This is a genomic window from Zarconia sp. (assembly GCF_057467645.1).
Genome location: NZ_JBRJXU010000132.1, coordinates 1 through 56,573 on the forward strand (window position 1 = coordinate 1; position 56,573 = coordinate 56,573).

At 52.1% G+C, this 56,573-nt stretch carries 45 protein-coding genes, 1 tRNA gene, 1 other RNA gene and 1 CRISPR repeat array; of the genes, 23 read left to right on the forward strand and 24 right to left on the reverse strand.

Going from position 1 to position 56,573, the window contains the following annotated elements; all coding sequences use genetic code 11:
- Positions 1–37 precede the first annotated feature (37 nt).
- Positions 38–2,848, reverse strand: coding sequence for a toll/interleukin-1 receptor domain-containing protein (locus AC2215_RS20195; protein WP_486811808.1), 2,811 nt, complete (start codon positions 2,846–2,848; stop codon positions 38–40).
- A gap of 1,113 nt (positions 2,849–3,961) precedes the next feature.
- On the opposite strand from AC2215_RS20195, the gene AC2215_RS20200 reads away from it, so the two are divergent.
- Together AC2215_RS20200 and AC2215_RS20205 are read left to right on the forward strand one after the other, a co-directional pair.
- Entirely contained in the window at positions 3,962–4,195 is a 234-nt protein-coding gene (locus tag AC2215_RS20200; RefSeq protein ID WP_486811809.1) for a hypothetical protein, read from the forward strand.
- 41 nt (positions 4,196–4,236) lie between these two features.
- Positions 4,237–5,988, forward strand: a complete 1,752-nt coding sequence (locus tag AC2215_RS20205) for a mechanosensitive ion channel family protein (RefSeq protein WP_486811810.1) — start codon at positions 4,237–4,239, stop codon at positions 5,986–5,988.
- 154 nt (positions 5,989–6,142) lie between these two features.
- Here AC2215_RS20205 and AC2215_RS20210 read toward each other — a convergent pair whose 3' ends face one another.
- From AC2215_RS20210 to petP, 3 genes are all read right to left on the reverse strand, one after another.
- Positions 6,143–6,736 (reverse strand): MntP/YtaF family protein, encoded by a 594-nt coding sequence (locus AC2215_RS20210; protein ID WP_486811811.1) that lies wholly within the window; start codon positions 6,734–6,736, stop codon positions 6,143–6,145.
- 114 nt (positions 6,737–6,850) lie between these two features.
- Positions 6,851–7,951 (reverse strand): Get3/ArsA fold putative tail anchor-mediating ATPase NosAFP, encoded by a 1,101-nt coding sequence (locus AC2215_RS20215; RefSeq protein WP_486811812.1) that lies wholly within the window; start codon positions 7,949–7,951, stop codon positions 6,851–6,853.
- A 311-nt stretch (positions 7,952–8,262) separates the two neighbouring features.
- The gene (gene petP, locus AC2215_RS20220; RefSeq protein ID WP_486811813.1) at positions 8,263–8,466 is read right to left on the reverse strand and encodes a cytochrome b6f subunit PetP; all 204 of its coding nucleotides are present in this window, start codon (positions 8,464–8,466) and stop codon (positions 8,263–8,265) included.
- 113 nt (positions 8,467–8,579) lie between these two features.
- Here petP and hisF point away from each other — a divergent pair, with 113 nt between their 5' ends.
- The 6 genes from hisF to AC2215_RS20250 all read left to right on the forward strand — a co-directional run bounded on the left by hisF (position 8,580) and on the right by AC2215_RS20250 (position 13,264).
- A complete protein-coding gene (hisF, locus tag AC2215_RS20225; protein ID WP_486811814.1) occupies positions 8,580–9,347 on the forward strand; it encodes an imidazole glycerol phosphate synthase subunit HisF in 768 nt (255 codons plus the stop codon).
- A 257-nt stretch (positions 9,348–9,604) separates the two neighbouring features.
- Entirely contained in the window at positions 9,605–9,787 is a 183-nt protein-coding gene (locus tag AC2215_RS20230; RefSeq protein ID WP_486811815.1) for a hypothetical protein, read from the forward strand.
- Between the two features lie 64 nt (positions 9,788–9,851).
- A tRNA-Ala gene (locus AC2215_RS20235) sits at positions 9,852–9,924 on the forward strand.
- A 376-nt stretch (positions 9,925–10,300) separates the two neighbouring features.
- Positions 10,301–11,509, forward strand: coding sequence for a type IV pilus twitching motility protein PilT (locus tag AC2215_RS20240; RefSeq protein ID WP_486811816.1), 1,209 nt, complete (start codon positions 10,301–10,303; stop codon positions 11,507–11,509).
- A 341-nt stretch (positions 11,510–11,850) separates the two neighbouring features.
- Positions 11,851–12,180 carry a DUF6984 family protein gene (locus AC2215_RS20245; RefSeq protein WP_486811817.1) on the forward strand — a complete coding sequence of 110 codons (330 nt, stop codon included), beginning with the start codon at positions 11,851–11,853 and terminating at the stop codon, positions 12,178–12,180.
- A gap of 199 nt (positions 12,181–12,379) precedes the next feature.
- Positions 12,380–13,264, forward strand: a complete 885-nt coding sequence (locus AC2215_RS20250) for an alpha/beta hydrolase (protein WP_486811818.1) — start codon at positions 12,380–12,382, stop codon at positions 13,262–13,264.
- Between the two features lie 214 nt (positions 13,265–13,478).
- On the opposite strand, the gene AC2215_RS20255 is transcribed toward AC2215_RS20250, so the two are convergent.
- A complete protein-coding gene (locus tag AC2215_RS20255; protein ID WP_486811819.1) occupies positions 13,479–15,293 on the reverse strand; it encodes an ABC transporter ATP-binding protein in 1,815 nt (604 codons plus the stop codon).
- A gap of 129 nt (positions 15,294–15,422) precedes the next feature.
- Here AC2215_RS20255 and AC2215_RS20260 point away from each other — a divergent pair, with 129 nt between their 5' ends.
- Both AC2215_RS20260 and AC2215_RS20265 read left to right on the forward strand, forming a co-directional pair.
- Positions 15,423–16,040 (forward strand): hypothetical protein, encoded by a 618-nt coding sequence (locus AC2215_RS20260; RefSeq protein WP_486811820.1) that lies wholly within the window; start codon positions 15,423–15,425, stop codon positions 16,038–16,040.
- A gap of 301 nt (positions 16,041–16,341) precedes the next feature.
- Positions 16,342–17,805 carry a DASH family cryptochrome gene (locus tag AC2215_RS20265; RefSeq protein ID WP_486811821.1) on the forward strand — a complete coding sequence of 488 codons (1,464 nt, stop codon included), beginning with the start codon at positions 16,342–16,344 and terminating at the stop codon, positions 17,803–17,805.
- Between the two features lie 12 nt (positions 17,806–17,817).
- Here AC2215_RS20265 and AC2215_RS20270 read toward each other — a convergent pair whose 3' ends face one another.
- Positions 17,818–19,047, reverse strand: coding sequence for a glycosyltransferase family 4 protein (locus tag AC2215_RS20270; protein WP_486811822.1), 1,230 nt, complete (start codon positions 19,045–19,047; stop codon positions 17,818–17,820).
- 213 nt (positions 19,048–19,260) lie between these two features.
- Between AC2215_RS20270 and AC2215_RS20275 the strand changes: the two genes are divergently transcribed.
- Positions 19,261–20,535: an MFS transporter gene (locus AC2215_RS20275; protein WP_486811823.1), complete on the forward strand. Its 1,275-nt coding sequence runs from the start codon at positions 19,261–19,263 to the stop codon at positions 20,533–20,535.
- Positions 20,536–20,671: 136 nt separating this feature from the next.
- Here AC2215_RS20275 and rimM read toward each other — a convergent pair whose 3' ends face one another.
- On the reverse strand, positions 20,672–21,349 hold the full coding sequence (rimM, locus tag AC2215_RS20280; protein WP_486811824.1) for a ribosome maturation factor RimM: 678 nt from the start codon (positions 21,347–21,349) through the stop codon (positions 20,672–20,674).
- A gap of 538 nt (positions 21,350–21,887) precedes the next feature.
- On the opposite strand from rimM, the gene ssrS reads away from it, so the two are divergent.
- A non-coding RNA gene (gene ssrS / locus AC2215_RS20285) (6S RNA) lies at positions 21,888–22,075 on the forward strand.
- Position 22,076: 1 nt separating this feature from the next.
- Here the strand turns inward: ssrS and AC2215_RS20290 are convergent.
- Positions 22,077–22,340, reverse strand: coding sequence for a hypothetical protein (locus AC2215_RS20290; protein ID WP_486811825.1), 264 nt, complete (start codon positions 22,338–22,340; stop codon positions 22,077–22,079).
- Positions 22,341–22,391: 51 nt separating this feature from the next.
- Between AC2215_RS20290 and rplI the strand changes: the two genes are divergently transcribed.
- From rplI to AC2215_RS20315, 5 genes are all read left to right on the forward strand, one after another.
- Positions 22,392–22,850 carry a 50S ribosomal protein L9 gene (gene rplI / locus AC2215_RS20295; protein WP_486811826.1) on the forward strand — a complete coding sequence of 153 codons (459 nt, stop codon included), beginning with the start codon at positions 22,392–22,394 and terminating at the stop codon, positions 22,848–22,850.
- A 329-nt stretch (positions 22,851–23,179) separates the two neighbouring features.
- Positions 23,180–24,535 (forward strand): replicative DNA helicase, encoded by a 1,356-nt coding sequence (gene dnaB / locus AC2215_RS20300; RefSeq protein WP_486811827.1) that lies wholly within the window; start codon positions 23,180–23,182, stop codon positions 24,533–24,535.
- Between the two features lie 355 nt (positions 24,536–24,890).
- Entirely contained in the window at positions 24,891–25,718 is an 828-nt protein-coding gene (locus AC2215_RS20305; RefSeq protein WP_486811828.1) for a cyanophycinase, read from the forward strand.
- 399 nt (positions 25,719–26,117) lie between these two features.
- Entirely contained in the window at positions 26,118–28,748 is a 2,631-nt protein-coding gene (cphA, locus tag AC2215_RS20310) for a cyanophycin synthetase (RefSeq protein WP_486811829.1), read from the forward strand.
- A 53-nt stretch (positions 28,749–28,801) separates the two neighbouring features.
- Positions 28,802–29,563: an ABC transporter ATP-binding protein gene (locus AC2215_RS20315; RefSeq protein WP_486811830.1), complete on the forward strand. Its 762-nt coding sequence runs from the start codon at positions 28,802–28,804 to the stop codon at positions 29,561–29,563.
- Positions 29,564–29,567: 4 nt separating this feature from the next.
- Here AC2215_RS20315 and hisC read toward each other — a convergent pair whose 3' ends face one another.
- The 3 genes from hisC to AC2215_RS20330 form a co-directional block, all read right to left on the reverse strand.
- Positions 29,568–30,629 carry a histidinol-phosphate transaminase gene (hisC, locus tag AC2215_RS20320; RefSeq protein WP_486811831.1) on the reverse strand — a complete coding sequence of 354 codons (1,062 nt, stop codon included), beginning with the start codon at positions 30,627–30,629 and terminating at the stop codon, positions 29,568–29,570.
- Between the two features lie 548 nt (positions 30,630–31,177).
- A complete protein-coding gene (rpe, locus tag AC2215_RS20325) occupies positions 31,178–31,885 on the reverse strand; it encodes a ribulose-phosphate 3-epimerase (protein WP_486811832.1) in 708 nt (235 codons plus the stop codon).
- 151 nt (positions 31,886–32,036) lie between these two features.
- Positions 32,037–32,177, reverse strand: coding sequence for an ATP-binding protein (locus AC2215_RS20330; RefSeq protein WP_486811833.1), 141 nt, complete (start codon positions 32,175–32,177; stop codon positions 32,037–32,039).
- Positions 32,178–32,605: 428 nt separating this feature from the next.
- Here AC2215_RS20330 and AC2215_RS20335 point away from each other — a divergent pair, with 428 nt between their 5' ends.
- The gene (locus tag AC2215_RS20335; protein ID WP_486811834.1) at positions 32,606–33,025 is read left to right on the forward strand and encodes a hypothetical protein; all 420 of its coding nucleotides are present in this window, start codon (positions 32,606–32,608) and stop codon (positions 33,023–33,025) included.
- 79 nt (positions 33,026–33,104) lie between these two features.
- A CRISPR array of direct repeats spans positions 33,105–33,509; the repeat unit is 36 nt; unit sequence GTTTCCAACTAATCTGATTTAACCCAATCAGTAGGG.
- Positions 33,510–34,180: 671 nt separating this feature from the next.
- Here AC2215_RS20335 and AC2215_RS20340 read toward each other — a convergent pair.
- Complete coding sequence (locus AC2215_RS20340) at positions 34,181–35,356, reverse strand: GNAT family N-acetyltransferase (protein ID WP_486811835.1); 1,176 nt, start codon at positions 35,354–35,356, stop codon at positions 34,181–34,183.
- Positions 35,357–35,590: 234 nt separating this feature from the next.
- Here AC2215_RS20340 and AC2215_RS20345 point away from each other — a divergent pair, with 234 nt between their 5' ends.
- Positions 35,591–37,894 (forward strand): hypothetical protein, encoded by a 2,304-nt coding sequence (locus AC2215_RS20345; RefSeq protein WP_486811836.1) that lies wholly within the window; start codon positions 35,591–35,593, stop codon positions 37,892–37,894.
- A gap of 279 nt (positions 37,895–38,173) precedes the next feature.
- Here the strand turns inward: AC2215_RS20345 and AC2215_RS20350 are convergent, their stop codons facing one another.
- Positions 38,174–39,808, reverse strand: a complete 1,635-nt coding sequence (locus AC2215_RS20350) for a DUF6930 domain-containing protein (RefSeq protein WP_486811837.1) — start codon at positions 39,806–39,808, stop codon at positions 38,174–38,176.
- Positions 39,809–40,079: 271 nt separating this feature from the next.
- Positions 40,080–41,432, reverse strand: a complete 1,353-nt coding sequence (locus tag AC2215_RS20355) for a D-alanyl-D-alanine carboxypeptidase (protein WP_486811838.1) — start codon at positions 41,430–41,432, stop codon at positions 40,080–40,082.
- A 123-nt stretch (positions 41,433–41,555) separates the two neighbouring features.
- Here AC2215_RS20355 and plsX point away from each other — a divergent pair, with 123 nt between their 5' ends.
- The 3 genes from plsX (at position 41,556) to fabD (ending at position 44,708) form a co-directional block, all read left to right on the forward strand.
- Positions 41,556–42,590, forward strand: coding sequence for a phosphate acyltransferase PlsX (gene plsX / locus AC2215_RS20360; RefSeq protein WP_486811839.1), 1,035 nt, complete (start codon positions 41,556–41,558; stop codon positions 42,588–42,590).
- 84 nt (positions 42,591–42,674) lie between these two features.
- Positions 42,675–43,667 (forward strand): beta-ketoacyl-ACP synthase III, encoded by a 993-nt coding sequence (locus AC2215_RS20365; protein WP_486811840.1) that lies wholly within the window; start codon positions 42,675–42,677, stop codon positions 43,665–43,667.
- Between the two features lie 159 nt (positions 43,668–43,826).
- The gene (gene fabD, locus AC2215_RS20370) at positions 43,827–44,708 is read left to right on the forward strand and encodes an ACP S-malonyltransferase (protein WP_486811841.1); all 882 of its coding nucleotides are present in this window, start codon (positions 43,827–43,829) and stop codon (positions 44,706–44,708) included.
- 822 nt (positions 44,709–45,530) lie between these two features.
- Here the strand turns inward: fabD and AC2215_RS20375 are convergent.
- On the reverse strand, positions 45,531–47,681 hold the full coding sequence (locus tag AC2215_RS20375) for a polyribonucleotide nucleotidyltransferase (protein WP_486811842.1): 2,151 nt from the start codon (positions 47,679–47,681) through the stop codon (positions 45,531–45,533).
- A 110-nt stretch (positions 47,682–47,791) separates the two neighbouring features.
- The gene (gene recR / locus AC2215_RS20380) at positions 47,792–48,418 is read right to left on the reverse strand and encodes a recombination mediator RecR (protein ID WP_486811852.1); all 627 of its coding nucleotides are present in this window, start codon (positions 48,416–48,418) and stop codon (positions 47,792–47,794) included.
- Between the two features lie 510 nt (positions 48,419–48,928).
- Between recR and AC2215_RS20385 the strand changes: the two genes are divergently transcribed.
- Positions 48,929–49,426, forward strand: a complete 498-nt coding sequence (locus AC2215_RS20385) for a DUF3172 domain-containing protein (RefSeq protein ID WP_486811843.1) — start codon at positions 48,929–48,931, stop codon at positions 49,424–49,426.
- A 23-nt stretch (positions 49,427–49,449) separates the two neighbouring features.
- On the opposite strand, the gene panB is transcribed toward AC2215_RS20385, so the two are convergent.
- The 8 genes from panB to AC2215_RS20425 form a co-directional block, all read right to left on the reverse strand.
- Entirely contained in the window at positions 49,450–50,235 is a 786-nt protein-coding gene (gene panB, locus AC2215_RS20390) for a 3-methyl-2-oxobutanoate hydroxymethyltransferase (RefSeq protein ID WP_486811844.1), read from the reverse strand.
- 177 nt (positions 50,236–50,412) lie between these two features.
- Complete coding sequence (locus AC2215_RS20395; protein ID WP_486811845.1) at positions 50,413–50,907, reverse strand: DUF3291 domain-containing protein; 495 nt, start codon at positions 50,905–50,907, stop codon at positions 50,413–50,415.
- A gap of 18 nt (positions 50,908–50,925) precedes the next feature.
- Complete coding sequence (locus AC2215_RS20400) at positions 50,926–51,975, reverse strand: TIGR03032 family protein (protein WP_486811846.1); 1,050 nt, start codon at positions 51,973–51,975, stop codon at positions 50,926–50,928.
- A 390-nt stretch (positions 51,976–52,365) separates the two neighbouring features.
- Positions 52,366–53,487: a DNA-processing protein DprA gene (dprA, locus tag AC2215_RS20405; RefSeq protein WP_486811847.1), complete on the reverse strand. Its 1,122-nt coding sequence runs from the start codon at positions 53,485–53,487 to the stop codon at positions 52,366–52,368.
- A gap of 7 nt (positions 53,488–53,494) precedes the next feature.
- Entirely contained in the window at positions 53,495–54,160 is a 666-nt protein-coding gene (locus tag AC2215_RS20410) for a DUF2301 domain-containing membrane protein (protein ID WP_486811848.1), read from the reverse strand.
- Between the two features lie 461 nt (positions 54,161–54,621).
- Positions 54,622–54,927, reverse strand: coding sequence for a CpeR family transcriptional regulator (locus AC2215_RS20415; RefSeq protein WP_486811849.1), 306 nt, complete (start codon positions 54,925–54,927; stop codon positions 54,622–54,624).
- A 28-nt stretch (positions 54,928–54,955) separates the two neighbouring features.
- The gene (locus AC2215_RS20420; RefSeq protein WP_486811850.1) at positions 54,956–55,582 is read right to left on the reverse strand and encodes a CpcT/CpeT family chromophore lyase; all 627 of its coding nucleotides are present in this window, start codon (positions 55,580–55,582) and stop codon (positions 54,956–54,958) included.
- Positions 55,583–55,661: 79 nt separating this feature from the next.
- Positions 55,662–56,258 (reverse strand): phycobiliprotein lyase, encoded by a 597-nt coding sequence (locus AC2215_RS20425; RefSeq protein WP_486811851.1) that lies wholly within the window; start codon positions 56,256–56,258, stop codon positions 55,662–55,664.
- Between the last annotated feature and the right edge of the window lie 315 nt (positions 56,259–56,573).

Genomic DNA, 56,573 nt, shown 5'->3' on the forward strand with positions numbered 1-56,573 from the left:
CACACCCCACACCCCACACCCCATCTCCCGAAAACAACTAAATGCCATCGCACATCGCTTTATCCGATGGGGTTAATGTCGGATTTGTCGCTAGATAATCGCCGAGCATATCGCAACCCAACACCAACAATCGATCGAGTCCAATATCCTGAGAGGACTGTTGCAGCTTCTCCAACGAATCCACATCCCACAGAACGATCGTCTTATCGGCACTCGCAGACGCCAGCTTTTGACCGTCGGGACTGAAGCTCACCGCACGCACCCAGTTTTTATGAGCGGCCAGGGTTTTCAACAAATTCCCTTCCGTATCCCACAAGCGAACGGTATTATCCTTCCCAGCGGAGGCAATGATGTCGCTGTCTTGAGAGACGGTTACATCCCACACCCAATCGGTGTGACCTTCAAGAATCGCGGCAGGGGTTGCATCGAACTGACCGTCTTTCCAGCGCCACAGGCGAATGGTTTTATCGCCGCTCGCTGTGGCTAAAAACTGGTCGTTGGGGCTGAAATAGATGGCGTTAATCCACTCGTCGTGGGCTTCGAATTCCTGCTTCAACTCCCCCTCCACCGACCAAACCTTGACCAGACCATCCCCCCCAGCGGAAACAATATAGGAACCGTCGGGAGAAAAACTCACATCCGTCACTTCCGGTTGGTGAATATCCTCGAAGGTTTGCAAGAGCGTCCCATCGCTAATTTTCCACAGACGCATGGTACCATCCGCACCAGCCGAGGCCATTAGTTGACTATCTGGGGAAATACTCAGGTTTTTCACCGTTGAAGTATGACCGACAAAACGACGAATTGGCTTGGCATCATCGGATTTGAGAATCTCCTCTAAGTCCCATAGTTGCAACTCGTTGTCGTAACCGGCTGTAATTGCAAACTCACCGTCCGCAGTGAAATTGACATTTCGCATTCCGGATTGGTATTCCACACTTTGCAAGAGTTTCGCCCCATCTCTAGCCCAGATTTTTAGGGTTTTACCAGTCCCGACCGATGCAATCAAGTTATTGGGACTGAAGCGAACTCCTTTAACCCCCGAACGATGTCCTTGCAAAATTTCAACGACAGCTCCTTCAATACTGCGCAAGCGAATGGTCGAGTCGTCACTCGCAGAGGCAATACTTTTACCGTCAGTTGCAAAGTCAACGCTGCGCACGCTGGCATCGTGACCGATAAAGGTTTTCAAGAGGATGCCCCTCTGACTCCAGAGTTTGACCGTATTATCATCGCTGCCAGTCACGAGTACCTTCCCGTCTGGTGAAAACGACACGCTCCGCACCCAGTTGGTATGGGCTTCGAGGGTGTTTTTGTTCGTTCCGTCCAAGTTCCAAATTTTAGCGGTGTTATCGGAACTGGCCGTGGCGAGTAACTGTCCGTCGCTGGAGAAATCCACATCCCAAACTTTGTCGCTGTGACCGATAAACTCTTGTAGGGGTTGGGGATCGGCATTGTCTCCCTTCCGAGCTAAAATTGCACTGGCATCCCAGAGTTTCACTTGCCGGTCGTGGCTGGTGGTGGCAAAGGTGCGATTGACGGGACTAAAAGCGGCATCGTTGATTTCGCTGCGATGACCGCTGAAGGTGGTGAGTAATTCACCGCTCGACTTCCACAACCGCAAGTTGCCATCACTATCTCCGGTGACGATCAGTTCGCCATCCGCACTAAACGCAACCGCTCGAACGTGGGCATCATGGCGCAAGGTTTGCAACAGGGTTCCATCTTCAACGCGCCAAATTTTGACGGTCTTATCTTTGGATGCCGAAGCCACGGTTTGCCCATTTGGGGAAAATGCGACTCGTCTGACGTTGTCGTCGTGCTTTAAAATCTGCAATATCTCGCCATTGATTTTCCAGATGCGAACGGTATTGTCATCGCTCGCTGAAGCGAGGGTTTCTCCATCGGGGGAAAATGCGATCCGGTTGACTTGGTCTTCGTGGCCGTCAAGGCGGTTTAGCTCTTGGTTGTTATAGACCGTTTCGCGAAGAGTTGTCCTGGTTTCTTCGACCAAGTCTTCTGGGAAAGCGCGATCGTTATCCAGGTGCTTGGCGGCTTGGACGGCGTATTGAAGGGCTTCGAGACCGTCATCGGTGAGCTGTCTGGCTTCAGAGAGGGCGGTGAGGGCGCGCACGCTCTGTTCGCGAGCGTAATTGCGCTCTTGGATGGCCTTGCTCCGTTCTTGGACGGCAAACAGAGCCAGAATCGTGGTGACCACTAACCCGACAGCCACACCGACCAGGGAAAAACTCTGTCGCTGTCGCTGCTGGAGATCGCTGGCGAGGATGTATTGAGCGTGAAGGGGGGTGGGTTCGGGTTGTTTGCTCTCGCTTTCGCCAAGCCAACGATCGGCATTTTTGAGGTCGTTTCCCCGCAGGGTAAAACTGTTATCGCGATTTTTCTCGTCCCATTCGATCGCTCTTTTGAGGAGGCGGGTATGAGCGCGAATGTAGTCGAGATCGGTATCGATGGTTTCGATGAGTTTTTCAAAGGCACTGTCGAAGCGATCGATTTCCCGAAAGAAAATCCAGTTGAGTTTAGCCAGTTCCGGATGCACTTCGTCGTAGGAAACTTCTTCGCAGACAATGGGAATTAGGCGCTTGTTATGGGCGATGGCATAGTCGATTTCCTCGCCACAGACTACGGAAGCTACCGACGCGGGACTCAGAACGAAAACGAAACTCTCAGCCGCTTCAATTCCTCGATAAATTTCTTTGCGCCAGTCAGCGTTAGGGGGAATATCTTCCCAATCTACCCAGACATTGCGGTTGATATTTTTGAAGGCGTCATACAACTTTTGGACAAAGGTTTTATTGCGACGGGAATAAGAGACAAAAACCTCGTTCATAGCTTTGGAAAATGCACGGTAAAAGGGTCGCGGTCTAATTCAAACATTCGCAAAGTCGTAACTAAATGGCGAGGTCGATCGCAAACTTCAAGTCACAGCTCGAGCCACGGCTGCTTTGAGGCGATCGCTCCAGGTCCATCTCCAAAAACTCCCTCGCGAAGTCTTCCCCAACCCGGTTATTCCTCGATCGGCACGAGTCCTTGGGAGCGGATCGAGAGCTTAAGCGGATCGGGATGATAATTCAAGGTTAGCCTAACTTTTCGCGAGTTCGCGTCTGACGATCGAACTCACCAACATCGAGTCGGTGACCTGATTTCCAGATTGTTTTCATCCATCTCGATCGTCGAAAAGTCGCCCGGAAATGTTTAGCCCTCGAGCAGTCCATCATTGGATGTATGGTCTTAACATAGATAGACAAATTTTGCCACTCGGATCGTCTCCGGCTCGATCGGTTCCAAAGTGTGAAATTGTTAAATCGAGACAGAGGTCGGAGGGGGAAAATCCTGGAGGTCGACTCTCAAATCCCTTCGCCAAAAATCGACCCTCGATCCGATTCGCAACAGCATCGATCGGCATTTACGGCTATACTACTGGCAATACCGAGCAATCGCGATCGGCAAAAAGACGAATGCCATCGGATGCCATCTACACAACACGCGAGTCTTGCTTCTACTTCGTTGGAGCTCGAGGCACTTTCTTGACGGAAAAATGCTTTAAAACTCAACAATTTTGCCATCGTATTGGAACTCATCTGTATCTCTGGTTCGCTCGTCGTTGGCGAGCTGTGTAGTTGAAAGTTTTGCTAGCTTGGGGATAGGGAATATAAAAATTCTGTTTCCGCAAGCATCTCCATAAACATATCCATAAATCAAATAGTCGCTCTCTTAACGAGCACGTGAATTGACTCAGATCCGATCCGGCTCGATATCCAGACTTCAGAGTGAAGAGCCGAACGCTCTGGGGTCTCATCGACAGCAATCGGTCCAGGATATCTTCATGTTGGCTGACGATTGAGTTGATTCGATCCGGAAACCCGTTTGAGAGCTTTGCACAGTTAAGGGTGAGTTTCTACTTGCTAGAAATGTCTATTCGGGAGAACTCTCGATCTTGAAGATGAAACAAGTCAAGCAACTTCGAGTGCGAGCGATCGCAGCCATGGCGATCGTTATCCTCGCTCAATCGATCGTTCCGATGGGTCATGGCACCATCGAACCCCTCGCACCATTCGGGGAATATCGGGTGGGAGGGGTGGGGAAGTACAAACAGAAAATCGTGATGGATATAGTTGAAGTAGGCAGCAATGCAGCCTCATGGTTGTGGAAGCCACTTCACGCTCTACATCAGTGAGTTTTTTCAATCGGGTATTGTATTACCTATCGAGAGTCAGCATGAAACAAGTTAAGCATTTTCTACTGCGGGCGATCGCGGCCATGGCGATCGTGGCGCTTTCTCAATTGACGATCGGGATGTCTCATGCCGAAATCAATCCCCTCGCACCGCCAAAAACCATCAGCCCTCAGGCGACGTTGGAGCAGTTTTTGGATAATACGAACGATGCCTACGAGCTGTTGATGGAAGCTCGGGAGCAATCGCAGCAAGAAGGAGGTTTGTTTAACTCATCTCAAGTGAAGCAACTCGCCGCCCACGCCGAAGAAGCCATGGAGCGAGCCGTGCGTACCCTCAATTTAGAGGACGTGCCCGAAGCCAATAAAGCGCGAGAGGGATTGGAATCGGCCCTGAAGCTCAAAGAAATTCTCGATCGCATTACCTTACCCGCGTTCGAGCGCATTCCCGATCGAGGCGATGTTGCGGCCGATCCCGATTTCGAGCGATGGGAGATTCCCAATACGGAAATCGCGATCGTCAAAAGTAATCGCGGTCGCTATACCGATGAGTTCCTTTTTTCTCCCGACACCGTCAAGTACTTAGATAAATATTATCGCGAAGTGCGAGCTCTACCGTACAAAGACGGGGCTTCTGAAGGGTTTTACAACTTTTACATCACCACAGCTGGGGGATTATTACCTCCTAAATGGAGTTATTGGCTGCCCCAGTGGAGTAACAAGGTGTACTTCGAGCAAACCCTGTGGCAGTGGTTTGGGTTTATCCTCGATCTGGTGTTAGTGTTGGCGATCGTCGTTTCGGTTTATCGATGGCGCAAGAAAAGCCGTCTCGATTCCGACAGTCTGGCAAGTGCGTGGATGGGATTGTGTTTGCCGGCTGCCATCCTCGCCACTTTCTACGGTGCGGAACTCCACATCAAATATTTTCTCAATATTACGGGCGGTATCGAGCGGGTCTCGTCGATCGCCATTGAAGCCCTCTTATTCATCGTCGGAACGTGGTTGGCTTTTATTTTCACCAATGCGATCGGCAAAACGATTATTACCTCTTCTCGCTTTCAAGATAAGCCCCTCGAAGCGATGATGGTGCGCAATGGATTTCGCATCTTGGGGGTTTTGGCCGCTGCTACCATTATTTACTGGGGCGGCAATCGTTTGGGAATTCCCGTGGCTCCCCTGTTTGCCAGTTTGGGGGTCAGTAGTATCGCCATTGGTTTGGGGGCTAAGCCCTATGTGGAAAACGTGATCGGCGGGATTACCCTCCTCATCGATCGCCCTGTTAAAGGGGGTGACTTTTGCGAATTTGGCGGCATCACTGGCACCGTCGAAGATATTGGACTGCGAGCGACCTACATTCGTACCCGCGATCGCAATCTGGTGACCGTTCCCAATACCCAGTTTTCCACTTCCCAACTGGTGAACTACAGCCAGCGCGATCGGTCTTTGCTAGAGTTAACCCTCAATTTGGATCCAGGTACGACCCGCAAGCAGTTAAACGATCTGCTCGAAACCCTGCGCAGTTTGCTCGATCGTTATCCCCTGGTCATCAAAGAACGAGTTCACTTAGTTCATGTGAGCGACTCCTCCCTCGATGTGGCTATCTTCGCCCATATTCTCATTAAAGATAACTCCACCTATCAGAGGATTCAGGAAGAATTCTTGAGAACTCAAGAAGAGTTATTACTCAAAATCATGGCGACGATCGAGGAGATCGGCATCGAGTTTGCCGATTCATCTCAAACCCTATATCTGGCTGAGAACGGGCACCATTCTTTAGGATCTGAGTCTCTGCTCTAAATCCCTGCTATCGTGGCGTGGCACAGCTAAAATAATGCATTAAGAAAACGCTCGGATACCAACTTTGGACGCACGTCGCCCAAATTCTCATGCACTGTTTTAGTCGTGCCACACCAGTGCGCAATTCTTCAATTAAGTTGACCTAAAATTCAGCTTAATTAAAAACATACTCATACACGCCTAACCCAATCAACAGCAACCCCGACACAATATCCAATCTGCCGCCCGATCGCAAAGACGAGAACAGTTGCCCCAAAAATACCCCACCCCCGATCGTCAATAAACTCGAACCAAAACTCAAACTACTCGTCAAACTGGGATTGAGTTGTGCCATTCCCGCCCCAATTCCCGTTCCCAGATTCGTCACCGTCAATGCCAAACCCAAAATTAAGGCATTAGCCAGAGAAATCTGACGCATTGCTGGGTCGATCCCCGTGTCTGCGATCGCCTCGGATTCGAGTTCGTCACCGATATCTGCTTGAAGTTGCAAGGCATCCCACAATCCCCAGATGCCGACAGCCACTAAAATCCCACTCCCGATCGCCCCAGCCACATTCTCCGGCAGAAACCGACTCACCCAATCCCCAGCCGACATCGACACGAAGGTACTCACACCCGAGAGTAGGGCAATGATTAAGTTCGCCCCCCAACCGACAGCAAACCCTCGGACACCATAGGCAACCCCGATAGCTAAGTTATCGATATTCGTAGAAAGGGAAAGAATCAGAGAAGCGAGAAGAGACTCCATTGGGAGAGATGAGGATGGGGGTGCTGTAGGGGCAAAGCATTTGGGCGATAAATGATGGGTCCAACGAAACCTCATATATCCAAATGCTTCGCCCTCCTCCGGGGGAGATGGAGACTAAAAAGCAATAATCAGATATTGGTCTTGGAATTTCGCACCGGTAACCGGTCGTCCTTGCAACTGGGGGGGGAGGAAGATGTTGCGACGACGATCGCCCGCTTCAATGGTCACTTCCGGTCCGGACTGAATCAGCTTCACCTGCTTCTTCGTAAATCCCGGTAAGAACAAGCGAACGATACCCCGACTGACATCGATTTCGATCGGTCTGGGGGCGTTTGCCGCTTCCGAAAAATCGGGCATGGCTGCCATCAGCGGTTGCCAGTCGTCTCCGGCGCGAGTGGGAACCGCACTCACCCCCAGGGGGGCAAATTTCGCGGGAATCTCCCCAGTACCGGTCGCTTGATTGACGATCGCTCCACCGACGGTCAAACCCACTTGCTGAGCGCATCCCCAGCGATACTGTGCCGTGGCGATCGCTGCTGGATCGTCAGTCGTCACCAGATACGCCGCGATCCGATTGGGATCGGCGAGTGCTGCCTTGCCGTCGTCGAGCATTTGGGTGACTTTACTCGTATTCTTATCCTTCGTCCAGTTATCCGGCGACCAATCTACATTGAGAATCGCGCTGCTGATGGGCCCCCAGAAGGGAGAAAGAGCTTTAATAATGTCCGAACCGTCCAGAACTTGCCGGAAGCGGCGACCGTACCAACTGAGACTTTCGGCGAGTTCGAGCATCCGTAAGGTATCCGAATCGCTCGGTCCGTCGTAAATTAGCACATCGTACTTGCCATCTGCATCGTACTGTCGCAGTTCGTTGAGGGCGAGCGCCCCATCCATCCCCGGAATCAGTGTGAGTTCTTCGCCGTACACTTCTTTAAAAAAGGGAGTGCGGACGTATTCCGCTTCCACTTTTTTCACTTCTTCCCAGCCTTTTTGCAACAAGAGGGTGGTTTGAAACCCAACCACATCCAAATTCGTTTCCAGGGGGGTGGGTTCCGGTGTGGTGGGGGTACCGACGAGAATATCGAAAGCCGGACCCGATCCCAAGCCGGCCAGCAAAACCCGTTTGCCTTGGCTGGCGAGTTGTTTAGCAGCAGCGATCGCCACGGTAGTACGACCGGTCCCGCCTTTGCCGAGAAATGTGAGTATTAAAGCCATGGGAATATAATTTGTGCTTTATTGACGCGCGATCGAAAACGGGTTGAGAACCCAAAAGGAAACCGATAAAATTCGGTGGATTTCTAAATTTATTTCAAAGGATTATGGCCGCAAGATTTTAGCTTTGAAATCTTGGGAAGCGATCGAAATTCGGATCGAGAAACTTGTAGCGATTGCCGAGTTTCGATGCGATCGAATTAGTTTTGAAACTCACGGGAGGATTGAATAATTGAATGAAATGGGACGGATGGAGTGGGAAGCAATTGCTCCCGATTACCTCCTTCCTCCCACTGCAAGTGACGCGCGATGGCTTACACTGCTTCTATTTCATCGGCGAAAAACCACGTGGAAAAGTTGCCTTCAAATTGAACGACGACACCCACACCACTGCCATCGACCATTTTGTAGTCAGAGACAGTGCCGACGGGGTTCTTCTTGATTTTTTCGACGATATCGCCAGAAACGCGATCTCTTAGACGGCGGACTTTTACCTTCTGACCTACTTCCATTGACACTTGAATAAGTAAAATTGATAAACCATCTACCAAGTTTATCAAAAGAGGGGGTTGGGAATCCGATAAAACCCCGACCTTCCAGGCAAAATATTGATTCGATTTTAGGAGGTGCTATGCTTGCCAAGAGAATTCTGCCCTGTTTGGATGTGAAAGCGGGGCGAGTGGTCAAAGGGGTCAACTTTGTCAATCTCCAAGATGCGGGAGACCCGGTAGAATTGGCCCGGGCTTATAACGAAGCGGGGGCGGATGAGTTGGTGTTTCTCGATATTACCGCCACCCACGAAGAGCGCAATATCATCTTCGACGTCGTCTATCGAACGGCCGAGGAAGTCTTCATTCCCCTAACCGTTGGTGGCGGCATCCAATCCTTAGAGACCATTAAAAATTTGTTAAGGGCAGGGGCCGATAAAGTCAGCATTAATTCGGCCGCCGTGCGCGATCCGGCGTTGATCGACAGGGCGAGCGATCGCTTCGGAAACCAGTGTATCGTCGTGGCGATCGATGCCCGTCGCCGTACCGATCCGGGCAATCCAGGATGGGATGTTTACGTTCGCGGAGGGCGGGAAAATACCGGTATCGATGCCATTGCCTGGGCCCAAGACGTGGAACGGCGCGGGGCTGGGGAACTGCTGGTGACGAGTATGGATGCTGACGGCACCCAAGCCGGGTACGATTTGGAGCTAACGCGGACGATCGCCGATCGCGTACAAATCCCCGTTATCGCCTCCGGTGGGGCGGGAAACTGCGACCATATCTACGAAGCCCTCAGCGCTGGGAAAGCCGAAGCTGCCCTCCTTGCCTCGCTTTTACATTACGGACAGTTAAGCGTCGCTCAGATTAAAAATCATCTCCAGGAACGTCAAGTTCCCGTACGGCTTTAGAGGGAAATTTCGGGAAAAATTCATCATTTTCGGGCAACTGACATCACAAACAAGCGTTTGAGTCTTGTTTGCGTCGCTAAATCTTCTCTATCCCTTTCTCTGTCTCTTTTCCTTCTGTATCGCGTGATAATTTTCTGCCCGGTTTTTAGCCTTTCGGGTAAATTTCGGGTAGATTCTAAGGGCAAAAAACCAACATGATACAATATGTCAAGAGATAAAAAGTTACATTTTGTAAAATAATGTTTGTCATCCTCATATTGGTCATCGCCCTTGTGGCGTGGGCTTTGCACCTGATGGAAAAGGCTGTAGAGCAACAAGAATTTTCGCTGATGCTGGCAGGAACGCTCGTCGCTGCATCTGCTGCTGCCATGATGTTAGTGTACTTCTTGATGACCCCCTATATCGGCTATGTCAGTCAAATGGCCGCCTTGAAAGGATAAATTTTTCCAAAGATGTTGACTTTGGATCGAACGCTAAGGCATAATAGCGAAGCGACAAACGCACGGGGCTATAGCTCAGCTGGTAGAGCACCTCAATGGCATTGAGGGGGCCAGCGGTTCGAGTCCGCTTAGCTCCATTATAATAACTAGAATCGATCGAGAATACTCATACACTTGAGATGCTCTCGATCGATTCCATTTGAAACCACACTCAATAGCCCATTCGGGATCGGCGAAGCAGTTTTGTCAGATGTCAAGTTCGATCTGCGTTCTCCACTCAAACTGAGCATTCTGCATCACCCCACATCCTCTCCTCCCTCCATTCTTAAATTTCAGTTAAAAATTAATGCAAACGTCTCTCGATCGTTGAGATTTAAATTTAGATCGACTAAGCTTTAGTTCCTGTTTCATTAAACTTTGAGATTTTCACGTATAAATTTTGATTTCACTCACAGATCTTGACTGTGAAATTGGGATTGTGACATTCATGCGAATAGACAGGAGATATATCTGATGACTGACAATAATGCTCCCGTCGGGGTGCGCCCTTCTTCTCGCGCCAAGCATCCGCCACCACCGCCCCCTCGGAACCGACGTCCTCCCGCACCCAAACCCATCAATACGGGTCCTTCCATCGAGCAGATGGTCAGAGATGCCTACAAACAGGATGCCTCCGATATTCACATTCGCGTCGGACAGGTGACGCGATATCGAGTTCGCGGCAAAATGACCCCCATCGATAACGCAGAAGTTGTCACCCCCGACCAGTTTGAAGCATACCTGACAGAAATTCTGAACCCCCAACAGCGCAAAACTTTTGCGGATACCAAAGAACTCGATACCGCGATTTTCTATCCCGGTTTGGTTCGCTGTCGGGTGAACTGTTTCGATTCCTTAAGTGGTGGGGCGATCGTGTTGCGACTGATTACCCTCGATATTCCCACCATCGATAAATTAGGGTTGCCCATCGTCCTCAAAGATTTAATCGCTCGCCCTCAAGGACTGATTCTGGTCACCGGGCCGACGGGTTCGGGTAAATCGACGACGATGGCGGCCATGATGCGCCACCTCAACGAGACGGCCTACAAACACATCGTCACCATCGAGGACCCCATTGAATACGTTCACGAATCCCAAAACTGCCTCGTCAGCCAGCGGGAAGTGGGATTACACACTCTCGAATTCCAAAATGCTTTGCGGGCAGTGTTGCGTGAAGATCCCGATGTGATTCTGATTGGGGAGATGCGCGATCGCATTACCATCAACACGGCTCTCCAAGCGGCGCAAACCGGTCACTTGGTGCTGGGAACCCTGCACACCCGCAACGCCATCAACGCCGTCAACCGCTTGCTCAACCTCTACCAACCCGAAGAGCAAGATGCCATGCGGATTCAAATTTCCGAATCCTTGGTGGCCGTGATTGCCCAACTGCTACTTCCCACCACTGACGGCCATCGAGTTGCGGTGCACGATATCCTCGTCAACACCCCCGCCATGCAGGACTTCCTCCTCAAAGGGGAAGACGATGAAGCATTCCACTTGATGAAGACGGATAACGTCGAGGGAATGCAGGTAATGAATCAAGCTCTCTATCGCGAAATTTTGGAAGGTCGGATTACCATCGAGGATGGGGAAAAAGCCTCTCCCGATCCCGGCGAACTCAATCGTTTAATGCGCACGGGAGGATACGACTCGTCTCAGTCTCCTCGGGATTGGGCTTAAGCGATACGGATTGGACCGATTTTATAATGCTAGCAAGGGTGCGCGATTGCGTACCTTTTTTTTCGCCTGTTCGGGATCGAACCGTTTTAGGTGAGGGTGGGGAACGGGGAATGGGGAATGGGGAATGGAAAAAACCTATTTCTTCGATTAGTGTAAAGAAACGACTCGCGAAACGCTATGGTCATTCTGAATAAGAATGGGACAGTAGAATTCAAAACCATCTCGAATTATTCGGTGTTTCAGGCTCTGGACGTGTACCACTTTTATTCAGAATGACTATATACATCGAGTGTCGCTCGAGCTGCGCAAAGTGCCATGTCTAGTGAAGGAAAGTTGGTGAAATGCGACCTTTAAAAGATCGGGAAATTGCAATTATAAAAACGTTATTGTTTTCTAATCCAGAAATCTTCGATCAATTCATGACCGAAGTCGATGCTTATCGAGTTGAAGAAATGAATGATGGCGGGATGGGAAGCCTGAGATTTTGCTCGAACGATAAATCTCGACGGTGGGGAGAAACTATTGCCGAACTAGAACTCAAAGATATTGATGACATTCCAGTGCTGATTGCATTAAATCTTGATACAAACGAGAACTTTTTTGAATTAGATATTTGGAAGGTTGATTATTCCCCAGTTATTGAAATCAGTAAATTTTCACAAATTGATTGATGTGGTACAACGGATGTTTAGATTCAATTTGAGGATTCAATTTCCATTAAAGCACGGCATTTTTCAGTCGCTTGACAATAGATATCTCTAGATCGGAGAAAGAACTCGATCTCGCAAATGCGATCGTTTCACCGTCGGCTATGCGCTGCACTCATGGTATATTTTTGACAGTCTCAGTAAGCCTCGCGCTCCCACTACTATGCGCAGTGACTACACATTTGAATCTTGTGGTACCCAATGCGCTTCTTGGCTTTATCGCCCATCTGCTGATGGCACGACCCCCTGTATCGTGATGGCTCATGGGTTATCGGGTGTGCGCGAACAGCGACTCGATGCCTACGCTGAAAGATTTATGCAGGCTGGGATGACCGTACTCGTATTTGACTATCGCTACTTCGGAGAGAGTGGTGGGGAGTCCCGGCAGCTTTTAAGCATCGATCGTCAGTTGCAGGACTGGGAGGCTGCAGTTGCGACGGCCCGATCGTTACCTGGAGTGGATGCTGACCGCATTGCTCTGTTTGGTACCTCCTTTAGCGGGGGTCACGTGCAGGTGATTGCCGCACGGGATGCTGCAATTGCGGCGGTGGTCTCACTAGTACCGTTTTGTGATGGGTTGCAGAAGGTTACCTCACTCGGAATCGGACCCGTTGCCCGCCTAACCTTCGCTGGGCTGAGAGATATTGTCAGGGCGGTTTTGGGTCAGCCTCCTTACTATGTGCCTGTCGTCGGGAAACCCGGTGAAACCGCTTTTATTACCGAAGCCGAGGCACATTCGGGTTTTGCCAAAATCACACCGCCAGATTCTCATTGGCGTAACGAGATTTGCGCTCGCTTGAGTCTGTCGGTGGGAACTTATCGCCCTGGCTTAAAAGCTGCCCAGATCCGTTGCCCGATTCTGTTCTGTATTGCCCAACAGGATATGGTTACTCCAGCGCATCTAATCCATCAGGCTGCGAAGCGGGCTGCTCAGTCGGAGGTCAAAAGCTATCCGTGCGGTCACTTTGATGTCTACCTCGAACCATTTTGGGAGAGGGTGGTCGCAGACCAGGTAGAATTTCTGAGTCGGCATTTACAGCCTGTCTAAAAGAGTGCGGGATACTCTCTCTTATTAAATTCTCTCTCTCATTAAATCAAGAGACAAAAAAGAATTGACTTTCTCGAGTTCTGATTACTTAATCACTGATAGCGTCTCGCACTGGTTTATTTACACGAATCGAAGAAATAGGTATTTTCCATTCCCCATTCCCCATTCCCCATTCCCGATGACTGAAAATTTGTAATGTAAAGAGCGCGAACTGCTATAGCTCGTAACTCGATGCTTGCAAGCGAAACATCTTCGCATACAAACCCTCATTCGCCATCAATTCTTCGTGAGAACCCACTTCGACGATTTGGCTATTTTCTAACACCACAATGCGATCGGCCATCATTACCGTCGAAAACCGATGGGAGACGAAAAACGTCATTTTATCCTTTGTCAGCTGCCGGAATCTTTGAAACAATTCGTATTCGGCGATCGCATCTAAAGCGGCAGTCGGTTCGTCGAGAATCAGAATTGGGGCAGACGTCATAAACGCCCGCGCCAAGCCGATTTTCTGCCACTGTCCCCCCGACAGTTCCGTTCCCCCGGAAAAGATTTTCCCCAGCATCGTGTCGTATCCAGCATCGAGTTGGGAAATGGTTTCCGTTGCGCCACCATCGCTAGCAGCCTGCTGGATGCGATCGAAATTCTCCCGTTGGGCCAAATTGCCAAAGCCGATATTATCCCGAACGCTGAGGTTGTACCGGGCGAAATCCTGGAAAATAATCCCGATATTGCGCCGCACATCCTGCAACTCAAACTCCGTTATCCCAATACCATCGATGGCAATCTCCCCAGAGTCGATATCGTACAGCCGCGTCAGCAACTTCAGCAGCGTCGTTTTTCCCGCCCCGTTTACCCCCACCAAGGCGATACTTTCCCCCGGCTTCACCGTTAAATTGAGGTGTTTCAGGGTGGGTTTCTCTGCGCCGGGATAGGTGAAACTGACATCGCGCAAAACCAAACCCGATCGCAATGGATTGGGAAACGGACGGGGGTTAGCGGGATTGACAACTTGGGGTTGCAAGCTCAAAAATTCAAAATATTGGGAGACGTAGAGGTTGTATTCGTAAGTTTGGGCGATACTTTGGAGAATGGCTTGCAGGGTACTTTGCGCTTGCCCGAAAGCCCCGGTATACATGGTAAAGTCACCAATGGTAATCGCGCCGCGTACCGTCCGGGCGATCGTCCAACCATAAGCCGCATAGAATCCCACATTCGCCAAAATACCCGCCCCGCCGCGTACGGTAGCGTATTTACGGGCGAGGTTTTCCGACTGCTGGTTAAATTTGCTGCGAATCTCCTGCCACTGGTTGAGTAAGTGGTTTCCCAAACGGAAGAGGCGAATTTCTTTGACGAAGGCATTCTGCGTCAGTACTCGCTGCAAGTAGTCCGCCATCCGTCCTGCTTGGGTTTGACTGCGGGACAGCCAAAATCGCCGCCCGGAAAACTTCACTCCCACCCACAAGACAGGGGCAGAAGCCATCAGCAGCAGCAGCATGATTCCGGGGCTGAAACTCAGCAGCAGTACCAGCAATCCGGCAAAGCTGACGATTTGCCCCAACAGATTGGTGAGGGTTCCCAAAATCCGGACGGGATAGTCACTGCCACTTTGCTGGGCGCGATTGAGGGTATCGTGAAACTCGGGCAGTTCGTAGTGGGATAAGTCCAAGCCAATGGCTTGTTGGATGAGGAGACCATTGGCGTAGATGGAAAAGCGATCGCGCAGAATACGGATGAGATAGGTACTCAGTTGGCCAAAGGCTTCGGACAGCAAACTCAGCAGCGATCGCAAACTCACCAGGAATATAAGGGGTTGCCAGTCGATGGGGTTTTGCCCGATACTGCTGACTACCCGATCGACAACCAGTTTGGTGACGTAGAGTTCGGAAACCGGTAGCAGCGATTTAGCGAGGGTGACGCTGAGGGAACACAGTAACGGAATCGGGGCGGCTTGCCAGACTAAATGCAAAAGTCGCGGCGTATTGGCAAGAACTTCAAACAGGCGGGTGGTGGGGCGAGATGATGACATGGTGTCATTTTAAACGGCATTCCCGATATTTGCAGCCAATTTCGCCCGATCTTTCCACAGTAACCGGTAACAAACTTACAGAAAAACGCGATATCGTACAGACTATAGAGCTAATTATCTCTTCAAGCGATGTCCGTACCGCCAATTCTGCAACCGGGTCGATCTTACACCTTTCGCAGTTACTTTGAAATGACCTGCGAACCGGAAGATATTCTGGTGGAGTTTGGGTATTCTTTGGTTAGATCGCCTTTAGATTTTCCGCAATATTCCGATTCTCTCGATCGCGCGACCTTTCTCCAAGAGCAACTCCAACGCCGCCTCACCTTCGTCAGCCTCACCAGCGAAGCGGCACGCCGGGAAATGCTCATTGCCCCAATTTTAGTCGAAGTGGCGGAAGTGGCGCGCGCTCAACTGCGAATTGAATACCCTCTGACGGTGAACGAATATCTCAAAGGCTCGTTAGACTATTACTTATACGCCGATCGGCAATGTTTGGTGGTAGAAGCGAAGAACGCCGATTTAGCGCGCGGTTTCACTCAACTGGCGGTGGAATTAATCGCCCTCGAACAACGGCAAACGGATGAAATTCCGATGCTACTGGGTGCAGTTACCACGGGTGACGTGTGGCAGTTCGCTCAACTCGATCGCCAAGAAAAATGCATTATTCAAGGAACGAAGTTATATCTGATTCCCGATGAGCTAGAGAGTTTGCTGCGTATACTGATTGCAACTTTGGTTCCCGCTTAAAAAATACGTAAGAAAACATCAACATGAACCTTAGACTGTCGGACAGATTACTCGAATATCGAGTAACAGACACCCGTCCGCTAGTTTTCAAAGGTTCGCTGTGGGTTAGGGCATAGGAGATCGCTTTGACTCACGTATCGATTGACTCGATTTGATGAAGTCCTCCCAAACTTTCTCAATATTCGCTAGCCGAATTAGCGTCAGAGAAGTTTGCCCTCAGTCGGATAACCTTTGACTTTGTACTTGTGTATTCTACTATGACAAAGGCAAATCTGCACTGTGCGGGGATAAATTTTCGATCGTGAGTCAACAACGAATTTTACTGTGGTATCGAAACGATCTGCGATTGCACGATAGCGAACCGCTTCACGAGGCGATCGCCGCCGGGGCGCAAATTGTTCCTGTATACTGCTTAGACCCCCGTCACTTCGGTGAAACCTCTTTTGGGTTTCCTAAAACTGGGGCGTTCCGCGCCCGATTTCTCCTCGAAAGTCTGACCGATTTGCGATCGCGCCTGCAATCTCTCGGCAGCGATTTAATCGTCCGTCGCGGCGAACCGGAAACGATTATCCCCCAGTTAGCCGAGCAACTCAACATCGACGCGGTATATTACCATCGGGAGGTCACTGCCGAAGAAGTGAGTGTCGAGAAAGCCTTGCGTCGGGCGCTCAAACCCCTGGGAATTAAGATGCGATCGTGGTGGGGGGCAACGTTGTACCATCCCGAGAACTTGCCCTTCGATCTGACCCAGATTCCCGAAGTTTTTACTCAGTTTCGCAAGCGGGTGGAGAAAAATGCCACCATCGATCCCGCCTTCCCCGCGCCGAAAGAACTGCCAACCCTACCAGATGTGGAGGTTGGGACGATTCCGGATATCGAAGATTTGGGACTCGAAGTCCCCCGAGATGACGATCGCGCCGTGATGCGGTTCCGGGGGGGAGAAACGGCGGGATTCGATCGCCTGCGGGCGTATTTTTGGGAAGGCGATCGCCTTCGAGTATACAAGGAAACCCGTAACGGAATGCTGGGCGCGGATTATTCCTCTAAATTTTCCCCCTGGCTGGCGCTGGGTTGCCTCTCTCCGCGCTATATTTACGAGCAGGTGAAGGAATACGAGCGCGATCGGATCGCCAATAATTCCACCTACTGGCTGGTGTTCGAGTTACTGTGGCGGGACTATTTCCGCTTCATCTGCGCCAAACACAAAACCCGCGTCTTCCGTCTGTCGGGGTTGCGGGGACTGCGGATGAAGTGGAAAGAAGATTGGGAACGGTTTGCCCTGTGGCAGGATGGAAAAACCGGCTACCCCCTCGTGGATGCCAATATGCGCGAACTCGCTGCCACCGGGTTTATGTCCAATCGCGGCCGGCAAAACGTCGCCAGTTTCCTCACCAAAAATCTGGGCATCAACTGGCAGATGGGGGCCGAATGGTTCGAGTCGCTGCTAGTGGACTACGATGTGTGCAGCAATTGGGGTAACTGGAACTACACCGCTGGGGTGGGCAACGACGCACGCGGGTTCCGCTATTTCAACATCGCCAAGCAATCGAAAGATTACGATCGAAACGGGGATTACGTGAAGCATTGGCTGCCGGAATTGGCGGATGTTCCCGCAAGTAAAGTTCACGAACCCTCGAAGTTGCAGCCGGTGGAACAAAAGCGGTTTAACCTGCGATTGGGAGTAGATTACCCGAATCCCGTGGTAGATTTCATGCAGTCGGTGCGTGCCAACGAGCGAATGTACAACGCCGGAATTGAGTATTAACCGACCACTCCCTTACTCCTCCCCAAGAATGACCCGTTCGTAATCCTGCCCCGATCGCTCCCAAGTAAACTCCGATTCGATCGGGACTCGGGCATTTTTCGCCAATTCCATCCGCAATGGGGCATCGTCAAACAACCGACCGATCGCCTCAATGTATTCTGCGACGGTATTGGCGCGCAGGGCGATGGGGGGTTTGCCCGGTTCGTCAGCCGCCAACCCTTCTAAAGCGCGATCGCTCCCCACCACGGGAACTCCAGCGGCCATCGCTTCTAGGGTTTTATTCTTAATCCCGAATCCGGTTTGCAACGGTAGTACGCAGACAGTCGATCGATGCAAGTACTCTACCATCGACGGGACGCGACCGGTGACGACAACGCCAGGACGATCGCCCAATGCCACCACTTCTTCTGTGGGACGGCTGCCGACGATATTAAAAGTGGCATCGGGGTAGCGTTCTCGCAATGTAGGCATCACCTGGAGGACGAAAAACCGAACTGCATCGATATTGTGGGTGTAGTGCATCGCCCCGACGAAGATGAGCTGATGCCCCCCCGGATCGGTAGTTCGGAAGGGAAACAGTTCTAAATCAACGCCGTTGGGAATAATATCGATGCGGGCGTTGGGGTTGAGTTTGTGCAGTTGGGTGCGATCGTCGGGAGTGGTGACGACAATGCGATCGAATTGCTCGCAGTAGTTCTTTTCGTAGCGATAGAGGGTGGAGAGGTAGAGGCGATCGCGCAGGGAATTTTCCGATGCTCCCATTTGTAGGAAGTTCCGCGTTCCCCAATAGATGGAACTGTGAACGTTGACCACCGATTTGACGCGATTGGCATATTGCGGGCGCACGTAGATAGTATTGACGCTATGCTCGCAGGTAATAGCATCGCAGTTGCCGGAATTCACTCGATCGTCCAGCCAAGCTTGCAGTTGCGGCGAGTAGCGGTGCAAGACGTTCGGTGGAGTAGCACTGGCAATGGATTGGAGAAAACGCCCCCCCTTCGCCACCCAGTTACTGATACCCGCTTGCGCCGGTTCGTCTTCGGGTAGGGGAAACATCACCAACTCATCCACCCAACTTCTGAGGGCTTCGATATCCGCTTCGGGAATCCCCTTGTAGGGTTGAGTGACGAGGGTGATGGAATGACGCTGGCGCAGATATTTGAGCAAATTGAAGGTGCGAATCTCCGTTCCCCCTAAAGTGGGTGGGTAGGGAAACGTCGAGGAAATCATCACAATATTCATATCGATCGCGCGGGTCTGGGGGCTGATGCCTCCGTTCTAGCACGACTTTTGGGAACAAGGAGTTTGGGGGCTTCGGAGGCTTCGGAGGCTTCGGGGGCTTAAATTTCCCCCGTTTCTCCCCATACCCCACACCCTACACCCCACACCCCATTCCCCATTCCCCACACCCCAAATCCGCTACAGTACCAAAGGAACATCACCATCGATCGCACTTTGAAACCCACCCCGCCAGAAACAGTCCGTCCATTCTTGGCTTGGTTGCCCCATCTCAAACGAGAAATTTGGATTCTCGCCACCGGTCAACTACTACTATTCATCGGTCAGGGGTTCACCCTCGTCTACGCTTCCATTTACTTTGTCAACGAGTTGGGTTTCTCTGCCACGCAAGTCGGATTGGCCCTCAGCAGTAGCGGTCTTTCAGGGACTCTCGGGCGGTTTTTCGCGGGGAATGCCATCGATTCCGATCGCTTCGGGCGACGGGGGACGCTCTTGCTTGCAGCGGTGCTGACGGCGATCGCCTGTTTTTTTCTGGCATTTGCCGATACCTTCGAGTTACTGGTGGTGGGGAACCTGTTGCTGGGACTCGGGATTAGTCTCTATTGGCCGGCAACCCTGGCGGTGACCACCGATTTGACGACGACGGACGATCGCGCGGAAGCCTTTGCCGTAACGCGACTGGTGGATAATCTCGGGTTGGGTCTGGGGGCGCTGCTGGCGGGGCAGTATCTGGCGATGTCGGGCAGCTATCGTGCCTTGTTTATCGGCAAAGGGGTGACCTATCTTTTATTTAGCCTCGTCATTTACGCCGCGATCGCCGAAACCCGACAGCCGCAAACCCAAACCCGCAATCTCCTCCAAGATTGGTGGCAAGCCCTGAGCGATCGTCATTTGGTGACGTTTTTGATTGCGAACGTATTTTTTACCACCTACGCCGCTCAGTTGGGCAGCACCCTACCCCTATATCTGGCTAACTTCGTACCCGGTGGCAACAGCGAAATGGGATTTTCCGAAGCCTGGATTAGCTACTTCTTCGGGTGGCACGCCTTCCTCAAAATCCTGCTTCAGCTTCCCATCACCCGCGCCGTCAAACCCCTGAGTCACCTGACGGTGTTGTTTGTTGCCCTGATACTGTGGTGTGGCGGATTTGTTCTATTTTGGGTCACCGGGAGAATGCCGGGGGATGCGTGGCTGTTTGCCGTGGGTGCGTTTACCGCGATCGCCATTGCCGAAAATCTCTACGCCCCGATTGCCGTATCCTTGGTGGGAGACATGGCCCCCCTGCGGTTGCGAGGCATTTATTTCGCCCTGGAATCGGAATGTTGGGCGATCGGATTTCTCATCGGACCGATTTTGGGAGGTTTTGCCCTCGATCGACCCGATGCCGTCGGCTCCAACTTTTGGTTAATCCTGCTCGGTTCGGCCAGCATTGCCGGGACGATTCTGGGCTATCTCCAGCGTCAGATGAAAGGGGCGATCGACCTGAATTGATTTGAGTGCTTATCGCTGAATAGACATCTGGTCGAAATCAAAAATCCGATCGATATTTATGGTTGAGTCATAAATTTCTTCTGGTTTTCCCCCTTAACCCTTCCCCCTTAACCCTTTTCCTCTAGAGGTCTAATGCTTACCTCGAATCAAAGCGCAGATCGAGTAATCCCGGTGGGGGTTCGATTTCGATGCGTTGGTTTTCCAAATCGATCGCGGGAACGATATCCCAAACAAAGGGAATCAGAACCGTATCGGACGGGGCTTTCTTCTTTTTGGATTTGCGCTTCTTGCGTCCGGACTTCGACGAACCCTCTTCGCCATCGGGTGGGTTTTCATCTTCGAGAGACATCGCCGCCATCGCCTCGACAACCGCCCGATCGAGTTTGACTTTCAACAAATCGTGTCCGGCACTCATCACGTCTACCACCGTTCCCAACCGATCGCCCGTTTGTCGGTGAAAGACGGCCAACCCAACGATATCGAGAACGTGATACTCCTCGGGATCGAGTTCGAGGCGATCGTCTTCCCGAACCAGCAGCATCGCACCGCGCAACGCTTCGGCGGCCTCCCGAGTTTCTACCCCCGCCAGAGTCACCACGTACAACTTTTTCCCCGGAATCTCTCGTCCTTCTAGCAACTCCACTTCTTCGGGATGTTGCGCGCCTTGACGCTGCAACCAGCGGTTTCCCGGAACCTCGAAGCGTTCGGGAAAATCCGAATTCGGGTACACTCTCAACTGACCGCGCAATCCTTGGGGAGAGACGATCTTACCAATTTCCAACCATTGAATGGATTGAGATTCTTCGTCGGGCATCGGCGGACTCCTTGCAATACATCAAACCTTCTCAGACAAAAAAATACCCCACTTTGGGGGTGGGGGACGTATAGAGTTCAGTTGTTATTTGTAATAGTAGATGGATTGGCCCCGAATTCGCCTCACCCGATCGGGGGATTTTAACGTCCTTCGATCGGAGGATAGAATAGCTAGATTCCTGTTCGGCTATACGTTTCCACGATTTTAATTCGGTCGACTGAAGGGTGAGGGACTCTACGCCTCCCTCACCCTTCAGTTTGGGGGGAGACCCCCCAAGTCCAGGTTTTCGGTAGATTACTCGGCTGTTGACAACGTGAATACAGCCTTAACCTTTCACCAATGCCCATTCCCTATTCACGCGGCGTGTAACTTTAGGCGCTCGAAAGGATGGTGAGTGAGTCGAAACATCCCCCTTTTCCCCTTCCCCCTTCCCCCCGTGTTGTCAGGTTTTAGCCCGTACAAGTTGCACGTGGCGTCATTCCCCATTCCCATCGATCGGTGGCAAATCCCAAATAAGTCGGTACAATGGAACAGTCAGATCGAGCTGCGACATTGGTGACTGCCAATAGTGTTTTTAGATCTACAATCATCCTGTATATGGGAACCACATACGCTCACGGTGGCAGTAAACCGGGCAAGTACCCGGAAACTTTAAGCTAGGGCAAAGGCACCCACCTGAATATATGCAGGTCAAAAACTGAGGTAAAACGGTGTTGCGGTAAGTCTTTCAACAATTGCCTCCCTTATCTGCAGATGGGGGAGGCTTTAACGTATTTTTCGGCAGTAGAGGAGGCTGGGGAGAGGCACAAATGGGAACCTCCTTATTCTCAACGGTGCGTGATGAATGCCCCATGCCCTCAAACCGATAGGGTTGGGTTGCGATCGCACCCTTCTCGACGTAGTATAGAAATTCTGACCAAATTGTAATTAATTTTTCGTCTTTAATCCGGTTATCGGGCCCCAACTCCCCGTGCAAGTCCTGGCAACGCACGATCGAACGGAACGACGAATAACCGAAGAGCGCGCGAAAACGGTAATACTCATGGCAAAACGCATTCAATTACTTTTAAATGAAGATGTCCGCAAACTGGGCAAATCGGGAGAAATCGTAGAAGTTGCGCCGGGATACGCTCGCAACTACCTGATTCCGAAAAACCTCGCAGTCCGCACCACTCCCGGTATCCTTAGATTAGTCGAACGTCGCAAACAGCAAGAAGTCGATCGCTTAGCCGCCATCGAACAGGAGGCAGCTTCTCGCAAGCAAGCCCTCGAAACCATCGGACGCTTTACGATTAGAAAGCAGGTGGGCGAAGGGGATGCGATTTTCGGAACCGTCACCGATCGCGAAGTGGTCGAAGCCATTCAAGCATCTACGAATCAGGAAATCGATCGACGCGGCGTCACCCTTCCCGAAATTAGCAAAACCGGCTTCTACAAGGCTCAGGTGAAGCTCCACGCCAACGTCACTGCCGAAATCGAAATCCACGTTGCCCCCTTGTAATCGCCCCCTGACAATCGACGGTAATCGATCGTGGCGATCGACGGTTTGAATTGAGGTTAAGAGCGATCTCGTATCTTCGATGGGACCGGTTACATCTCTCAAGCGTACGTTGACTCCGTGCCGAGCAATTTAGATTTGCGACTCCAAGACCGCCCTTGGCGGTCTACAATTTCATATATCTCGATCGAACCTTTCGAGAACTTGAAATCCGAACCCAGGTGATACGTGGGGTAAAGCTTGGGTGTTCGGAAGTGTCGGTGGGATAAGCAAAATTCAATTGTCAGCTTGGGGCATGAGAATGCCCCAAGCATGGAGATGACAGGTCAAATATGGTTCGAGAACTTAACTTTCAAACGTACGCCGATCGCCTGCCCCCTCAGAATATCGAGGCGGAAGAATCAATTCTCGGCGGTATCCTACTCGATCCCGAAGCCATCAGTCGGGTTGCGGAAATCCTCCATGCTGATGCCTTTTATATCAGCGCCCACCAGGAAATCTACAAAGCGACCAAATCCCTCCACGATCGCGGGGCCCCAACGGATTTAATTAGCGTTACCACCTGGTTGCGCGATCGCGAGCTGCTCGAAAAAGTGGGCGGACAGAGCAAACTCGCCCAGTTAGTCGATCGCACTGTATCGGCGGTGAATATCGATCGCTACGCCGCCTTGGTGATGGATAAGTACCTGCGCCGCCAACTCATTCAAGCGGGGAATGAAATCTACCAACTCGGTTACGAATCGGCCACTAAACTCGAAACCGTGCTCGATCGGGCAGAACAAAAGGTTTTCGGCATTACCCAAAAGCGTCCCAAACAAGACTTAGTGGCGATCGAGAATACTTTAGTACAAACTTTTCAAGAAATTGAAATTCGCAATGAAGGTCAAGCGTCACCGGGGTTAAAATCGGACTTCTACGATCTCGATGCCATGACCGGAGGGTTTCAGCGCTCGGACTTAGTGATTATCGCCGGCCGACCGTCCATGGGCAAAACGGCGATCGCCCTCAATATCGCCCACCGAATCGCCGCGAACTATCGAATGCCCGTGGCGATCTTCAGCTTGGAAATGTCCAAAGAGCAACTGGTTCAGCGATTGCTCGCCGCCGAAGCCGGGATTGAAAGCAATCGCCTGCGCGCCGGACGCATCAGCCAAAATGAGTGGGAACCCCTGAGTCGCGCCATCGGATGCCTCTCGGAACTCCCCATTTATATTGACGATACGGCCAATATCACCGTCACGGAGATGCGATCGAAAACCCGTCGCCTTAAATCCGACTGCGGGGGAGAATTAGGGGCGATCGTTCTCGACTACTTGCAGTTAATGGACGGAGACGGCAGCGATAACCGGGTTCAAGAACTCTCCCGAATTACCCGTGCCCTCAAGGGGATGGCCCGAGAACTTAAAGTCCCGGTGATTTCCCTCTCTCAGCTCAGTCGCGGCGTAGAAGCCCGCAACAACAAGCGCCCGATGCTCTCGGATTTGCGAGAAAGCGGTTCGATCGAACAAGATGCGGATTTGGTCTTGATGGTCTATCGCGACGAATATTACAATCCCGAGAGTCCCGATCGCGGCGTTACCGAACTGATCGTTACCAAACATCGCAACGGCCCCACGGGGGTGGTGAAGCTACTCTTCGATCCCCAATACACCCGCTTCCGCAATCTCGCCAATGCCCGTCGAGGATGATGGGGAATTCGGAAGCACGGAATTCGGAATTTGGAAAGGGGCGATTTTCATCAATAGACATCTGGTAGAAATCAAAAATAAAATCAATTTTTATACCGAAGTTATGAATTTCTTCTGCCTTTCCCCCTTAACCCTTAACCTTTAACCCTTTTCCACCAGACGTCTAATGCCTAACACCCCACCCACAGTTAAATATTGATTGCAACCCCTTGACAATTCCCCCCTCAAAAAAGTAAAAAAATTAAGCTGCCCATTGTTGCGCAAAAAAACAACGGTTTGCAGTGTGGTGCGTAGGATTCTACTATGAGAACCGCGCTATCTACACCCGATGCCCAACCTCAATCGTACAAAGAGGATGCCTCAATCTCTTAAAACAACAATTCTAGTCATTGGTGGCGCAGAAGATAAAGTTCACGGAAGGGAAATTTTACAGACGTTCTTCAATCGTTCCGGGGGAAGGGATGGGCGGATTGCCATTATTCCCTCCGCTTCGCGCGAACCCGTCGCGATCGCAGATCGATATCGCTACATTTTTGAAGACATGGGCGCTAAAGCCGTCCAAGTGCTAGATATTCGCGAGCGCTCCCAGGGTGAAGATCCCATTTGGCAAACCTACCTCGAAGGCTGCACGGGCGTTTTCATGACTGGAGGCGACCAGCTGCGGCTGTGTGGCTTGCTCGCCGATACCCCCCTGATGGAAAAAATCCTTCTCCAAGTCCAACTCGGTCAGATCGTCCTCGCCGGAACCAGCGCCGGTGCGGCGGTGATGGGTCATCACATGATTGCTGGTGGGGGCAGTGGGGAATCTCCCAATCGCTCTTTAGTGGATTTGACCACCGGTTTGGGAATTTTGCCCCAACTGATTGTCGACCAGCACTTCAATAACCGCAATCGCATCGCCCGGTTGCTCAGTGCCGTCGCCTGCCATCCCGATCGCATCGGCATCGGGATCGATGAGGATACCTGCGCCATGTACGAAGGGGACGGAACGATTCAAGTTCTGGGGAAAGGAAACGTGACCATTATCGATCCCGGGGAACTCTCCTATACCAACGAACCTTACGTCAGCGCCAGCGATCCCTTAAGCTTATTCGGCTTGCAAGTTCACATCCTCACCCACAGCGATCGCTACAACCTCAATACTCGCAAGATCGTACCGCCCGAAGAACGAGTTGCCGTGTAGGGGGTGGGAGTGGCCGAGGATCGCCAAAGGAGGTTCGGGGGCGAAACCCCAGTCGTACTGAGGAGTTCGCAATTTGCGATCGCGCCGAAAACAATTCAAGAGCTTCCACCTCCTTCTCCAGTCCGATCGAGGTTCTCAGTTCGTAGCGACTCCACCGGAGTCCCCATCGACAGGGTTTTGGGTGTTCGCTACGAACAGTTTGGGAGCAACCCTCGGTCTGACACTAAACTTAATACCGTAGTGGTGCGACTTAATCTCCCCTAACCTTGCATCGGTCTCGAGCATCGCGAGCGGGTCGCGAAAGTGCCTTCGAGACTCGGTTGTTCGGTGGGGATTGCCATTAAGTCGCACGCCGCGTTCGTACTTTTATTACCTTCCGTTCTATCCTCAGATACCATTATGAAGATACTCAAAATCCAGACCTTACGCGGACCGAACTATTGGAGTATTCGACGCCACAAATCCATCGTCATGCGTCTGGATTTAGAGGATTTAGCAGATAAGCCCTCCGATCGCATCCCCGGATTTTACGAAGGATTGACCGAAACCCTTCCGAGTTTGCTCGAACACTTCTGCTCTCCGGGTTGTCGCGGCGGTTTCCTCAGCCGGGTTCGGGAAGGGACGATGATGGGTCATATTGTCGAACACGTTGCCCTCGAACTGCAAGAACTCGCGGGAATGTCCGTGGGATTCGGTCGCACCCGAGAAACCTCGACCCCTGGCATCTACAACGTCGTCTTCGAATATATTGACGAACGAGCGGGACGCTACGCCGCCCGGGCTGCCGTGCGTTTGTGTCAGAGCATCGTCGAGACCGGAAAATACCCCCAATCCGAACTCAACCAAGATTTATCGGATTTGCGAGATTTGCGAGACGAAGCCGCCCTCGGTCCGAGTACGGAAACCCTCATCAAAGAAGCCGAAGCCCGTGGCATTCCCTGGAGCGAATCCGCCGCGCGATCGATGATTCACTTAGGCTACGGCGCGAACCAGAAGCGCATCCAAGCCACCTTAAGCGATTTCAGCAGCATCCTCGCAGTGGAACTCGCCTGCGATAAAGAAGGCACCAAGCGCGTCCTCTACAATGCCAGCATCCCCGTTCCTCGGGGAACCGTCATTCACTATCTCGACGAACTCGAAGAAGCCATTGACGAAGTCGGAGGCTATCCCATCGTCATCAAACCCCTCGACGGCAATCACGGTCGGGGTATTACCATCGATATCAACTCCTGGAACGATGCCCAGGATGCCTACGATGCCGCCAGCGGCGAATCGAAAACCAAATCCGTCATCGTCGAGCGTTACTATCGCGGTCGAGACCATCGCATTTTGGTCGTGGACGGCAAAGTGGTCGCCGTGGCCGAGCGCGTTCCCGCCCACGTGGTTGGCGACGGACGCTCGACGATTGCCGAATTGGTAGAGCAAACCAACCGCGATCCCCGGCGGGGAGAAGGACACGACAACATCCTCACCCGTCTGAGAATCGATCGCATCAGCCTCGCCCGGTTAGAACGTCAAGGATACACCGTCGATAGCATTCTCGATGACGGGGAAATCTGCTACCTGCGGGCGACGGCCAACCTGAGTACGGGCGGTATTTCCGTCGATCGCACCGATGACATCCACCCAGAAAATATTTGGTTGGCCCGGCGCGCCGCCCGCACCATCGGCTTGGATATCGCCGGTATCGACGTGGTGACCACCGATATTTCCCGACCCTTGCCAGAAACCGACGGGGTGATCGTCGAAGTCAACGCCGCACCGGGATTTCGGATGCACACCCATCCCAGCCGGGGAACGCCGCGCAACGTCGCCGCACCGGTGATGGATATGCTCTTCCCCCCCGGAACCTCGAGCCGCATTCCGATCGTTGCCATTACCGGCACCAACGGTAAAACTACCACCACCCGGCTCATCGCCCACATCTTCAGAGAAACGGGTAAAACCATCGGCTACACCACCACCGACGGCACCTATATCGGCGATTACCTCGCCGAAGCCGGAGATAACACCGGACCCCAAAGTGCCAAACTCATCCTGCAAGATCCCACCGTGGAAGTGGCCGTCCTCGAAAGCGCCCGCGGGGGGATTCTTCGATCGGGTCTGGCTTTTACCGAGTGCGATGTGGGGGTGGTATTGAACGTCGCGGCCGATCACCTCGGTTTGGGAGATATCGACACCATCGAACAAATGGCCCACGTCAAATCCGTCGTCGCTGAAACCGTTTCCCCCGATGGCGTTGCCGTCCTCAATGCCGACGATCCCCTCGTGGCGGAGATGGCCGAGCGCGTGCGAGGCAAAGTGGCGTATTTTTCCATGAATCCCAATAACGAACGGGTCAAGGAACACGTCCGCAATGGTGGGTTAGCGGCTATCTATGAAGAGGGCTACCTGTCGATTCTCACCCGCGATGAGACCCTGCAAATCGCCAAAGCTGAGGATGTTCCCGTGACCTTGAAGGGGATGGCTCCGTTTATGATTGCCAACGCCCTCGCCGCTAGTGTTGCCGCCTATGCCGGCGGAGTCACCATCGAGCAGATGCAAGCGGCCCTGGCCACCTTTAAAGCCTCCACCAAGCAAACCCCCGGACGGATGAATTTGTTCGATTTAGGGGAGTATCACGCCCTGGTGGATTACGCCCACAATGCGGCTAGTTATAAGGCGTTGGGAGATTTCGTCCGCAACTGGCCCGGCGAGCGGATCGGCATCATTGGCGGACCCGGCGATCGCCGCGACGAAGATTTTATCGAACTCGGCCGACTGGCGGCGGAGATTTTCGATCGGATTATCGTTAAAGAAGACGACGATACCCGAGGTCGTCCCCGAGGGGATGCGGCCGACTTTATTTGTAAGGGGATCGGACAAATCGAGACGCAATGCCGTTACGAATCGATTCTCGACGAGCGCAAAGCGATTGAGACGGGACTTGATGGGGCCAGTAAAGGCAGCTTGGTGGTGATTTTACCCGAAAGTGTGAATCGGGCGATCGATATAATTGAGAAGCGAGAACCCATTGGCGATCGAGGATAAAATCCCGTTGGCGATCGGTGTTGGGTTCCCCCGTCCATCTCACTCACTTGGTTATGGTCCCTCCGGTTACATCCCCCGATCGCACTTCTTCCTTCGAGAGCGAATCTCCCAGTATTATCAAGCTCGATAGCATTTCCAAAACCTACGGGATGGGAAATACTCAAGTGCGCGCCCTCGATCGGGTGAGCTTGCGTATCGATAGCGGAGAATATTGCTCGATTATGGGTCCGTCTGGTTCGGGCAAGTCGACGGCGATGAACGTCATCGGCTGCCTCGATCGTCCGACCGCCGGTCACTATTACTTAGACGGGGTCGATGTGGCGAATGTCTCAGACGGGGAACTCGCCAGCATTCGCAATCAAAAGTTAGGCTTCGTCTTCCAGCAATTTCACCTCCTCCCCCAGCTCACGGCCCTGGAAAACGTGATGCTGCCAATGGTGTATGCTGGCATTCCCAACGGCGAACGGCGGGAACGAGCCACCGTGGCGCTGACGCGGGTGGGATTGGAAAGCCGCCTCCACAACCGCCCCAATCAGCTATCGGGGGGGCAGCAGCAGCGGGTTGCTATTGCTAGGGCGATCGTCAACCGTCCGGTGTTGTTACTCGCCGACGAACCCACGGGGGCTTTGGATACCCAAACCACCCAGGAAGTGATGGCTATTTTTACCGAACTCAACAATAGCGGGATTACGATCGTCATGGTGACCCACGAACCGGAAGTGGCTCGCCTCACCCAACGCATTGTCTGGTTCCGCGATGGTTGCGTGATTCACAAGCATCTGACCCCCGAGGACTTGCATCAAGCAGTTGGATAACCAATTAAGCTGACTCTAGCAGCGCCGACAAATTTTCGAGAAGGGCGGCATTCTCCTCCGGCGTACCGATCGTAATCCGCAGTTTATCCGACAGGCGAGACTGTTGGAAGTATCGCACCAAAATGCCCCGTTCTTTGAGCTGTTGGTACAGCCATTCGGCACTCACCGATTCGGGGACGCGCACCAGTAAAAAGTTGGTTTGAGACGGCCAGATCTCGAACCCCAATTTTTCCAGAGACGCAGCCACCTCTCCTCGCGATGCCTTCACTTTTTCGGCATTTCGTTCCTTGTACTCGTCATCTAAAATTGCCGCAGCCCCCACGGCACAGGCAACGGCATCGACGTTGTAGCTATCTTTGACTTTAATCAACCCCGAGAGGAGAGTCGGGTTAGCAATCCCAAAACCCAATCGCAATCCCGCCAAAGAGTACCCCTTCGAAAGGGTTCTCAAAACTATCGCATTCTCGTGGCGTTTCACCAGTTCCAAGGCGCTGGTTTCGGCAAAATCTACGTAGGCTTCATCGATAACCAAAACCCCCGTGAGTTGGGAAGCCAGTTTGTCGAGCAATTCGATGGGAATTCCCGTTCCCGAAGGACTGTTGGGGGAGGCGATAAAGGTAACGGCCCCTCCGGCGGCAACTAAGGCATCGACGGGTAAGGTGTAGTCTTCGGGATAGGGCACTTCCACCACGTCCGCCGTTTGAATCTGGGCCAGCGTCCGATACAAAACATAGGTGGGCATCGGATACACCACACTTCGCCCCGGTTCGGTGCAAGCCCGAATAATCATCGTCAACAAATCGTCGCTGCCGTTCCCCACCAAAATCCAATCGGCGGGAACTCCCAAAACCTGACTGGCCGCTTGGCAAAATTCCCGGGCCATGGGGTGCGGGTAGCGTCGCAGTAATTCCCCAGAAATCTCTTGGAGTACTTTCAGGGCTTTGGGAGATGGAGGATAGGGGTTTTCGTTGGTGTTGAGTTTAATGACTCGTCGATCTGCGGCGGGTTGCTCGCCGGGAACGTAAGCGGCTAAGGCATCAACGGAGGGGCGAAAATAAGTGCTCATGTCACGGTCTAAGACTTCAATGAGAATTTTATCCGATCGAATCCCCTATAGCAGTAGCCATATCGATTAGGGCACAAGTGACCGTGGGTAGGGGAGGCTGGGGGAGCAGGGGAAGCAGGGGGAGAAAGACCACGGCTATCGTGTGAATTCTTAGTGGGCTTGCTAGGTAAGGCTTTAAAGAATTTTCGTAAAACCTCATGAATAATACAGGCTATAGCTGTATAGCACTACGCAAATTAGTTAGGACATTTATAAATCCTGAAACTATCTGAGAGTCTACTGTTCCCCGTTCCCCGTTCCCTGTTCCCGCTTCGCGTAGCGCTATATTTAGAATTGTCAGAGTATCCGCCGAGGGTGGCGTGTCGCGTGTGAGCTTAAAATCATCAGTTTTCACCGCAGATCCGAAGTTTCCCATTCCCTCTTTGCCTCCAAAAATCCATGGCAATACTCGCCCAAACAAAACAACGTCCTCTATTCGTTCAGCTAGAGGACGTTGGATATCGATTTGAATAGAGACCGCGATCGTCTCTAATTGGGTTCAAGAGTTATTACACCGCAGCGAGTGCCGGTTCCGAAGCCGGACGCTTGCTGTTGCGAATCCCTGAAATGGCTTCGGCATAGTCTGGTGCGTTGAAGACGGCAGAACCGGCAACGATCGCATTTGCACCGGCTTCCAAAACTTGCCAGGTATTGTTCACTTTTAAGCCGCCATCCACTTCAATCCAAGGATCGAGTCCCCGTTCGTCGCACATCTGACGCAACTTGCGAATTTTGGGTACCACTTCGGGAATAAAGCTTTGACCGCCGAAACCGGGGTTTACGCTCATAATTAAGATGAGGTCGCATAATTCTAGAACGTAATCTATGAGTTCTAGGGGCGTGCCGGGGTTGAGAACCACACCAGCTTGTTTGCCTAATTCGCGAATTTGACCGAGGGTGCGGTGGAGGTGAGGCGAGGCGTTGTGCTCGGCATGAACGGAGATAATATCAGCACCGGCTTTGGCGAAATCCTCGACGTACTTTTCCGGTTCGACGATCATTAAGTGAACGTCAAGAGGCTTTTGAGTCACCGGACGAATTGCTTTCACAATTAACGGTCCAATGGTGATGTTGGGAACGAAACGACCGTCCATCACATCAACGTGAATCCAATCGGCACCGGCACGATCGACGGCCTGGATTTCTTCTCCCAAGCGGCTGAAGTCTGCGGATAGAATTGACGGAGAAATAACGGTTTGCTTTTTCGATGCTGCCATACTTGGTGTTCTCCCCGGTTTTAGTCGGTATATAAATGTTTAGAAAATTTTAACAAATTTTGTATCGTAATACTCTTCACAACAACATTAAGTTGTAGTTATGGAGGCTAGCGATCGCCTCTAGGATTCCCAGAGTCAACAGAAGGGGGTTCTATCTGTCAGGTCGATCGAAACCTCTTCCCCGTCCCACTTCAGACTCAACAAAACTCTCATCCTCTTCGGCTTCTACAGTTCTTTTGACGATCGCAAAACTGATGCCGGTACTCTCAACTCGATCGTGAGATTTTAACATTTGAAAAATCTCAAAAATTTTTCCCCACTCAGCACGATCGATACCCAAACCGTCATCGGTGACGAACGTTCGCAGAACCGATAATGCTCTTTCCCGACTTCCCCTGCTTCCCCTTGCTTCCCCCGCTCCTCTACCCCCTGCGGCCCTGAAGTGTCACATCCCCACCTCCAATTTTTTCTGGGAGCGCGACAATTGAACTAGAGAAAGTGAAGAAAACTCGATCGCGCCGAAGCGTATTTCGCCTCAACGTGCCGGAACGAGGATGGAAATACCCGGACGAGAGAGTATCGCCACCCCAAGATTCGGGAGTTTCCGAATCATTTGGCTTCAACCCCTTCTGAATCGGGACCGCACTGCCAACACGTTATCTGGAGTTTCCCGATCGATTATTGGGGACTTCGTACATTTGTGAACCCGAGGAGTAAATCATGAAAAGACTCACGCGCTATCTGGCAGTTGCGACTGCCGCGATGTCTGCGGCGATTGCCATGACGTTTGCCACCCCGAGAATGGCTGTTAGCCAAACCCTGGAACTGTCGCCGGGATTTGCCGAACCCACCTCAGTTACCGGCATTGCGGGCGGCACGTCCGAAAGCGGCAATTGCGGCTACATTTCTGACATCCCCAACCACGAACTCATCCTCACGGACGATTTCGACTACCTGAGAGTCTGGGTGAATGGTACGGAAAACCTGACGTTGCTCGTCAGAGGGCCGGGGGGAGAATTTTGCGCGCCCCGAGACCCCCAACAGTCGGGATATTGGGAAGCGGGAACCTACTCGATCTTCGTCGGCGATCGGATTGGGGCTGATGAAAACTATACTTTATCGGTTTCAGCAAATCCATAGATTTCTGTTCGATCGTTGAATCTCGAAAAAAAAAGAGCGAAGTTTTCAGGACTTGGCTCTTTCTTTTTGGAATTTTTTAGGTTTCAACTAATCTGATTTAACCCAATCAGTAGGGGAAATCTCGGCAAAGCTCCCGACACTAAATACTTCGAGTCGTTTCCAACTAATCTGATTTAACCCAATCAGTACGGGCACTAACGAGCTTAAGATCCTGCTTCGGTCTATGGCGTTTCCAACTAATCTGATTTAACCCAATCAGTAGGGTTGTCGTTCCCCGGAAGATGAAATTGAGGTGCCGCAATTTGGTTTCCAACTAATCTGATTTAACCCAATCAGTAGGGGTTCGCCCAGAGAAAGGGCGGTATCCCTGTAGCAATGTTTCCAACTAATCTGATTTAACCCAATCAGTAGGGAAAAAGCGCCATCGCGGCGCTATCCACAATGCAAAGTTTCCAACTAATCTGATTTAACCTAATCAGTAGGGTGTTCGTCTGGCAGCCCAGACAGAGTAAGGGTTGCGAGCGTCAATTTCACGCACCCCCTGCCGGTAGTATAAATCAACCGTGCAAAACTTACAAAAATACCCCTCAAACCCTTGCCCCATCTAGTATACACGCACCTAAACGAGAAAATAGGGGTTTCGGCGATTGCCTGAGGTGCGCGTAATTGTCTGACTTGAGAAGCTTGAACCGCCAAATCCCTCACCCCGTCAGAGCTACATTCATTTTGAAAGCGACCGGTATCTACCTCAAAAGACCTCCGCGCACCTCGACGGACGATCGACTCAAAAACAGGCAAAATTCGCGCAGTTGTAGAATCATCCGATAACGCCAGCATCGATAACAAAACCCTGAAATCTAAATTGGGTAAAGATTCGAGCGATTGAACTTCGAGAAAAATCGAGCGAGAAACACCAACGTTCAAGCCTGGAAGGGGGACTTTCCTAAAAATACGTCAGTTCGGGTTAAGGATTGTCGAGAAGTGGTGCGGTGAGGTAAATTCAGGTCATGTGTGGAAAGGGCTATCTCCACATTGGAGAAAATGTGTCAACGGAGGCAGTTCTATGAGATTCCATTCCCACTACACCCCACACCCCACACCCCACACCCCATCCTCACCGGAAACTGTTATCCCGAACTGACGTTAAAAATAAAATCATCCCTGGGAAAAAGGTAAATCCTGATTTATTCCCTCAATTTGCTGCTGTTCCATGGAATTGACTTCTCGCAAGTAGGGGAGCAATATTTGCTGGAGTTTGGGATGGTAGAAACGATGATAGCTGTGGTTGGGGGTTGCCGGAAAGCCACGCCGTTTTTTGTGCCGTCCTCCCGCCCCCGGATCGAAGGTTTGAATGTCGTTAGCGATCGCCCATTCGATCGGGGAATAGTAGCACACGTCGAAATGCAAACAATCGATATCCCGAGAACTGCCCCAATAGCGACCGTAGAGGCGATCGCCCTTCGTCAGGCAAAAGGACATCCCCATCGGCGTGCGCTCGTCATGTTCGTCGTAGGCAGCTACAAACACCGTGCGATGGCGATAGTTATGGTGGAGGCGATCGAAAAACTTCGGCGTGAGATATTTACTCCCCCACCAGCCAAATTTATCGCAGGTACTTTCGTAAAAACGATACATCAAAGAAAACAGGGAATGGGGAATGTCATCGCCGGTTAAAGTTTGTAGTTTTAAACCCACCTTTGTCACCGCCTTTCGTTCCCGTTTGATATTCCGGCGCTGGTTGGCATTAAATACTTTTAAATAATCATCAAAGGTCTCAAACCCCTGATTTTGCCAGATATAACTGTGGTGCAACCACTTACTAAACCCATTGGCTTCGAGGATCGGCTGCCATTCGGGATCGACGTAGAGAAAATGACACCCGGAAATGCCGTGGCGATCGCAAAATCGATCGATTTGGTTGACCATCATCGCCGTGAGTGCCACCTCATCTTCCCCCGGCGCGATTAAAAATCGATACCCTTCTGCCGGGGTAAACGGACTCATCCCCAGCAACTTGGGATAGTAGTCAATCCCCAACCGTTCCGATAAATCCGCAAACTGGTGGTCGAAGACGAACTCGCCGTAGCTGTGACCTTTCACGTACAGAGGAGCAGCCGCCACTAGAGTGCGATCGCGCCACACCGTCAAATGATTCGGCAGCCAACCGGTTTTGGCGGTGGTACTGCCAGAGGCTTCCATGTTGTGCAGCCAATCCCACTCGAAAAAGGGGGTTTTCAACGGTTGCGCCAGGGCATCCCAAGCCGACTGAGGTACTTCGGCAATCCGATCGATCCAGACTGAGGAATAACTGGATTTGAGGGGTTCTAGCATAGACAATACCAAGACAGGCGTTGTAGTCACTTCCTAGAGTGTGAACGACAAATGGATTTTTGTCTGCCGGTAACGAACCAAATTCTGGAATCGGCGATCGTGGCGGTGTAGTCGGGTTTCGATCGAAAATCCTCCGGTGGGAGTCTGGCTTTTTAGCAATAAGAAGGGTACGATGTCTACGATTATAGGTTCCCAGCCCCAACTAGGGCGAATACGAGTCGTGAGGTGTGGGTAATGACGAGCAAACGAGAAATTCCCGACTGGTGGGCGGAAGATTCACCCACCGAAACTCAGGAGAACGGCAAATCCTCCGCATCGCCATCGGATTCGACATCGAAATCCGGGTATCGCGCCTCCGTCGATCGCGCTTTGGCTGCCCCCAAGGACTCACCCACTCCAGAGTCCCTTCACAAGTCTTCAGGTTCCGTCAGTACGCTTCCGCCTCCCGTGCCTATTTCTTCCCCTCGGGCCTCAACCCTCAAAACCGATTCCCCAGAGCCCACTCCACGGTTTAGACTCTCCATTGGCTGGCCCAGCTGGCAGGTTTGGGTGTTGCTGGTGTGTTTGGGGTTTGGCGGTGCGGGTTTTAGTGCCGTCGCGCTGCTGTTGAAGCTTCCCTCCCTCCCCAATTGTCCGTCGATGTTCTGGCCCCTGGCTTCGGCTTCCATGCGCCTCTACTGCGCCCAAGTAGCCGCCCAGAAGAAAACCGTGGACGATCTCCTCGAAGCGATCGCCCTAGTAGATGCGCTGCCGGCCGACCATGCCCTGCGAGGAACCCTCAACCAAAGCCTGGAAGAGTGGACTCAAGAAATTCTCAATCTCGCCGAAGAGAACTTCCAGACGGGAAAACTCGCCGAAGCGATCGCCGTTGCGCGTCGAGTTCCCACCAGCGAAGGTTCCCGCGCCAATGCCCAAACGATTAAAGAGCGGATCGAACGTTGGCAGGAAATTTGGACGGGGGCAGAGAATATTTACAAGGATGTCGAAGACGAACTGCGCCAGCAAAACTGGGCGACCGCTTTTCGTCATGCCACTAAACTCCTCTCTGTCAGGAATACCTATTGGGAAACCACCAAATACCAAGAAGCCACTGAAACCATTCAAGCGGCGCGGGTCGATGCGGGAAAACTCTCCAAAGCGAAGGATTTAGCCTCAGGGGGTAGCGTGGAGAACCTGACTGAGGCGATCGAAACCTTAGAAGCGGTGGGAGTCGAGAGTTACGTCTATCAAACCGCCCGCAAAACCATCGAAGAATACGGGCGCGAGATGATGAACTTAGCCGAAGGCGCCCTCGATGCCAGAAATTTATCTCAAGCAATTGCCATCGCCCGTCGCGTTCCTGAAAGTACCAACCTCAAGGACGAAGCGCGAGCCTTTGTGACCCTCGCCCGCGCCGAATCTCAATCCTGGCGGCCGACGGTGGGAAGTTTGGAAAACGCGATCAAACAAGCCCAGCGCATCGGACCCGACAGCCCCCTCTACAATCGGGCCCAGCAATCAATTGCACGCTGGCAGCAATCGATCGAACAGGTAGCCGTCCTCGAACGGGCCCGAGATTTTGCCCGCACCGGCAGTGTCACCGATTTGACCTCAGCCATCGCCCAAGCCCAGCGCATTCCCACGGAGAACCCCCTGTGGGATGTCGCCCAGGAAGAAGTACAAAACTGGCGCGGAGAAATCGAAACCATTCAAGATCGACCCACTCTCACTCGGGCGCGCCAACTCGCCCGTCGCGGCGACACGAAATCGTTACGGGAAGCCATCGATCTCGCCGGTCAGATTGGCGTCTCGCGAGCGCTGTACGGGGAAGCTCAGGAGGATATCCAAAGCTGGCAAGCGGAAATCGCCTTCCAGCAAGATCGACCGATTTTAGATCGGGCCGCAGCGTTAGCGAACTCCGGAGATACCCGTCGCGCCATCGAAGTCGCCGCCCGCGTTTCTCCGGCGAGTCCCCTCTACGGTGAGGCTCAAGATTCGATTTACAGTTGGCAAACCGACGCGAGCGATCGCAAAAACCTCGAAGATGCCAACGTCCTCGCCAATGCTGGAACCACCGAAGGTCTGTCTTCGGCCATTCGCACCGCCAGTCAGATTTCCTTTGGCAGTACCTGGCGCGCCCAGGCCGATCGTAATATCCAGCAGTGGAGCCAGCAATTGTGGGGAATTGCTCAGGATTTGTCTTGGTCTGACCTCTCAGCGGCTATTTCCGCCGCCGAGCAAATTCCCCCAGATAGCACTCTTTACGATCGCGCCCAAACTCAGATTCAGGATTGGGTCGGTCTTTTGAATGCGACACCGCCGGCACAGGAATACGTGGAGCCGGCTTACACCGAACCGGCTTACACCGAACCCGAGTACGTCGAACCGGCTTACACCGAACCCGAGTACGTCGAACCGGCTTACACCGAACCGGCTTACACCGAACCCGAGTACGTCGAACCCGAACCCGAGTACGTCGAACCCGAACCCGTCACGCCGCCCAAAACCCCGGAACAGAAGAAACCGCCGGTGGTGAATTTTGGCGAACCGTTAACCTAGCCAAACTGAGGTTGCTGTAGGAGTGAAGGGCGTTGCCATGCCGATCGGCTACAGGGTTGCTGACTCCTACAACTTCGATCCCCTCGCTCGAGAGCGACTATCTTGACAAAATATCATAAGTATGGCTTGGGTAGCTCTACTCTCGTTCCCGAGCCCCCACCTTCGCCAGAAACAATCCAATCCTCAACGGGCGTTTAATAGACATCTGGAGAAAATTCAAATTGCCATCAATTTTCACCCCCGTTCCCTGTTCCCCGTTCCCTCTTTTCCTCCAGATGTCTAATAAGACAACATCGGCATCAACTGCAACGGTCCCAACCCCAATTCTTCCGGGGTAATCGATCGCAATGTGAATAATGCCATAATATCTTTGGGCTGGGGATTGCCCCGCGCCGCCCCCGTTGCGCCCATAGCCACCATCACGCCGCAATAACCTTGAGTGGCTTCGACGGCCACTTCCCATCGCTGGCGCGATCGTAAATACACTGTATCTTCGCGATCGAACTCTCCAAATAAATGCAACCCTTCGTCGCCAGTTTGCAGAATCCCCAAATCGTAGAACTCATCTTCAAAAGGATTTTCCCCAGGATTGAAGCACAGTCCCCGCAGTCCCCCAGCCGCTTCGATCTCCTCAATAAAGCGCTTGGCCTTCGGGCGGGTTGTCTGAATCGTCAGTACCGGTAACCCCGGTCCAGCGCGATCGAAATCCGCGTCTCCGTAGCAGCCGATGCTGTGACTTAAGGACTCGATTTCCGACCACGGCATCACCTCCAACACCAGCAGTGCCTTGGGGGGTACCAAATCTTCATTCAGAACGGGGAATGGAACTTCCTCGAACCGATCTTCGGATTCTTCTCCATCTCGTACGATGTCAAATAGCTCGTTTGCCAGTTTGGGAAGCGTGGAGACATTGACCCGCATCGAGGATTGTTGAGACCCACTGGGCGCGGGCAGATCGATTTTATAGCTGCCCCGACAAGATTCGAAGGTATCGCCGCGCAGTTTCCGATGGTGCGATCTAAAGAAACGATGCAATGCTTGGAGCGCTACCCAAATAGCCATCGCTTCGTCATCGTAAAGAAAAGAGCGCAATCCTTCAAGGGGGTGTAAATTCCCGAAAGTCGGCTCGATTTCCGACCAAGGTAAATCCGTTAAATCGCTGTGGGGTTCTTCGTCAAATTCTTCTTCAAGGCTTTCATAGGTTAAAAACAAGCAATCCTGACTCAAAAAAGCCGCTTCCAGCTGCTCCATCGAGTCTCGTTCCATCACTGACGCGCGGAATTTTTTTAACGAATCCAGAGAGCGATAGAATAGGATACCGTAGTCCAATCCCAACATGCCCAACACGGAAGCATAGAGGGTTTCAATATCCCACCGGTTGAGTTCGATGCCAATAATTTGGTGGTCGCTCAAAAAATGCCAGGGTGCGTCCTGCCAAATCTCGCCCGCACTCCGTTCGAGGAGCTCAGAATACTGGGGCGGCAACTGAGGCGGACGGACGTTAACCACCTCTTGAAACCCGCGAAAAATTTCATCGATCAGCGGCAAGTCCGGGACGTATTCGAGGGTGATATCTAAGTCTTGGAGAACTCCCCGCAGGAAAAACAACACTTCGCGATCGCTGACCACAATTTTTTGAGGTCGGGCTGGTTGCGCTCGATTGTGGGGATGCTCCATCGCTCGCAACAGCACCCGCACGATCGCTTCGAAGCCGGTTTCTTCGGAAACCATATCAACGGCTCGGACGATTCCTTGAGAGCCGTCCACCCATAAGATGCACTCGCCGTGAGTTCCGGTTGCTGGAACCCCCAGTTCGTCACGAGCGGCAACCGGACGGCGATCGCCTTCCCACACGCACGGGACTTGCGGCAGTTGTTGCAGGCGACGAAGGGTAGATTGGGGGAGTGTGGTCATAGATCGCGCATCAACGGAAATAGGGGACGGGGAAGAAGGCTGGTACTCGCGTTTCCCGTTTGCTCTTACACTGTACCACTGGGGGACTCTTACCCCTGATTTGGGCGTATTTTTTTCTGTGACGGGAAGTTGGGTGATAAGTGGGACAAGGTAATAAGGGGACAAGGGGAGGGAGAAACGGTGGAATTGGGAGAAACGGGCGCAAGATGCTCCCACTGTTGACTCTTCCTCTGCCCCCAAGAGCTACCAAAAGCCTCCGAGAGCGACCCTCTTATCCTCCAAACAGTCGTTGATTGCGCTCGTCAGCCCCGAGATACTTGGCTCGATCCTTAGACGTTCCTCGAGGGGCGATCGCAGCTGGGAGCGGAACCTGACCGCCCCATTCGAGCTGTAGGGTCTCGAGGAGTGCATCTTGACCCTCGCGAAATCCCTCGATATAGCCGCCGCCCTGGTTGAGAATGGCAAACCACACCAATCCCCGGTCTCGGGTGGGGAGAACCCCCGCCAGAGCGCTCACGTTCCACAGGGTTCCCGTTTTCACCACCGAGGCCCGAGGCATCGTCCGATCTTCGAGGGTTCCCACATCTAACCCCGCCACGGGAAACACATCGCCGATATTCAGGTCGTAGGTCGCTAAATGTCGATCGATGGCAGCAAACATCGCACAGGCGGCGCGGGGGGAAATACGATTTTCCGGACTCAGCCCCGATCCGTTGACGAGCTGAATTTCCTCTAGGGGAACCCCGGCAGCAGCAGCGGCTTTGGCACGTACCACCGACGCCCCCCCAACTGCCGATGCAATGGTTTCGGCCATAAAGTTTTGGCTTTCAACATTCATTTCTTTGAGCAAATGCAGCAGGGGTAGCGACCGATGTCGAATCAGGGGGATGAGTTCCCCTGAAGTCTTAACGTTTTGCCCTTCAATGATTATCTGGGGTGTTGGGGTTCCCAACGGCATCTTCTCATGTTCGGCTTTCACCGTCTCCGACCAGATTTGCGAATCGAACGCTTCTGCGAGCAGGTCTGCCACCAGTTGCGGATCGGACTCGAAGTTCATGGCAAAATCATTCTCGACGATCGCCCGACCGGAAATGGTCCGAATTCCCATCTGTTGGAGGGCGTTCCCCAAAGCGATCGCCTCGGGCCACACGAAAAAGGGATCTCCTCCACCTCGAATCACCAAATCTCCATCCAGGCGACCGTTACGGATGGTTCCCCGCGCCGAAATCGTCGTTTCAAACTGATGGGAAGGCGATTGGGTTTTCAAAGCTGCTAGGGTGGTGGCAACTTTCGTAATCGACGCCGCCGAGCGGGGAACGGTTCCCTGACGATCGACGATCGGCTGAAAGCGAGACTGCATCCAAATCCCTTGCGAGGTTGCATCTAAACCGCGATCGGAAAGTTGTTGTAAATATTGCTGCAGGGTCGCTTCTGTCGCCCCGTCTGTGGCTGGCGGTAGTAGCCATCCCGCGCCTCCAGCCTGAAACGCGACCGTATCGAGGGAGTGCATCTCGATTCCCACTGCATGCAACCACAAAGACAAAACCCCCGAACTAAATAGATGCAACATGGATTTTTCGCGATCGAACATCGTCAGACAGCGTACCACAGGTCGTTGTAGCACTTGCGGCACGGTCAGTCGAACCCCGCTAACCCCAGGGAAAATTCAAACAAATCTGACAGGTTTCTCCTTGCCGTAGTGGCGTTCTGGTAAAATTTTGAAGGCTTATACAACAGAGTTCGATCGATGGGAGCGACAAGGGCAAGGATTGCAATAGACGCGATGGGTGGCGACTATGCCCCCGATGAAATTGTTGCGGGGGCATTAAAAGCAAAAGAAGAACTTGACGTTGAGATTCTACTCGTGGGCGATCGCGATGCAATTGAAGCCTCGATCGAGAAATGTCAAACCTCCACGGAGATCGAAATCGTTCCTTCCGAAGGCGCGATCGATATGCACGAGGAAGCCTTAAGCGGAGTCAAACGCAAGCCGAAAGCGTCAATTAACGTGGCGATGAGCTTGGTCAAGAAAGGGCAAGCCGATGCGGTGGTGTCCGCCGGACATTCCGGTGCGACGATGGCTTCGGCACTGCTGCGTTTGGGTCGTCTGCCGGGAATCGATCGTCCGGCAATTGGGGCAGTATTCCCCACTCTCATTCCAGGCAAGCAAGCACTCATTCTCGATGTGGGTGCGAATGTCGACTGTCGTCCGAAATTTTTGGAACAGTTTGCCTTAATGGGAACCATCTACTCTCAAGATGTTTTGGGTATCGCCGAGCCGAAGGTGGGACTGCTCAATATTGGCGAAGAACCCTCCAAAGGTAACGATCTCGCCCTGCGTTCCCATCAGATGTTGCAGGATAACCCGCGCATTCCTTTTGTGGGTAACGCCGAAGGACGAGATGTTCTCTCGGGAAACTTCGATGTGGTGGTGTGCGATGGGTTTGTGGGCAACGTCCTACTGAAATTTGCCGAAGCCGTCGGTGAAGTGATGCTGCAAGTGTGCCAGCGCGAACTGACAACCGATCTCGATCCGAAAATCGATCGCGATCTGCTCGCCCCGAATATCAAGCGCATTCGCCAGCAGATCGATTATGTCGAACACGGCGGCGGTTTATTGCTCGGTGTGGCGGGAGTTTGTATTATCGGTCACGGCAGTTCCCAGTCTCCGACTATTGTGAATGCCGTTCGTTTGGCGAAGAAAGCCATTGACAATCGGGTTCTCCAACACCTCCAAGAGGTCAAGCGTTACGGAATGGAGCAGCCGGTTAGCGGTCAGTAGAACATCCCGCGCCTCGTTGGGCAAAAACGCACCACTTCATCGGGAAAACCAAACCGAGAACAAATGGTAAATGACAACACGCAAATGACAACAACTGGCATTGCAATCACCGGAAGTGGTGCGGCCTCTCCAGCAACTTCCCTAACCAACCATCAACTCAGCGAAATCGTGGAGACCTCCGATGAGTGGATTGCCTCGCGCACGGGGATTCGCGAGCGTCGCCTCGTTGGTGCGGGGGAGTCGCTATCGCAGCTGGGGGCAAAAGCGGCGGCATCGGCAATTGCCATGGCTGGGTTAACGCCTAACCAAATCGATCTGATCGTTCTGGCAACCTCCACCGCCGACGATCTGTTTGGTTCGGCCAGCCAAATCCAAGCTCAACTCGGTGCCACTCAAGCCGTGGCATTCGATCTGACGGCTGCCTGTTCGGGATTCGTCTTTGGATTGGTGACGGCCGCTCAATTCATCCGCACGGGGGTCTATCGCAATGTGGTCTTAATCGGGGCAGATATTATGTCCCGGTGGGTGGACTGGAGCGATCGCCGCACTTGCGTCCTGTTTGGGGATGGCGCGGGGGCCGTGGTGCTACAGGCGAGCGATCGCGATAACCTCCTCGGGTTTGAAATGCGCAGCGATGGGATTCAAAATGGCTGCCTCAACGTTGCTTTCCAAGGACAGCCTCATCCCATTACACAAGAAATATCAGTTATCAAGGGAAACTATCAGCCCGTCGCCATGAACGGTCAAGAGGTGTACAAATTTGCCGTCAAAAAAGTGCCCGAAGTGATCGAAAAAGCCCTATTTCGCGCTCACCTCACTAGCGCCGATATCGATTGGCTGCTCCTCCACCAAGCCAACCAGCGCATCCTCGATGCTGTCGCCAAGCGCTTGAATATTCCCGAAGACAAAGTCCCGAGTAATTTAGCCAAATACGGCAATACCTCCGCCGCATCGATTCCCCTGGTCTTAGATGAAGCCGTTCGCAGTGGAAAAATTCAACCGGGGGATACGATCGCCACCTCCGGTTTTGGCGCGGGATTGACTTGGGGTGCGGCGATTTTTAAGTGGGGTCGATAGGCGAGCGTGAATGGACAATGGACAATGGACAATGGACAATTGACAATTGACAATGGGCTAATTGTGACGCGACTTCTTCGTCTTCCCCCTCTCCCTTGTCCCCCTTGTCCCCATTCCCTCTCCACCATTAGACATTAGCCATTAGCCATTCGTAAACCAATGACAAAAACAGCGTGGGTCTTTCCCGGACAAGGTTCTCAAGCCAAAGGTATGGGAGTTGATTTACTCGATATGCCCACGGCCCGCACTCAATTCGATCGGGCCCAAGAAATTCTGGGTTGGTCGGTTTCGCAACTGTGCCAGGAAGGAGGGGAGAAACTCTCCCGTACCCTCTACACGCAGCCGAGTTTGTACGCGATCGAAACGATTCTCGTCGATTTGCTCAAAGAAAAAGGACGCCAACCCGATATTGTCGCCGGTCATAGTTTGGGGGAATACGTCGCCCTCTATACCGCTGGAGTTATCGATTTCGAGACCGGATTGCGACTGGTGAAACGACGCGCGGAACTGATGGATACCGCTGCTGGGGGGGAGATGGCCGCCTTGATGAAGTTCGATCGCGCCCAACTCGATGACCTCATCCAACAAACGGAAGGAATTGTCCTCGCCAACGATAACAGCGCCCAACAAGTCGTCATTTCTGGGACTCCCACCGCTCTGGACGCCGTACTCGGGCAAGTGAAAGCCAAACGAGCGGTGAAACTCGATGTTTCCGGCGCATTTCATTCCCCCCTGATGGCTCCGGCTGCTTTGGAATTTCAACAGGTGTTAAACCCGATCGCTTTTGCCGATGCCAAAATTCCGGTGCTTTCTAATGTCGATCCCACCCCAGCCACTGACGGTAACTTCCTCAAAGATCGCCTTCTGCGCCAAATGACCGGTTCGGTGCGATGGCGGGAAATTTGCTTGCGGTTGACTGAAGAAGGCGTAGAAGCAACCGTTGAAGTCGGACCCGGGAAAGTCTTGGCTGGATTGCTTAAGCGTACTTGTTCGGGTATGGCATTAGAAAATGTCAGCAGCATTGCGGATATACCAGCTTAAGGGCGAAAGGGGAATACTTGTTTCTTCGATCGTGTACATAAACGTCAGTTCGGGATCGGACAGTTTCCGATGAAGGTGGGGTGACCGGGTGTAGGGTGTAGGGGACGGAGTAGGGGATGACAACTCATCGTGAGGGTCGATGGAGTCTGATGGGGTTTGAGGTTTTTCTACCCACAACTCGAATCTACATCGCCTCGCTGGACTTTTAAGCATCCTTAACCCGAACTGACCTTAAATAAACCAGCACGAACGGCTAGATCTCGGTTTTCTACCAGTCGCCGCTACGGTTAGGGTCGTCTATCTCACACCAGTCGCTCTCGACTCCCACTTCCCCAGCAACGCCCGATCGCAACACCGTTCGTGACTAACATCCAGTTCGGATAATTCGTGACAATTAAGCGAACCCGATCCATCTCTTCTTCAAGTGTCTCCCGATGTGCACGTTGCTCTCGATGCCCCCAATTCGCACCACAACGGTCGTTGTCAGTATTCAACCGAACTCGATCTAACATAGCGGAGGCTATCTCGATCGCCGAGCGGTTGTGACATCTCCCAAACTGCGAGAATTTTCTCCCATTGCAATCGCTCGTCATTGCCAACAAAAGGAAGTACGGGAAGAGAAAACTATGGGTGCATTCTCTTCCCGATTTTCAACTCCCCAATCTGCCATGAACCACGAACGTGATGTGCAACTTAAAGTCTAAAAAGTCTAAAACTCTTCGTTTTCCATTTCGACTGGCGAGACTCTCCAAATTTCGAGTCGCTCCAACGACCTAAATTCAAAATCTCGCAAACAGTTGCACACCGCATTATCCGTATTCCTTAAGCTTCCGCAGCCTTTCGAGCAGCAGCCGCTTCATCGGGATGGATGTTCAAGCGAGTGAGGTTGATGCGGTTTTTGTTATCGATTTCCCGCACTTTGACGATGGTTTCGTCGCCCACGGCCAGTTCGTCTTCCACCTTACCCACGCGATAGTCGGCAATCTGGGAAATGTGAACCATGCCTTCTTTTCCAGGGAGAAACTCCACGAACGCACCAATGGGAATAATCCGGGTGACGCGCCCCACGAAGACATCACCCGCTTGGATCTTGCGAGTCATGCCTTGGAGGATGCGACGGGCTTTTTTCGCTTTATCGCCATCAATGGCAGAGATGGTAATCGTGCCATCATCCTCGATATCGATTTTGCAGCCGGTTTCTTCGGTAATTCCCTTGATGGTTTTACCACCCGGTCCGATTACCATACCAATTTGCTCGGGATCGATTTTCATCGTCATCAATCGAGGGGCAAACGGCGACAAGTCTTCGCGGGGTTGATCGATCGCCTCTAACATTTTGTCTAAAATGTGCATCCGGGCGGGTTTTGCCTGATGGATGGCCTGAGTCACCGTTTCCATGGATAAACCGGTAATCTTCATATCCATCTGCAAGGCCGTAATCCCCTTTTCCGTTCCGGCAACCTTGAAATCCATATCCCCAAGGAAATCTTCAATCCCTTGGATATCGGTGAGGACGCGAACTTCGTCTCCTTCCTTAATCAGACCCATAGCCGCCCCGCTAACGGGTTTAGTGATAGGAACGCCAGCGGTCATCAGAGAAAGGGTGGAACCGCACACCGACCCCATCGAAGTAGAACCGTTGGAGGAAAGAACTTCCGAGACCACGCGAATGACGTAGGGAAACTCTTCTTTCGGCGGCAAGACGGGGAGTATCGCCCGTTCCGCCAGCGCCCCGTGGCCGATTTCCCGACGACCGGGCGATCGCATCGGTCGCGTTTCTCCCACGGAATAGGGGGGGAAATTGTAGTGGTGAAGGTAGCGCTTCTCATCCTGGGGATGGAGGTCGTCGGCGAGGTCTTGCGCGTCTCCAGGCGTTCCCAAGGTCGTCAGGGAGAACACTTGGGTCAGACCGCGATTGAACAAGGCGCTGCCGTGAACCCGCTTCGGCAGGAGATCGACTTTGCACGAAATCGGCCGCACTTGGTCGAGTTTGCGCCCATCGACCCGTACGCCATCTTCCACGATTTGCGATCGCATCAGTTGCTTGGTCACCGATTTGAAAATTTTCCCCAAGGCTTTGGCATCTTCAGTGGTGGCCGCACGAATGGGGTCTTCTTCGGGCAACTCTTCAATGGCGGCGGAAATCGACTCCTTTACCTCGTCGAGAACTTCATCTCGGCTGCTTTTCGTATGCTCGAAGTTCGAGAGAATGCTTTTGATGGGAGTCGTTGCTTTCTCCCGGACGAAGGTTTCGAGGGTGGTATCGACTTCGGGCGGTTCTTCGGTTGCCAACTCCAAACCCAAATCAGCCATCAACTCCCGCTGGGCGGTAATCAGATCGCAAGCCGCTTCGTAGCCGAAATCGATCGCCTCGACGATATCCTGTTCCGGTAACTGGTTGGCTCCGGCTTCGACCATAATCACCCCATTGGGGGAACCGGCCACCACCAAATCTAAATCTCCCTCTCGAATTTCAGCGTAAGTCGGATTGATGATAAAATCGTCCCCAAGCAAGCCGACTCGCACGGCTGCCATCGGTCCGTAGAAGGGAATCTTGGCAAGAATGACAGCGATCGATGCTCCCGTTACCGCAAGTACGTCTGGAGGAACCTGTTCGTCCATCGACAGCGTCGTTGCCACGATTTGAATGTCATCCCGAATCCACTGGGGAAACAAAGGACGCATGGGGCGATCGATTAACCGGCTCGTCAGGGTGACCTTTTCCGGGGGACGACCCTCACGACGCAAGAATCCTCCGGGGATTTTGCCGGCCGCATACAACCGCTCTTCGTAATCGACGAGCAAAGGTAAAAAATCGATGCCTTCCCTTCCCCCCGAACGGGTTGCCGTCACTAAAACAGAGGTATCTCCCGACTCCACTAAGACGGAACCACCAGCTTGTGGGGCGAGTATACCAACTTTGAGCCGAATATCCCGTCCGTCAAAGGATATCGACTTTTCCATTTCTTTCATGCAGGACTTCTTCCTTCCCTAATATTTCTGACTTTTCCTTGTTTGTCTGTAGGCAATCGTAACACCTGAGCCATAAACCGTGGGGACGAGTTTCCTTGCCATCTGAGGCGTTAGGAGATTTCTCGTCGTCCTTCCAAAGCTCGTGCCAACGTCACCTCGTCGGCGTACTCCAAATCTCCGCCCATCGGCAGCCCAAAGGCAATTTGGGTCACTCGCACAAACGGTTTGAGCAGCCCAGCAATATAGAGGGCTGTTGTTTCTCCTTCTACACTGGGGTCGATGGCGAGAATCACCTCTTGAGTATTGCCCTCGGTGACTCGTCGCACCAACGGTTGGACGTTAATCTGTTCGGGTCCGATTCCATCCATCGGAGAAATCACCCCGCCCAAAACGTGATATTGACCCCGATACTCCCGCGTCTTCTCCAAAGCAATGACATCGCGAGAATCTTTCACCACACAAATTGTACTGCGATCGCGGTTCGGATTCTGACAAATTTCGCAGACGGGTTCGGCGGATAGGTGAAAGCATACTTTGCACAACCCCACCTGTTTTTTCGCCTCCATTAAGGCCGCAGCCAGGGCTTGAACTTCCGATTCCGGTCGGTTGAGAATGTGTAAAGCAAGGCGCTGGGCTGTTTTGGGCCCGACACCGGGTAGGCGTTGCAGTTGCTCGATCAGACGGGCGAGAGGGCGAGTATAAACGGGAAGCCTCCTTGGGGTGGCTGTAGATTCTATCTAGTATAGGACAGGGAAGGGAGCAACGGGAGCCTCGGGGGCGTGGGGAGCTTGGGGAGAACAAGCAGAATCAATACGCCATGTGCGACTTAATTTTCCAAAACTCCCTTGCTTGGGGTCAAAGGGAAAGGGCGAAGGGGAAAAGGGTGATTTTTCGACTCGCTCACCATATAGCGAGAGCAAAAAGATTGCACCGAAGCGTATCGATCGTATAGCACTACGCGAATTAGTTAGGACATTTCTAAATTCTGAAACTCTTGCGAGAGTCTACTGTTCCCCGTTCCCCGTTCCCTGTTCCCGCTTCGCGTAGCGCTATACCTCGTGGGAGCATCTTGCCCCTAATTCTCTGGCCTCCCTCATCTGCGCAGTTGCAAGTCTCAATGAAATGGATCGTCCCATCTGTGACATCTGACATCCAGATTCCCGACATTCCCAGGATGAGAACGAAGCGTATATCATAGATAATCAAACGGCTGTATTCGAGTTTTCATTCGAGTTTTTCGGGTTAGTATGAGACGCAAACCACAATCCTCATCACCATTTAACTACATTTCCCTGGCCCTAATGGGCGGGATCTTTATTCTGGGTATTGGCATCGGGATCGCGTTTAGCTCGACGGCAAATCTCAGCCCGCAGAACTTTGCCTCCCGCGAATTTCTCGATCGCAGCGCCCCCAATCCGGAAGTCTGTACTCAGTACGGCGCCAGTGCGATGGTGGTCAGTTCTCATGTTTACCTGACCCTCAATCCCTTTAACGTGTATGTCGCTCAGCCGAGTATGGAACCGGGGTGCGTCCTGCGCAGCAACAACTGGAGCATTTTGGAACGGCAGAAGGCAGTCACATCCCAGGAAGTGCGCGAGTGTAAAAATCGGATGAATACCTTCGGATATACCGGGCGATTGGAAGACAATCCCCAGGTCCAATGTATCTATCAAAATACGGCAGAAGATAACGGCTTCCTGCAACCGGGAATGGGAGATTTACCGCCGGAAACGGAACGGTTCTAGAACCCATCGGCGACGGGTTCGATCTAGGAATTGGATGGAGAAGAGGTGCGATCGCGTACCTCTTTTGCATATTCTTCCACAGCTTGGGTCACGACCCTTCGCAAATTGGCATACACTTTGGCGAAGGGTGGTTGTTTTTGGGTGAGTCCGAGCAAATCGTGGGTCACGAGGATTTGTCCGTCGCAGTTATTCCCCGCGCCGATACCGATGGTGGGAATCGTCAGTTTTTCGGTAATTTCACTTGCAAAATCATCAGAAATGTGCTCTAAGACGATAGCGAAGGCTCCCGCTGTTTCGAGAGCAGTGGCTTCGGCGAGGATGCGATCTCGATCGGCATCGGTTTTCCCTTGCTGCCGGTAGCCCAGTTGATGCACCGATTGCGGCGTTAAACCCACATGCCCCATCACCGGTATTCCCGCCCGCACCAATCGAGCCACCGTATCGGCCATTTCCGGATATCCCCCTTCGACTTTCACCCCTCGCGCGCCGGTTTCTTTCAACACTCGTCCGGCCGAATGCATTGCTTGTTGGGGACTCTCTTGATAGGTTAAAAAAGGCAAATCAACCACGACTAAAGCCTCTTTCACGCCTCGGCAAACAGCTTTGGCGTGATGGATCGTTTCATCGAGGGTTAGGGGCAACGTCGTCTCGTAACCCAGGGCAACCATCGCCATTGAATCCCCGACGAGCAGCAAATCGATGCCCGCTCCATCGAGGATTTGGGCGATCGAATATTCCCATGCCGTCAGGGCGACAATGGGACGTTTTTGCTGTTTCCACTGCAATAATTTTTTGATTGTAACCGCCATTTTAATTTTTAGATATCAACATCGATCGAGCCTTCGAACGCTCGGTCAATTTCCAAGCATCTATCGATCGAACGTTTTAGATAACTGATAGAAGTGTAAAGATCTAGTGCAGCGCGGAAAAAATAAATGATTAGCTCTCAATCCGTTAAAGTTCTGAATGGTAAGCATTTTGCATTTTTAATGAACCGTATCGGCACTAGGACAAGGAAAAGGATGTTTGAAGTTAAATGCCCGCTCGCTGACACCCCATTCGTTTAGATACTCTAACCTTTGTTTAGCCTCCATCACACTCGGAATATGACCAGCTTCTATCCACCAAAGTACAAAATACATTCGGTCTAACTTTTCAAACCACTTGCGGCGTTTCCTCATGATTTCTCCATGAGCACTCTTATAGACGTAGGTTTTGAGTTGTTCGATCGACTGCCAAACTGAAAGATTGAGTAAAATTCGTTCATCTCCATAAGGTTGGAGGTCTGTCGCATTGCCTTGTTCGGTGTGAAGTCGCCATACAAAACCTGCAGAGCGATCTGCGAGTGCATTAATTTCATTGAGAGAAGCCACAAATTCAGCCATCAGAGGATTATCTAGGGGTGCTCGCATTAAAGCGATATTCACTTGTGCGAGGTGATATTTTTGTGGCGATATCATAGAATTTTCAACTGGAAGCACTCAACTTTCAAACAGCTTCTATTTTATCGATCGATCGATAAAATTGGGTTCAAAAATAAATATACGATCGATGGTATCTTTCTGAACCCCGATAACATTGGGTCGATCGAACTGCGATAACACTTGCACGTCAAATAATTCCGTACAGCCCGATCGAAATTCGAGAAAACTTACCCGCTTTCCTGTATCAATATCGATCGCCCAGACGCCGCATTGCAATCGATCGCACTTTTCCTCGATGGGTAAGCCGCCAAAGATGCGTTTCTCGCGAATTTGGGAAACTCCCACAAAAGCATAACGTCCGTAAAACGCCAACCCTCGGGTAAAACCCGGTAACTGAGCGACAACAGTGCAATCTCCCGTTTCCGGTTCTACCACCACCAACGTGCCGTTACCCGAATCCAGTAGCCAGAGGCGATCGTCATACACTCTGGGGGAATGAGGCATCGAGAATCCCTGGGCTACTACCTCCCCGGAAGGTACATCCATAATACAGCCACGGGTTGCCTTTGTCTCGTACCAGCCTCGGGGGGTATCCGTGCGAGAAAAGGCGGTGACGTATTTGGGGCGATCGTCCACCACCGCCAAACCATTCAAATGACACCGATCTTCGGCTTCAATCCGACTGATAAACGGCGGCTTCCAACGGGGCACGAAACTGTAGTCTGGCGAAAGGGTACACAAGCAAGAAAAACGAGTATTGACGATCCATAGTTCGTCCCCCACCCAAGCCAGTTCCCGGACTCGAATATCCCCGGTAATATGAGACGTACGGGGCAAAAAACAAGCATCGTACTCCGTGCCCGGTTCCACGTGGGGAGCGATTTCCGGGGCATTGCGAAAAAAATAAATCTGATGGCGAGTACCGATGGCGAGGCGATGGGGTTGTAATGCCAATCCCATCATTTGCTCGAAATTTCGCAGCAGGGTAATGAGGCGTTGTTGCTGCGATCGCACCACCATCAGTTTCCCCGCTTGATAGGTGGAGATAAATAGGGAAATACCCAAACTTTCCAAGAGTTCTGGGAAATTGCTGCGATGGATGTAGTGAAATGGCGGTGAAGTCAAAAATTTTAGATTTTAGATTTAACGTCAGTTCGGAATTACGATCGGACTTGGGAAAAATTTTCGATCGAAAAAGCCAAAACTCTCACGCAGCAAGCTTTTTAGATCGCTTTTCCTCAAGATTGAACGACTCTGGGGATCGGTGGGTAGTTCGAGCCTGAATGTAACAGTGCTATCCCCGTCAGGAAAACCGCCCACCCTACAAATTTCTCAAAACCTTTCCCCACACACCACACCCCACACCCTAATTTTTAATTTACGCGGCGTGCAATCTTTTTGCGCGCGCCATATGGTGAGCGAGTCGAAAAATCCCCCATTCCCCATTCCCCATTCCCCATTCCCCCGTGCGGTCAGGTTTTGGATCGACAAGTTGCACATGGCGTCATTTTTAATTCAAATGCGTTGATATCGCATTCCCGGTAACTGAGTCACCAACCCCAATAATTCTAACTGTACCAATGCCCCGGATACCGCACCAGTATCCATCTGAGCCGTTTGAGCGATCGCATCGAACGCCGTGGATTCCTGGGGTACTGCTTGCAAGACCCGATCGAGTTCTGGTTCGAGTTCGATGGGGGATGGGGCAATTTCCGGTGGCGGCGAGGAGGACTTCTCCACATCCACCGCTGGCAAATCCCCCAACATTTCCAACAAATGCTCTTCCCCTAAAATGACATGGGCACCTCGATGCAACAGTCCCAAACATCCCAAGGCGTTCTCATTATCTAGGGAACCCGGCAGTGCGTAGACATCGCGATTGAAGTCATTGGCGAGATAGGCGGTAATCAGCGCCCCAGATTTCTTGGGGGCTTCCGTGACGATGGTGGCGCGACTCAACCCTGCGACAATGCGGTTGCGTTGGGGAAAGTGGGCGCGATCGGGTTTCGTTCCGGCGGGGTATTCACTCAACACTAACCCGAATTCGAGAATTTGCTCGTATAGCAATCGATTGCTGGCGGGATACACCACATCTACCCCCGTTCCAAACACCGCTACCGTCCGCCCTCGGGCACTGATACAAGCCTGATGGGCGACGCTATCGATTCCGGCCGCCATCCCGGATATCACCGTCAATCCCCGTTTTGCCAAAACCGCACTCAAACGGCGAGTCCACCGCCTGCCGTATTCTGTGGGGCGGCGCGTCCCCACGATCGCCACCATAGGCACTTCACCGGCATTTTCCTCGGGTTTCACCTTGCCTTTGTAATACAAAATGGGGGGCGGACTGGGAATTTCGAGCAATAGCCGGGGATATTCGGCATCTGCCGGAGTCCAGAATTGGGGATTTTTGTCGCAGTGTTGTTGGTATAGCCCTTCGGGATTAAGATGCGATCGCTCTTCCACGATGCCCTCAATTTTCCGATCGCCCAATCCCTCAACTCGCGCTAACTCCGCCGGGGATGCCTCCCAAGCTGCTTCCAGGGTACCGAAGTGCTGGTGCAAGCGCCGCAGCAGTACCGCCCCCACACCATTCACCTGACGCCATGCCACCCAGTAGGCGCGTTCTTTCATCATTGTGCGATTACGGTGTCGCGTCGTTTCCTTGGCGCTGCTGTTTCAAATACTCGAAGACACTTTTATCGCCGATATCTGGGGGAATTTCCTGCACCACCTTACGTCCGGCAAACACGAGAAAGAATACCGCCCACAAAGCCAGTAATCCCCGTTCTGTAGAGACGGGCATAATTTCGGTGAGGTGCCCCAGGAGGAGTAAAGGAACCACTGGGGTTAAGATTTTGGTTTCTAGGCGATCGAAACAGAAAGCTTCTTTAAAATAAATCCCGGTGAGGGCTGCGAAGGCAAACCCAATACTCCAAATCGTCGAGGGGTTTTCGTAGATCGTGAGGGCGAGTGGTTCGGTGTGTTGTAGGGCCAGATCGATCGCCGCCACCGTTCCCACCAGCCAGAACATTTGCAGCAGCCGGTGTAGGGATGCCATGTAAATATGAATGGTGAGCAGGCTAACCCCCAACGACACCAAGAAACAGAAAAGTAGGGGCGTAATTGCAGCCTGAATCGCCGGGTTACTGCCGTTCCACAGCGCCAACCCACTGCCAGTGGCAAAACTCAACGCTGCGATCGCCAGTCCTGCCCGGTAAACGATAACACCGAGGCGATCGTTCTGGGTAATCTGATATTCGCCAAATTGACCGAAATAGACAACAGGTTCGATGTTTGAGTCAGTCATCGTTAATTTTTCACCAATTCTATTAACGCCACGTGTCCCTTACATTATCCAAGACCTGACAAAGCGGGGTCAAAGAATAAGGGGGAAGGGGAAAGGGGGAATTTTTCAGCTCGCTCGCCATATGGTTTTGCTCGACGTTGCACCGAAGCGTTATTATAGCCATCGCCCTAGCAATTAGGACACTTGTGAAGGTGGGCAGAAGGGGGCGACCGGGGCGACCGGGGGAAGACTTCGGGCAGATTACACAATTGGCTGGTGTTGTCTGAACTCGAATGGCGACTGTTATAGATATCCTACAGGGAATCGACAAGTCGCGGGAGCGAAGGGGGCTTTAGGGGCTTCGGGAGTTTCAAGAGTAGTGGAGGCTAAATTCTTCCCGATCTTCCCATTCCTCTATCTCCCCATCCCCCCATCCTCGCGTCCTCCTCATCTTCTTTCCGACTTCCGAATTCCGAATTCACCTAGCCTCGTTCGTCAAATCGGGTGTAAAAACTCCCATATTTAACCCAATACTGTTTGAGGTTGTGATGGGGAGTATGGAGGCTGGCTTTGGCTTGGAAAAGCATCACTTGTCGGTGATTGCCAATCCAAACTTTTTTGATGGAGTTTACGGAAATCACCGTACCGCCCAAACTTTTCACGCAATCGGTAAAACGATCGATAGTGGAACTGTCTACCGTCTCGAAAATAAAAAAGTTGCCCGAGCAAATGAGATGCCGACTCCGAACCCAAGACCGCATTTTCTTTTCTGCCTTGGGAGGCAGCATGGGTTGAGTTTTCGTCGAGTGAGGGATCTCAACTGGGGATTGAGGTGGGAACCTCACCGGCGAAACTTTCTCGTTTTTCGAATTTGAGAGGTCCGGCTTCTGAACCCCAAACGTGCTCGTTGGTGCTGGTGTCATATCCGCGATCTAAGCTCATCCAAGTGGTTTCAGTTAGTTCGACTTCGCTGACTAAATAAGTTTCGCGTCCCTTGCGAGAAATTAGGCATCCCTTACCGGGTTCTACACCCCCTAAAAAGCGATCGCCGTCTTTTTTGAAAATCATCGAACAGTTATAACGACGCTCGATACAATCGGGCGTAATCGATTTGAGAATACTCGGCTCCCGCGCGGCTCCCGCATAGAGCATCGGGTCCGATAAACCGTAGTTTTCGATATAGATACTATCTCCACGATCGACCATTCGATGAACTCCCTGGCGATAGGGACTCCACAAATCGTAGTCGTAGACTTGTTCGGAATAAAAACCAATTCCCGAGAAAAACTCATAGGGTAACGGTCTAAAAAATACCCAAATATGAGCGTAGAGTTGAGAATTTTCTAGCGCCTGCTTTTGATTGCTAAATGCACCGGCCATCCACCGGGATAGTTTGACTAAATCCTGGGATGGAGTAACGATATCGGTTTGTCCGATCTCCATTTTTTACACGTTTTTACTTGAATAAGATTAATGATTTCGCAGATTATCGAGATCGACGAAATTTTTCAAAAATATTTGATTAAGAACTTGTCGCAGAAACGCGATCGGCATTCATTTCCACAGCTTGTTTTTTTGTCTTGTCGTTATCGGAAATACCTGTCCGAATTTCTGATGCAAACGAGGCCGTGAGAACCCCTTCTCCGTTACTCGTTTTAATCAAAGACACGCGAAATCGAAGATTGGGATTGGCAAACCAAATTCGCTCTTCAGCCGCCGCGCGATCGTACTGCGTTTGCAAGAAGAACGTACCGTCTTCACCCATGTGATATTCTCCCGCCGCTGCCATGGTTTCCGCATAGCCTTGGGAACGTAAAAGCTTGCCGCAATTGGGTCGATCGAGATCGGGGACGGGAACCAGAATGCAACTGCCCTCGATGGTTTCATCGTCATCCCAATCCGACTCGCCTTGCCAATCCATCGCGAAGGGATGAGTTGCCCTTGCCGGATCGATACGATAGGAGTTGCAAAGTTCGATGACCCTGGAATCGTCAGGTTCGAGGGCAACGATGTGAATAGTCGATCGCACTTCTTCAAAATGCTGAAATGCTAGGTTATGACCGCTACGCTGAGACTTCCAGCTTCCTATTGAAAGCCGAACAAATTCTTCTACATTCATTTCGGGTGAGTAATTCTCGACGGACGAGACTGCCAAAGTTGGCAATTGTCGGTAAATGAAAAGTTTATATTAAGCTGTATCTTAAAATACCATAAACTTTACCAAATAAAGCATCCCCAGTGAGTTTTGGAGAAAGACAAGGGGGAGAAGGGAGACAAGGGGACAAGGGGGCAAGGGGGCAAGGGAGACAAGGAGACAAGGGGACAAGGGGACAAGGGGACAAGGGGACAAGGGGACAAGGGGACAAGGGGACAAGGGGACAAGGGGACAAGGGGACAAGGGGACAAGGGGACAAGGGGACAAGGGGACAAGGGG

Bases quoted from the DNA above. Each gene is read 5' to 3' on its own strand.
- dnaB (WP_486811827.1), top strand. From the start codon at position 23,180: ATGGTTCGAGAACTTAACTTTCAAACGTACGCCGATCGCCTGCCCCCT.
- AC2215_RS20215 (WP_486811812.1), bottom strand. From the start codon at position 7,951: ATGGCTTTAATACTCACATTTCTCGGCAAAGGCGGGACCGGTCGTACT.
- AC2215_RS20200 (WP_486811809.1), top strand. From the start codon at position 3,962: ATGAAACAAGTCAAGCAACTTCGAGTGCGAGCGATCGCAGCCATGGCG.
- panB (WP_486811844.1), bottom strand. From the start codon at position 50,235: ATGGCGGTTACAATCAAAAAATTATTGCAGTGGAAACAGCAAAAACGT.
- AC2215_RS20330 (WP_486811833.1), bottom strand. From the start codon at position 32,177: ATGTTAAAATCTCACGATCGAGTTGAGAGTACCGGCATCAGTTTTGCG.
- AC2215_RS20335 (WP_486811834.1), top strand. From the start codon at position 32,606: ATGAAAAGACTCACGCGCTATCTGGCAGTTGCGACTGCCGCGATGTCT.
- AC2215_RS20255 (WP_486811819.1), bottom strand. From the start codon at position 15,293: ATGTCATCATCTCGCCCCACCACCCGCCTGTTTGAAGTTCTTGCCAAT.
- rplI (WP_486811826.1), top strand. From the start codon at position 22,392: ATGGCAAAACGCATTCAATTACTTTTAAATGAAGATGTCCGCAAACTG.
- dprA (WP_486811847.1), bottom strand. From the start codon at position 53,487: ATGATGAAAGAACGCGCCTACTGGGTGGCATGGCGTCAGGTGAATGGT.
- AC2215_RS20250 (WP_486811818.1), top strand. From the start codon at position 12,380: ATGCGCAGTGACTACACATTTGAATCTTGTGGTACCCAATGCGCTTCT.
- AC2215_RS20305 (WP_486811828.1), top strand. From the start codon at position 24,891: ATGCCTCAATCTCTTAAAACAACAATTCTAGTCATTGGTGGCGCAGAA.
- AC2215_RS20425 (WP_486811851.1), bottom strand. From the start codon at position 56,258: ATGAATGTAGAAGAATTTGTTCGGCTTTCAATAGGAAGCTGGAAGTCT.
- AC2215_RS20195 (WP_486811808.1), bottom strand. From the start codon at position 2,848: ATGAACGAGGTTTTTGTCTCTTATTCCCGTCGCAATAAAACCTTTGTC.
- AC2215_RS20415 (WP_486811849.1), bottom strand. From the start codon at position 54,927: ATGCTGCCTCCCAAGGCAGAAAAGAAAATGCGGTCTTGGGTTCGGAGT.
- AC2215_RS20410 (WP_486811848.1), bottom strand. From the start codon at position 54,160: ATGACTGACTCAAACATCGAACCTGTTGTCTATTTCGGTCAATTTGGC.
- AC2215_RS20340 (WP_486811835.1), bottom strand. From the start codon at position 35,356: ATGCTAGAACCCCTCAAATCCAGTTATTCCTCAGTCTGGATCGATCGG.
- AC2215_RS20385 (WP_486811843.1), top strand. From the start codon at position 48,929: ATGAGACGCAAACCACAATCCTCATCACCATTTAACTACATTTCCCTG.
- AC2215_RS20270 (WP_486811822.1), bottom strand. From the start codon at position 19,047: ATGAATATTGTGATGATTTCCTCGACGTTTCCCTACCCACCCACTTTA.
- AC2215_RS20315 (WP_486811830.1), top strand. From the start codon at position 28,802: ATGGTCCCTCCGGTTACATCCCCCGATCGCACTTCTTCCTTCGAGAGC.
- AC2215_RS20205 (WP_486811810.1), top strand. From the start codon at position 4,237: ATGAAACAAGTTAAGCATTTTCTACTGCGGGCGATCGCGGCCATGGCG.
- AC2215_RS20245 (WP_486811817.1), top strand. From the start codon at position 11,851: ATGCGACCTTTAAAAGATCGGGAAATTGCAATTATAAAAACGTTATTG.
- AC2215_RS20240 (WP_486811816.1), top strand. From the start codon at position 10,301: ATGACTGACAATAATGCTCCCGTCGGGGTGCGCCCTTCTTCTCGCGCC.
- hisF (WP_486811814.1), top strand. From the start codon at position 8,580: ATGCTTGCCAAGAGAATTCTGCCCTGTTTGGATGTGAAAGCGGGGCGA.
- plsX (WP_486811839.1), top strand. From the start codon at position 41,556: ATGGGAGCGACAAGGGCAAGGATTGCAATAGACGCGATGGGTGGCGAC.
- fabD (WP_486811841.1), top strand. From the start codon at position 43,827: ATGACAAAAACAGCGTGGGTCTTTCCCGGACAAGGTTCTCAAGCCAAA.
- AC2215_RS20365 (WP_486811840.1), top strand. From the start codon at position 42,675: ATGACAACAACTGGCATTGCAATCACCGGAAGTGGTGCGGCCTCTCCA.
- hisC (WP_486811831.1), bottom strand. From the start codon at position 30,629: ATGAGCACTTATTTTCGCCCCTCCGTTGATGCCTTAGCCGCTTACGTT.
- rpe (WP_486811832.1), bottom strand. From the start codon at position 31,885: ATGGCAGCATCGAAAAAGCAAACCGTTATTTCTCCGTCAATTCTATCC.
- AC2215_RS20260 (WP_486811820.1), top strand. From the start codon at position 15,423: ATGTCCGTACCGCCAATTCTGCAACCGGGTCGATCTTACACCTTTCGC.
- cphA (WP_486811829.1), top strand. From the start codon at position 26,118: ATGAAGATACTCAAAATCCAGACCTTACGCGGACCGAACTATTGGAGT.
- AC2215_RS20375 (WP_486811842.1), bottom strand. From the start codon at position 47,681: ATGAAAGAAATGGAAAAGTCGATATCCTTTGACGGACGGGATATTCGG.
- rimM (WP_486811824.1), bottom strand. From the start codon at position 21,349: ATGCCCGACGAAGAATCTCAATCCATTCAATGGTTGGAAATTGGTAAG.
- AC2215_RS20350 (WP_486811837.1), bottom strand. From the start codon at position 39,808: ATGACCACACTCCCCCAATCTACCCTTCGTCGCCTGCAACAACTGCCG.
- AC2215_RS20420 (WP_486811850.1), bottom strand. From the start codon at position 55,582: ATGGAGATCGGACAAACCGATATCGTTACTCCATCCCAGGATTTAGTC.
- AC2215_RS20210 (WP_486811811.1), bottom strand. From the start codon at position 6,736: ATGGAGTCTCTTCTCGCTTCTCTGATTCTTTCCCTTTCTACGAATATC.
- AC2215_RS20345 (WP_486811836.1), top strand. From the start codon at position 35,591: ATGACGAGCAAACGAGAAATTCCCGACTGGTGGGCGGAAGATTCACCC.